Origin of the sequence: Streptomyces jumonjinensis (genome assembly GCF_009600885.1) — a bacterium.
GTDB classification, from domain to species: domain Bacteria; phylum Actinomycetota; class Actinomycetes; order Streptomycetales; family Streptomycetaceae; genus Streptomyces; species Streptomyces jumonjinensis.
The window spans coordinates 1-55,167 of record NZ_VCLA01000151.1 but is presented as its reverse complement, the minus strand read 5'-3'; the positions used below and the strand labels follow the sequence as shown (position 1 = coordinate 55,167).

Here is a 55,167-nt window from a genome sequence, read left to right as displayed (position 1 = left end):
CAGCACCGTCCGGAGCCCCGGGTCCGGTACTCCGCCTGTGCCCTTCAGCGAGACCAGCGCGTTCGGCGCTTCGGCGTCGGCGTACCGCTTGCGGTACACCGCCAGCGCGTCCTTTCCGGCCGGGGTGATCCTGGCGTCGCAGCAGGAGGTGATGACGGCCCCGGTGATGATCGCGAAGAGCAGGCCGGGCAGCACCAGCACCGCGAACGGCAGATCCGGCCGCTCCCAGTCCAGCACGGCGCCCACCACGGTGAGGACGATGGCGGCCAGGAGCGCCAGCACGCACAGGGTGGTCTGGGACACCGACCAGAACCGCAGCACTCTCCGGCCGAGGCTCGGCGGCGCCATCAGCCCCTGGGCGGCGAGCCCATGGCCGATCCGCTGGACGACGGGCCCCCGCATCACCGTGTGCCGCAGCTGGTTGAGCGAACCGTTGGGGGCGACGGCGAGCTGGTCCAGGACCGCCCGTTCCACCGGATCGGCCGCGACCGGGTTCTGGACGGAGACGATGCCGGGTTCGCCGATCAGCACCCGTTCGCCGCTGTGCAGTCCGGTGAGCGCGGCGTCCACGACCCGGGCCGGGCCGCCGCCGAGGAACGCGGCCTCGTACACATCGTGTATCTCGGGTGTGACCGGCGGGCGGCGCCGGGGCCGGACGGCTCGCCAGCCGATGATCAGTCCCAGGGACGAGACCCCGGCGATGAGATTGATGAGCAGAACGGCCCTGTCCATGGGCTACCTCCGTACGAGAGCGGCGCGGGCGGCGCGCACGATCCGGGTGGTCCGCCGGGGCGGCTGCGGGGCGACCCGCTCCTCCCACCAGCGGGTCAGTCTGCGCCGTGCCCCTTCGTCGGCGGGCTGTCCGGCGATGAGCAGCCCCTCGGCGAAGTCGAGGGCGTCACGGCGGTAACCGGAGCGCATGGGACGGCTCTTGGCGTACGCGACGAACGCGCGCCGGTAGCCGTCCCCGAGTATGCCGGGCAGCTCGGGTGCGATCCTGGCGACGACGGAGGCCCGTTTGGCGATGAGGGCCCGGCTCTGCGTACGCAGCCGCCGGCGGTCGAAGCCCTCGGGGGCGGGGGTTCCGGCGACCAGGGAGGAGAGCAGGGCGGCCTGGGCGATGCCGAGCCGCTCCCGTACCGCCGTGCGGTCGGCGGTGGCCGGCTCCCCGGTCCCGGAACCGGAATCTGGTCCAGACGTGGGGTCGGCTACGGTCGCGCGGTCGTTCGCCCTGACGGCGCCGCCCACCGTGCCGGCACGGGCCAGGGCCGGGCCGGCCGCCGCCGTCACCGGGGCGCCGGCCCCCAGCCGTACCGTCTCGCGTATCACCCGCAGCTCCCCGGCGAGTTCCGCGGCGGGCGGGAAGTCGTCGTCGCGCTCCAGCAGCACTCCCGGGGGATCGACCCGCGACCTCAGCTCCCGCAGTACGGCGAGGACCGGCTCGGTCACCGGGTGGGAGTGGGTGTCGTGCCAGACGCCGTCGCGTTCGACGCCGCCCGCCACATGCACATAGGCGATGGCCTCCACCGGCAGCTCGTCGAGAGCCTTCGCCGGGTCCTCGCCCCGGTTGACGTGGTTGGTGTGCAGATTGGCCACGTCGATCAGCAGCCGGACACCGGTGCGCTCCACCAGCTCCGCCAGGAACCGGCCCTCCGACAGCTCCTCGTCCGGCCAGGAGAAGAGCGCGGCGATGTTCTCCAGCGCCAGCGGCACCGGCAGCGAGTCCTGGGCGATCCGGACGTTCTCGCAGAGCACCGCGAGCGCGTCCCAGGTGCGCGGCACGGGCAGCAGATGACCCGCCTCCAGCTGGGGCGACGCGGTGAGCTCGCCTCCGGCGCGGACGAACGCGATGTGCTCCGTCACCAGTGGCGAGCCGAGCGCCTCCGCCCGCTCGGCCAGCGCGGCGAGCCGCTGCGCGGAGGGCCGGTCCGCGCCGCCGAGCCCGAGCGACACCCCGTGCGGCACGATCCCGACGCCGCGTGAGCGCAGCCTGGTCAGCGAGTCGGGCAGATGGCCGGGGCAGACGTTCTCCGCCACGACCTCCACCCAGTCGAGATCCGCCAGCCCCTCGACCGCGTCCGCGATCTCCGGCCGCCAGCCGATGCCGATGCCGAGTTCCATGTCCCCGTCCCCCTTCTTCGCCCACCGCGCCACCGGGCGGTGCGTGCACAGGACATGGCCCCGTCAGATGTGAGCGAACCCTGAAGGGTAGACGTTCAGAGGATGATTTGAGGTTGCACGGCGGGTTCAGGGGCTGATGCCGGGCTCGGGCCGGCGGGTGTCGATCGAGCCGGGCGTGCCCGCTCCCGGGGACGGCCGCGAGGTCGGGGAGAGGTCCCCGGGGGGCTCCACGGCGGCGGGCGCGGGCGGAGTGCCGCCGTCCGGCGCGGGCGGCCCGCTGGGGCTAGCGGTGGTCCCGCCCGCCGCCTCGTCGGCGATGGCGTCGAAGTCGACCTTCCCGGTCGCCTCCAGCATGGTGATGTGGTCGAGGACGGTCTGGTTGGCGTCGCTCGCCAGCTGGCGTATGAGGGTGTTCCGGGTGGTGTGCCTGACCTGGGCGACCAGGGAGAAGACCTTGCCGTGGGCGTTGCGCAGCAGATTGGCGAAGGCGCGTTCGTACGCCTCGCCGGTGGCCGCCGACAGCTCCCGCAGCCAGCCCTGCTGCTGGTCGTTGGGCTGGTTGGGCAGCTGTACCCCCAGCTTGGCCGCCACCTCGCGGGCGCGTCGGTCGAGATCGGCGTGGCCCACCACGAGATGGTCGCCCGCGTCCCGGATCGCCTCGCTGGGGGCCCGTTCGATCGCCTGCTGACCGGCGGGCAGCTCCCACAGTCCGGCGAGCCGCACCCGGACCAGGAAGTCCCGGTCGGTCGCGGACAGCGGCCCCCACCGGGTGGCCACGGTGGAGGCTTCGAGACGGTCCTGACCGGTGCCGGAACGGTCCGCGTACGACCAGATCGGGAACGCCAGCGCCCCCAGGGTGGCGATGAGCGCCGCGATGATGAGGACCGTCCCGTTGACGCGTCGCAGCAAGGTGCCTCCCGAGTTGAGATGTTCACGGCAGATCAGCCGCCGGCCGGACGGGGGTTCAACCGGTTCGGCCGTACTGGGAGGTACGTAACGCGGGGGCGCGGTGTTCAGCGGCTCAGCGGTTCGGTCGCTCGGTCGTTCAGGAGGAACCGGCGCCGCCCGCCGTCGATGAGCCGGTCCCCGTGTCCTCCCGGAGCTCAGCGGCGCAGCGCGGGGTGGTCGGCGACCACCGTGCAGGAGCCCGGAGCGATCTCGGTGAAGCCGGCGTCCCTGACGACGGGCAGTCCGCCGCGGGTCAGCTCCCGCCAGTCGCCGGGGTCCGGGACGCGGACCGAGAGACCGAAGCCGTTCGCCGCCCAGGCGTCGCGGTCGCGGTCGGACAGCTCCCACCAGGCCAGCTGGGCGCCGTGACCGGCCTGGGCCATGGCCTTGCCCGCGGACATCTCCACCTCCGGGCTGAGCCAGAGCACCGGGGCGCCGGGGAGCGGGACGGCAGGAGCGGCGGGGTCGGCCAGCTCGGTGCCCGAGACCTGGAGTTTGGCGAGCTCCTTGGGCCAGCCGTCCAGCGGGACCGGCGGGAACACCCGTACCTCGGCGGTCGCGCCGGTCACGGTGATCCCCGGCAGCGCGGACGCCTTGCGCCACTCCGCGCCGCGCGCCCGGCGCACCACCTTGCGGATCCGGGCGTCCTGCCAGTCCCGGATGGCCCGGGCCCACTCGCCCTCGCCCTGCGAGCGCTCGTCGGCCAGGATCGTGAGCACGGCGCGGGCCGCTGTTTCCAGCGCGTCGGTACGGGACGGGGGGTCGGTCTTCTCGATCCGGACCACCAGCGGCAGGACGGACTGCGGTGCGCTGTCGCGGTCCGTGTCCTTGTGGCGGAAGGGGCTGTCGGGGCTGGTGGAATCGCTGCTCACACGGGTAAGTGTGCCAGCCGCCGGCGGCACGCCGGAGGGCCGCCGGCCGCTCGCGGTCCGCCGCGGCGGACGACGGGCGGCACGGCCCGTCCGTATGCTCGTACGCATGGACGAGCCGTACTGCGATCCACCGGGCCCCGCCCACGGCGTGACCGGCGGGCCCCCCTTCGCCGAATGTGTGCTCTGCCGTGAGCCGACGGAGTATCCGGAGTCGGCGAAGGGTGTGACGCTCTGCCCGGTCTGCGAGTGGCAGGAGGCGCAGCGGACGGCCTGTTCCGGCTGACCGCGGTCAGTGGGGTTTCTTCATCAGCTCGGAGACCTTCACCATGCGGTAGCCCTCCTCGCGGAGCGCGGGCACGATCTGGCGGATCGCCTCCTCGGTGACCGGGGCCGCGCTGCGGGTGCAGTGCAGCACCACCACGGATCCCGGTGTCACCCCTTCGAGCACCTGCGCGACGACCCGGTCGGTGTCGGTGGTGAAGGCGTCGCCGCCGACCACGTCCCACTGCACGGCCGTCACCCCGGCGGGGGCGATGGCCCGTAGCGCGGCCTGGTCGTAACAGCCGCCGGGGAAGCGGAAGTACGGGACCACATTGCGCGCCCCGGCCCGCTCGAAGGCGGTGAAGGCCCGCTTCACATCGGCCAGCATCCGGCCCCGCTTGACCGCGGGCAGACCGTAGCAGTCGCCGGTGAAGCCGTAGTGGCTGTAGGAGTGGTTGCCGATCTCGAAGAGCGGATCGGCGCCGATCTCCTTCGCCTGCTCGGGGTACTCCTCGGCCCAGCGGCCGGTCATGAAGACCGTCGAGGGGACCTTGAGCTCCCGGAGGGTCTCGATGAGTGTGGGGTTGTCGAAGCGTTCGCCGCGCACCGCCCGCTGTCCCTGATCGGCGGTCATATCGGCGTCGAAGGTGAGGGCGACGGTCTTCTCGGTGTCTTCGGTCTCCTCAGCGTCCTCAGCGTCTTCGGCCTCTTCGGGGACCTCGGCGCGCGTGAAGACGGGGGTCAGGGCGGGCTTCTTCTCGGCATGGGGTCCCGCGGCGGCCACTCCGCTGGGGCCCGCCGGACCGGGGGAGGGCTTCTCGGCCGTGCCCTGCCCGCTGCCGCAGCCGACGAGCGCGGCGCTCAGGACGGCCAGAGCCGTGAGGCTTCGCACAGAAATGATCACGAAAGAAAAATATACGATCATTTCATTATCAGATGGACATATCGCCTCCGTGTCGGGGTGATGTGCCGGGATCTGCGACCGTGCCCCGATCGGCGCCGAGCGCGGGAGGTAAGGGCGTGGAAGGCATGCAGGGGTCCCCGGGGGCGGGGGTTCTCGCGGGCATGGCGGAGGTGCGGGGCGCACCGGCGGACCGGGGCGGCCCGCTGCGGCGGCAACTGCCCTCCTGAGGCCCGACAGCCCCGGGCCCGGCTCCGCTCAGTCGGACTCGGCGGTGCAGGGGCTCGCGGCCACCGGGTCCGCCGAGTCCAGCGCCGCCGTCAGGGCGTTGAGCTCCTCGCGCAGCGCCCGGACGCGCTCCAGCGGCAGACCCGTCGCCGCGGCGATCCTGCGCGGCACCGCCCGCGCCCGCTCGCGCAGGGCGGCCCCGGCCTCCGTGGGGCGCACCGTCACCGAGCGCTCGTCCTCGCTGCTGCGCCGGCGCTCCACATGCCCCGCCGCCTCCAGCCGCTTCAGCAGCGGCGACAGGGTGCCGGAGTCCAGCCGCAGATGCTCGCCGATCCGTTTGACCGGCAGCTCGCCGTGCTCCCAGAGCACCAGCATCGCCAGATACTGCGGATACGTCAGCCCCAGATCCTTCAGCGCGCTGCGGTAGACGCCGTTGAACGCCCGGGACGCGGCGTGCAGCGAGAAGCAGACCTGCTGGTCCAGCCGGAGGAAGTCGTCCTCCGGTCCACCGCTGAGCGCATCGCCGGGCATCGTCTCGACCATGCCGTCAGCATACCCAAGGCGACACCTCTGCGCGATTCAGTTGTGCACAACTCAATCGTGTGCTCTAGTGGTGTGCGACGGAACACCCCGCGGAACCTCGCGGAACTCCGCGGAACCCCTGTGGAACACCCCGCACACGACGACGAAGAGGTGCAGTACCCATGGACGCGCTCTACACCGCCGTAGCCACCGCCAATGGCCGTGAAGGCCGCGCCGTCAGCTCGGACGGCACGCTCGACCTCCCCCTCGCGCTGCCCCCGGCCCTCGGAGGCGACGGCCAGGGCACCAACCCCGAGCAGCTCTTCGCCGCCGGTTTCGCGGCCTGCTTCGCCAGCGCCATGAGCGCCGTCGGGCGGCAGGGGAAGATCGACGTCAAGGACGTCTCGGTGACCGCCGAGGTCGGCATCGGCAAGGACACCGACGGCGGCTTCGGGCTCTCCGTGGTCCTGCGCGTCGAGCTCCCCGACCACCTCCAGGGCGAGCCGGGCCGCGCGCTGGTCGAGCAGACCCACGCTTTCTGCCCGTACTCCAAGGCCACCCGCGGCAACATCCCCGTCGAGCTCGTCATCGAGTGACCGAGTGACCGGGTGACCGGGTGACCGGGTGATCGAGTGATCGGTGACCGAGTGATCGCGCGCGGAGACCGGCGGGCCGCGAAGCACCCGGAGGGTGCGCCCATGAGCGCGGTCAACGCACCGGTACGGAAGAACATCTGACGGCGGCTCGCACGGAGCGAGGCGGCGTCCACCGGCGGAAAAAGACGTGACCCGCACAGGTGTACCGCGCACCGGGGTGTGCGGGAACCGTGCGGGTCACAGCTGCCCAGGGTCAGACGAGCTCGGCCGTGAGCGTGATCGTCGTGCCCGTGAGCGCCTGGCTCACCGGGCAGTTCTTCTTGGCGCCCTCGGCGGCCTCGGCGAACGCCTCCGCGTCCAGTCCGGGCACCTCGCCGCGGACGGAGAGGTGGATGCCGGTGATGCCCTCACCCGGCTGGAAGGTCACATCGGCCTTGGTCTCCAGGCGGGTGGGCGGGTTGCCCGCGCCGGTGAGACCGTGCGAGAGGGCCATCGAGAAGCAGCTGGAGTGCGCCGCCGCGATCAGCTCCTCCGGGCTGGTCTTGCCATTGGCCTGCTCGGCGCGGGACGGCCAGGAGACCGGCTGCGAACCGATGCCGGAGGAGTCGAAGGTGACGGTGCCCGAGCCCTTGAGGAGCTCGCCTTCCCAGACCGTGTGCGCCGTGCGCGTGGTGGCCATGGTGGATCCCTTCTGAAGATAAAGGTGGGTTACAACCCCCGAACCTACTGCCCCGCCAGGCCCTTCGCGTCACGGGCCAGCGCGGTGAGACGCGAGATGGCCCGGAAGTACTTCTTCCGATAGCCCCCGTTGAGCATCTCCTCACTGAACAGCCGGTCGAAGGGGAGGCCGGAGGCGAGCACCGGCACCTCGCGGTCGTACAGCCGGTCGGCGAGGACGACCAGCCGCAGCGCCGTGGACTGGTCGGGCACCGGCCCCACATCGGTGAGACAGACCGCCCGTACGCCGTCGGTGAGCGCGCCGTACCGGCTCGGGTGCACCTTCGCGAGATGGGCCAGCAGCGCCGGGAACTCGTCCAGGGACGCCCCTTCGGCGGCGTACGCGGCCTTGACGACCACCTCGTCGGAGAACGGGGCGGGAGCCTCGGGCAGCCCCCGGTGGCGGTAGTCCTCGCCGTCGATGCGCAGCGGCATGAAGTGCGCGGAGAGCCCCTGGATCTCCCGGAGGAAGTCCGCGGCGGCGAACCGGCCCTCGCCGAGCTTTCCGGGCAGGGTGTTGGAGGTGGCGGCCAGCGCGACGCCCGCGTCCACCAGCTTGCCGAGCAGCGTCGAGACCAGCACGGTGTCACCGGGGTCGTCGAGCTCGAACTCGTCGATGCAGAGCAGCCGGTGCTCGCTGAGCGTCCGGACCGTCTGCTGGAAACCGAGCGCGCCGACCAGGTTCGTCAGCTCCACGAAGGTCCCGAAGGCCTTGCGCTCCGGCTCGGCCGGGGCGGCGTGCCAGAGGGAGGCGAGCAGATGGGTCTTGCCGACGCCGTAGCCGCCGTCGAGATAGACGCCCCGGGGGCCGGTGGGCGCGGCCTGCTTCCTGCCGAACCAGCGGCGCACCCCCGTCGGCCGGTCCGCCGCCGCGCCGCCCAGGCCCGCGGCGAACGAGCTGAGCGCGGTGACCGCCGCCCGCTGGCTGGGCTGCCGCTCATCGGGGACATAGGTGTCGAAGCGTACGGAGTCGAACCGGGGCGGCGGCACCATCTCGGCGACCAGCCGGTCGGCGGGGACGTACGGCTCACGGGCGGACAGCGTGAGCGGTACGCCTTCGGTCATGGCACGGGGGGCAGGGGTGGGCACAGTTCCCCACTGTAAAGGGCGTGTCAGACTGCCCCCCATGCGACGCCTGCTCCCTGTGACCGACCAGACACCCGACGACGACCGTGAGTGGTCGCTGGACGAACTGGCCGACGCCTACGCCTATCCGGATCCCGCCCCGGGTTCCGGAACCTGGCTGCGGGCGAACATGGTCTCCTCGCTGGACGGCGCGGCCCAGCACGACGGCCGCTCCCAGCCCCTGTCGTCCGACACCGATATGCGGATCTTCGGCACCCTGCGGGCCCTGGCCGACGCGGTGGTGGTGGGCGCGGAGACGGTCCGGATGGAGGGGTACCGCCCCGCCCGCGCCCGGGAGGCGTTCGCGGAGCGCAGAAGGGCCGCGGGGCAGGGGCCCGCGCCCGCGATCGCCGTGGTGAGCGCCTCGCTCGGGCTCGACTTCTCGCTGCCGCTCTTCACCGCCGCGCTGACGCCGACGCTGGTGCTGACGGGCGCGGCGGCGCCCCCGGACCGGATCCGCGCCGCCGAGCGGGCGGGCGTGCAGGTGGTGATCGCCGGGGACGGCGCCGGGGTGGATCCGGCCCGGGCGGTGCGCGCCCTCGCGGAACGCGGGCTGCGGCGGCTGCTCACCGAGGGCGGGCCGAGGCTGCTGGGGCAGTTCACGGCGTCCGGCTCGCTGGACGAGCTCTGTCTGACCCTGTCGCCCGCCATGGCGGCGGGGGACTCCCAGCGGATCGCGGGCGGCCCCGCCCTCGCGGTGCCCGAGCGGTTCGCCCTGGCCTCCGTGCTGGAGGAGGCCGGCTTCCTCTACACCCGCTACCTGCGGTCCCGCGTATAGCGGAGACGGCGCGTGGGCATCCGACAATCGGCGGAATTTATCGTTCCGGTTAGCTGCGGCTGGGCACACTTACTCTGCAGACCCCGTGCGGGCACGGGGAAGGATGGTTTCCGCAGAAGGGTCCTGACGTGTTCACAAGCGTACTGATGATCGAGAAGCCCCTGACGCCCGACGACGTGGACTTCGTCACCACCCTGCACGGGGACGAGAACGTCTCCTTCGTCGTGCTGCTCCAGCCCCGCGGCGATCAGGCCGATGTGCTGCTGCGCGCCATCGACGACGTGGCGCTCGGGGAGCTCAAGGAGGCCGTCCACGAGGGCGAGGAGCCCGAGGGCAGCGCCGCCAAGGCCCCCGCCGAAGTGGGTCTTGCGCACTCCGTGGCCGCCCTGCGCGCGGCGGGCAGCCCGGCGGAGGGGGAGGTCGTCGAGGACCATCCGCTCGACCGGCTCAAGGCCGTGGTCGAGGAGAAGGGGGCCGATGAGGTGATCGTGCTGACCGCGCCGCACTACGTGGAGGAGTTCTTCCACCGGGACTGGGCCTCCAGGGCACGCCACCGGGTCGGCGTACCGGTGCTCAAGCTCTTCGCGCACAGCGAATAGGGTGGACCCTCACCTGCGGCCCACGAGCGAGGGCCGGACAGTCGACACTCCGGGAGACGCACGTATGGCACCCGCCATCCCCACCGCCATGGAACGACCGCACTTCATCGGCATCGGCGGCGCCGGGATGTCGGGCATCGCCAAGATCCTCGCCCGGCGCGGCGCGCGGGTCGCGGGCAGCGACGCCAAGGAGTCCCCGACCGCCGACGCCCTGCGCGAGCTGGGCGCGACCGTCCGTATCGGGCACGCGGCGGACCATCTGGCCGAGGACGCCAGCTGCGTCGTCGTCTCCAGCGCGATCCGGGCCGACAACCCCGAGCTGGCGCGCGCCGCCGAGCTGGGGATCCCCGCCGTCCACCGCTCGGACGCCCTGGCGTCCCTGATGACCGGCCTGCGCTCGATCGCGGTGGCGGGCACCCACGGCAAGACCACCACCACCTCCATGCTGGCGGTGGCGCTGAGCGGGCTCGGCCTGGACCCCTCGTACGCCATCGGCGGCGATCTGGCCGGTCCGGGCACCAACGCCCGGCACGGCGCCGGCGAGATCTTCGTGGCCGAGGCGGACGAAAGCGACCGCAGCTTCCACAAGTACGCCCCCGAGGTCGCCATCGTCCTCAACGTGGAGCTGGACCACCACGCGAACTACGCGTCGATGGACGAGATCTACGAGTCCTTCGAGATCTTCGCCGACCGGATCGTCTCCGGCGGCACCCTGGTGATCTCCGCCGACCAGCAGGGCGCGGTCGAGCTGACCGGCCGGCTGCGCACCCGCTCCGGGCTGAACATCGTCACCTACGGTGAGTCCGACTCCGCCGACGTACGGGTGCACAAGATCACCCCGCGCGGTCTGACCAGCGAGGTCACGGTGGTCGTCGACGGCCGGTTCCTGACCTTCACGGTCTCCGTCCCCGGCAGCCACTACGCCCTCAACGCGGTGGCCGCGCTCGCCGCCGGCGTCGCCCTGGGCGTCCCGGCGCACAATCTGGCCGCCGCGCTCGGCAAGTACACCGGCGTCAAGCGCCGTCTCCAGCTCAAGGGCGAGGCCGCCGGGGTCCAGGTCATCGACTCCTACGCCCACCACCCGACCGAGATGACCGCCGACCTGGCGGCCATGCGCGGCGCGTCGGCCGGCTCCCGGCTGCTGGTCGTCTTCCAGCCGCACCTCTTCTCCCGCACCCAGGAGCTGGGCAAGGAGATGGGCCAGGCGCTGGCGCTGGCCGACGCCTCCCTGGTCCTGGACATCTACCCGGCGCGCGAGGACCCCATCGACGGGGTCACCAGCGAGCTGATCATCGCCGCCGCCCGCGCCTCGGGCGCGGATGTCACGGCCGTCCACGACATGGCGGACGTGCCCGGGGCGGTCGCGGGAATGGCCCGGCCGGGTGATCTCGTTCTCACCATGGGCGCGGGTGACGTCACGGACCTCGGTCCGGAGATTCTGGCCCGCCTGTCGAGCTGAGGAAGCGGTTGTCATGGCGTACGACATCGAGAAGCCGGACGAGCAGTGGCGCGCGGAGCTGAGCCCAGCGGAGTACCAGGTGCTCCGCCGGGCCGGGACCGAGCCCGCTCACACCGGTGAGTACACGGACACCAGGACGGCGGGGGTGTACTCCTGCCGGGCGTGCGGCGCGGAGCTCTTCCGCTCCGACACCAAATTCGACTCGCACTGCGGCTGGCCCTCGTTCTACGACCCCAAGGACAGCGACGCGGTCGAGCTGATCGAGGACCGCTCGCACGGGATGCTCCGCACCGAGGTCCGCTGCTCGCGCTGCGGCTCCCATCTCGGGCATGTGTTCGCGGGGGAGGGGTATGCCACCCCGACCGACCAGCGGTACTGCATCAACTCCGTCTCGCTGCGGCTGACGCCCGACGAGAGCTGAGGCCCCGACGGCACCCGGCCGGACGGGCGTGCCCGCGCGCCCGTCCTGGGTCGGCCCGTGCGCCCGCCGGGCGGTGCCCGGAGCCGGTGTACGGGGCCGGTGCCCGGAGCCGGTGTACGGGGCCGCTCCGGAGCTGTCCGCCGGGCGGCGGCGCGACGGACGCGGCCCGGCCCCCGGGCACCCGGCTCCCGTCCTGCGGACGGCCAGGGGTGGGAGAATGAGGGGCGTGCCGACACTTCCGCCGGATCTCCTGGACCGCGCCCGCGCCCTCGCCGCCCCCGGCCGGCGCCGCATCCTGGGCATCGCCGGAGCGCCCGGAGCGGGCAAGTCCACCCTCGCCGCACAGCTGGCCGACGCGCTGGCCGGGCTCGCCGTGCTGGTCCCCATGGACGGCTTCCATCTCGCCGGGGCGACCCTCGAACGCCTCGGCCTGACCGGCCGCAAGGGCGCGGCCGACACCTTCGACGCCGACGGCTACGCCGCGCTGCTCACCCGGCTGCGCGCCCCCGCCCCCGGCGTCACGGTCTACGCCCCGGCCTTCGACCGCACCCTGGAGGAGCCGGTCGCGGGCAGCATCCCGGTGACTCCGGAGACCCCCCTGGTGATCACCGAGGGGAACTATCTCCTCCATGACGACGGCCCCTGGGCCCGGGTCCGGCCGCTGCTCGACGAGGTCTGGTATCTGGACCCGGCGCGGGAGGCACGCCTCCGCCGGCTCATCGACCGGCATATCCGATTCGGCAAGGAGCGGGCCCACGCCGAGCGCTGGGCACACGGCTCCGACGAGGCCAACGCCCGGCTGATCGCCCTCGGCAGAGCGCGCGCGGATCTCATCGTGCCCATGCCCTGAGCATCCCCCCGCCGGGTGGAAGAACCATGGGTGGGTACGCTCACAGCGCGTGTCGCATGGCGCGGCCGGAGCGGCTCCCGGGCCGGTCCCGGGATGGAACGAGAGGCGGATGACGTGGGGTTGTTCCGGCGGAGGCCGAAGCGCGACGGGCAGGACGCGCCGCGCGACCCCGAGTTCCCCTACTTCTCCGCCGACGAGGGCGCCCGCTTCCGCTCCCTGGTCCGGGAGGCGTTCGCCGAGCAGGGCCTCGAAGTGAGCGTCTACGCCGATGTGGTCTCCGACAGCTCCGGCCGCCAGTTCGGCCTCGCCAATCTCGCTGCCGTCCTCCACAACGACGACCGGGGCCCGCGCGCCTGGCCCGATCAGGTCCGCCGCCATGTCGGCATGGTGCTGCGGACCATGGACGCGCCCTCCGCGCTGGACACCCTGTCGACCGAGCAGATCCGCTCCCAGCTCTACCCCCGGGTGCTGGGCTCCGAGGGCTTCGACCCGGCGAGCTTCGCCTACGCCCGCACCCCCGCCCCGGGACTCCACGAGATCATCGCCCTCGATCTCCCGGAGAGCGTCATGATGCTCACCGACGACGCCCTCGCCCCCCTCGGCGACCTCCCCTATCTGCGCGAACAGGCGCTCTACAATCTGCGCGGGCTGCCCATCGAAGGGCATGAGACCGTCAAGGGCGACGACGGGATGCGCTTCGAGGTGATCCTCGGCGACTCCTTCTACACCGCGAGCCGGGTCCTGACGCTGGAGAGCGTCGTACGGGAGACCACCGGGGAACAGCTCACCGAGGACGGCGCGCTGGTGGCGCTGCCCTTCCGGCATCAGCTCGCCTTCCATGTCATCCGGGACGCCGGAATCGTGCCCGCGCTCAACGCGATGGCGTCGTTCGCCGCGTCCGGTTATGTGGACACGCCGGGGGCTATCAGCCCCTATGTCTACTGGTGGCGGGAGGGCCGCCTCACCCAGCTCAGCGACCGGGAGGAGGACGGGGACGGGCTGCGCATCGTGATCGGCGAGGAGTTCCAGGAACTGCTGGAGCGGCTGCTCGGCGGCGAGCGGGGCTGAGCCCGCGCGAGCCTGTGGGCTCGCGAACGGCCCCGGAGACGGGCGGGGGCCGGCCCGCGCACCGCTTCGGGACGGGCGCGGCACCCGAGCCCGCCTGCCCTTGGCCCCGAGCCCGCCCCCCTGCCCCCGCCCCCCTCAGTCCGTCAGCACCGCGCACGACCGGGGCCCCAGCCGCAGCGCCCCGTCCGCGCCCGGCGGCCGGACCGGATCCCAGGCCGCCAGCACCCGGCCGCCTCCGCCCAGCCGGATCGAAGCGGGCTCGTCCCCCAGATTGACCGCGATCCGCAGATCGCCCCGCCGCAGCGCCAGCCAGCGGGCGTCCTCGTCGTACGCCACCCGCACCGACGCCAGATCGGGATCGGCCAGATCGGAGTGGGCACGCCGCAGCGCGATCAGCTCCTTGTGCCAGGCCAGCAGCCGGGCGTGCGGCTCACGGGAGCGCTCCGAGCGGTCCAGACAGGACCGGAGGCGGGTGGCCGGGTCCTGCGGGTCCGGGATGTCCGCCGCGTCCCAGCCGTGCGCGGCGAACTCCCGCCGTCTGCCCTCCCGTACCGCCGCCGCCAGCTCCGGATCGGTGTGGTCGGTGAAGAACTGCCAGGGCGTCCGCGCACCCCACTCCTCGCCCATGAACAGCATCGGGGTGAACGGACCGGTGAGCACCAGCACCGCCGCGCACGCCAGCAGACCGGGGGCCAGGGCCCCCGAGAGCCGGTCGCCCAGCGCGCGATTGCCGATCTGGTCATGGGTCTGGGCATAGCCGAGGAAACGGTGGGCGGGCGTCGTCGTCACATCCACGGGACGGCCGTGCACCCGCCCCCGGAAACCCGAAGGGACGCCGTCGTGGAAGAACCCCCGGGTGACGGTCTTGGCGACGGCCGCCAGCGGAGCCTCGGCGAAGTCCGCGTAATAGCCCTGGGACTCACCGGTCAGCGCGGTGTGCAGAGCGTGATGGAAGTCGTCGTTCCACTGGGCGTGCAGCCCGAGCCCGCCCGCCTCCCGCGGAGTGACGGTACGCGGATCGCAGGCGTCCGATTCGGCGATCAGGAACAGCGGCCGGCGCAGCTCCCCGGAGAGCGCGTCCACCGCCCGGGACAGCTCCTCCGGGAAGGCCAGCGCCCGGGTGTCGACGAGCGCGTGCACCGCGTCGAGCCGCAGCCCGTCCAGCCGGTACTCCCGCAGCCAGGCCAGCGCGCTGCCCAGCAGATAGGCGCGCACCTCGTCCGAGCCCGCGGCGTCCAGATTGACCGCCGCGCCCCACGGGGTGTGGTGGGCGTCCGTGAAATACGGCCCGAAGGCGGGCAGATGGTTCCCCGAGGGGCCCAGATGGTTGTGGACCACGTCCAGCACCACCCCGAGCCCATGACCGTGCGCGGCGTCCACGAAACGCCTGAGCGCCTCCGGACCGCCGTACGGCTCGTGCACCGCCCACAGCGACACCCCTTCGTACCCCCAGCCGTGCACCCCCGGAAACGGGCAGACCGGCATCAGCTCGATATGGGAGATCCCCAGCTCGGCCAGGTCGCCGAGGTGCGCAGCCGCCGCGTCGAGGGTCCCCTCGGCCGTGAAGGTGCCGATGTGCAGCTCGTACAGCACCGCGCCGCGCAGCGTCCGGCCGGGCCAGTCATGCCGCCAGACGTAGGAGTCCGGGAGCACCACCGCGCTGAGACCGTCCGGTCCGTCCGGCTGGCGGCGCGAGCGGGGATCGGGCCGCACCGGACCGCCGTCCAGGGCGAATCCGTACCGCGCGCCCTCGTCCGCCCCGGCCTCGGCACGCCACCAGCCCGCCCGGTCCGCCACCCGGGCCATCTCCCGCTCCGAGCCCTCCAGCAGCAGCGTCACCCGCTCCTCGGCGCGCGGCGCCCACACTTCGAACAGCACTGGCCATCCCCTCGTCCGTCATGGGCCCCGCCGTCTTCGGGCCCGCCGCCCATCCTGACGACTCCGGCCCCTGGAAGGGGCGACCTTGCGGCATTAGGGTCACGGGCCATGCCTCCGTCTTCCGGATCGAACGGGCCGCTCCCCCTCTTCCCGCCCGGCTTCCTCTGGGGAGCCGCCGCCTCCGCCTTCCAGACCGAAGGAGCCGCCGACACCGACGGCAAAGGCCCCTCCGGCTGGGACGCCTTCGCCGCCCAGGGAAGGATCAAGGACGGCGCCGACCCCGCGCGCGCCACCGGCTTCCATGAGCGCTACCGCGACGACGTCGCCCTGCTCGCCGGGCTCGGCGCGGACGCCTTCCGGTTCTCCATCAGCTGGCCACGGGTGATCCCCGGCGGCGGCGGACCGGTCAACGCCGCCGGACTCGACTTCTACGACCGGCTCGTGGACGAGCTCTGCGCCCGGGGCATCGCCCCCGCGCCCACCCTCTACCACTGGGACACCCCCTTGGCCCTGGAGGAGACCGGCGGCTGGCTCAACCGGGACACCGCCGCCCGGTTCGCCGACTACGCGTCGGCGGTCGCCGGGCGGCTCGGCGACCGCGTCCCCATGTGGATCACGGTCAACGAACCCGCCGAGGTCACCCTCCTCGGCTATGCCCTCGGCGAGCACGCCCCGGGCAGACGGCTGCTCTTCGACGCGCTGCCCGCCGCCCACCATCAGCTCCTCGCCCATGGCCTCGGCGTCCAGGCCCTGCGTGCGGCGGGCGCGCGGAACATCGGGCTCGCGCTCTCCCACTCCCCGGTGTGGACGGCGGGCGGCAGCGAGGCGGACCGGACCGCGGCCGAGCTGTACGACACCCTCACCAACTGGCTGTTCGCCGACCCGGTGCTCACCGGCGGCTACCCGGACGAGAACCTCGCCGCCCTGATGCCGGGACCGGTCGCCGAGGATCTCGCCGTGATCTCCGCGCCGCTGGACTGGTACGGGGTGAACTACTACCACCCCATGCTGGTCGGCGTGCCCACGGCGGCGGAGCCCGGCGGCTTCGCGGGCGTCGGACTCCCCGAGGGGCTGCCCTTCGGGCTCCGCGGGATCGACAGCGCGGAACGCACCGACTTCGGCTGGCCGGTGGTCCCCGACGGACTGCGCGAGATGCTGCTCCGGCTGAAGGACCGCTTCGGCGACCGGCTGCCGCCGCTCCACATCACCGAGAACGGCTGCTCGTACGGCGGACTCGACGACCAGCGCCGGATCGCCTATCTCGACTCCCATCTGCGCGCGCTGCACCGGGCCGTCGAGGAGGGCGTCGATGTACGCGGCTACTTCACCTGGTCGCTCACCGACAACATCGAGTGGGCGGAGGGCGCGGCGCAGCGCTTCGGGCTGGTCCACATCGACTTCGAGACGCTGGAGCGCACCCCGAAGGCGTCCTACGCCTGGTACCGCGAGACGATCGCCGCCCAGCGGGCCAGGGGGTCCGCGAACGGCTAGAGTCCCCGGTCAACGGAGATCCGCGAAGATCCACGGAGGGGTGCCCCATGGCCAAGGTCAATATCGGCCTCGATGCCGAACTGGTGGTGGAAGTGATGGTGCTGGCCGGTGTGGGCTCGCCCCAGGACGCCGTCGAAGCGGTCGTACGCGACTACATCGCGCGGGGGCACCGCACCGAGGAGCGGACCGGGTCACAGAACGCGGGCGTACGGGAGCCGGGGGCCGCGCCCGAGCCGCCGCGGGGCTGACCGGGGGCGGCCCGGGGCGGCCCGGGTTCAGCTGAGCGGGAGCGCCCCCGGGCCATGCTTCAGCGGGGGCGCCCTCGCGTACGGTCAGTCCCGCGGGCCGGGCGTCAGATAGATCCGCTCCTCGATGACCGGATGCCCGGCCCTGGCGAACTGCCGGGCCATCGGGACGTTGGTCTGGTCCGTCGCCCCCAGGACGGACTCCGCGCCCTCATCGGCCAGTACCCGGGTGCACTCCACCAGCAGATCGTAGGCATAGCCGTGCCCACGCTGCTCCGGCACGACCCCGATGAAGCCGATGCACGGCCCCGACGAGTTGCGCGCCGGGACGTGCAGCCCGACCAGCTCACCGCCGGGGGTGTGGGCGAGCTGCCACCACTCGCGCGGCGAGGGGCACCAGCGGAAGAAGTCCAGCTCCGCCTGTGCCGCGCGGTCCAAACCGCCCTCGGCGATGTCCTGGAGAGCGTGCGCGTCGAGCGTCGCCGAGTGCACCCGGCGCAGCACATCGAAGATCACATCGTCATCGGGCTCGGGCCGGAAGACCAGCCGTCCGGGCCGCTCGGGCAGCCCGCACTCCGGTGTCCAGCGGTACTGGTAGCGCTCCACCAGCAGACTCATCCCGGCTTTGCCGGCGGCCCGCAGCCGCGCCTCGCCGGCGGCCCGCAGCACGGGGTCCTCGCGCCAGCCCCTGGGCAGGATCAGCTGGTATTCGACGCGGTACGGGGAGGTGCGCAGCAGCTCGGCCGCGGCCTCCTCCTCGCCCTCCGCGAAGTCGAACCAGTTGACGTTGAGGGGGTGTTCGTCGTCGGGTCCGCCCCACCAGGCGGCCCGGGCGACCACCTGGCCGTCGCGCAGGGCGACCCGCTTCCACTCGGGCCGGTGGACGGTCCCGGAGAGAGCGCGGCCGATGCCGAGCGGGTCGGGCAGGGAGTCGAAGAGATGCGCGTCGTTCTCGTCGAGCGCGCGGATGACCGGATCGGTCATGGGAGTGTCCTCCGGAGGAAAGCGGTGGTGCGCTCCCGGTCAGACTGTGAACGCCGGGCGGACGGGGCGGGAGCGCGGGGATGGTGTGAGGGACACGGCACTCGCCTCCTCTCCGTCGGTTCTCAGGCGTCGGCGTCACCCTACACGGGAGACGATCATTCCTCCGCCCGGTTTTCCGGCGGCCCTTCCCACCCCTTCCCGCCCCTTCCGGAATCGCATCTTCCATGCAGGTCAGCGGTGTTCGGCGGGGAAGCGTATGGCCGGTGTTCTGGACACCGTGAGCCCTTCGGACCGACAATCGGGAGGTGACGTCGTCGTTCGAGTTCCCCGCGCACCCCGCTCCGGCCCGGCTCTCGGACGCCGAGCGGGACCGGGTCGTCGGGGTGCTCCGCGAGGGCGCGGCCCAGGGCATGCTGTCGCACGACACCTTTCTGCGGCGGATGGAGCTGGCCCTGGTCGCCCGTCGCACCGATGAGCTCCAGGAGCTCACCGCCGATCTGGTCTTCGGCCCGCAGAGCGGTCTCGGCCAGCGGCTGATCGGCGTGGTCGGCGGGGCGTCCGCGTTCTTCGTGAGGATGCGCAGGGCCTGGCACACCGAGAAGCTGCCGCCCCTGCTGCTGCCCGGGCCCGGCCCCGGCCCCCTGCGGATCGGCCGCGACCCCGGCAACGGGCTGCGCCTGAGCCATGACACGGTCTCCCGGGCGCACGCCGAGCTGAGCCGGTCCCGGGGCGTCTGGATCCTGCGCGACCTCGGCTCCACCAACGGCACCACGGTCAACGGCCGCCGGGTGGCCGGCTCGGTCGTGGTGCGGGACGGGGACATGGTCGGCTTCGGCCAGATGAGCTTCCGGCTGACGGCTCCCTGAGACCCGCGGGCCGCCGCCGCTCCGGCTCCGATGGCGGGGCGGGCCTCCGCCGGTCCCTGGTCCCCCGTCCGGTTTCGTTCACGAGTCCAGCACGGCTGAGCAGGGGCGGCCGAGCGGTCCCCCGCACCGTACGGCCGGAGTGAGAGAACCGCGTCGAACGGCCCCGGGACGGACATGTCGATGCGCGGCTCGTATACGGGTATACGGCTGGGGCATATCCAGTGCCCCGGGAAAGGCCCGCCTCTATGGTCGTGTGACAGGAGGTCGGATGAACTGGTTGGAAGGAGCCGCCGCGGAGGCGGCGAGCGCCGGTGACTACGGACGGGTCATCGAACTGGCCCGCGACGCCGCAAGGATGACCCAGCGCCAGCTCGCGGAAGCCTGCGGACTGTCCCAGCCGACCGTCTCCCGGCTGGAGAAGCGCGGAGTGGCCGACTACAACATGAAGACCCTGGCGAAGGCCGCGAGGCATCTGGGCATTCCGCTCGCCCTGGTCGGTCTGGCGGACGCCCGCACGGCCCCGCCCGCGCGGGCGGACCGGGCTTCTCCGACCGCCCGGGCGGAGAAGCCCGATCCGCTGCACCGGCGGCGCTTTCTCGCCGGGGCCATCGCGGCGGCGACGATCCCCGCCGCCGTCACGGCCTCCCGGCTCTCACCGGGACCGGAGGAGCAGGCGGAGGTGCTGCGCGGGGCGACCAGCGCGTTCCGGCGGATGGACGCCAGTGTCTCCGCGCGACAGCTCGCGGACGCGGTGCAGGGCCATCTGCGGCTGGTCCGGAGCGTGGCCGCGCAGAGCGCCGACCAGCCCGCCAGAGCGCGGCTCGCCTCCGTGACCAGCGAGGTGGCGAGCTTCTCGGCCTGGCTGAGCTGGGACATGGCGGATGCGGGATCGGCCCGCACCTGGTACGGCGAAGCGCTCAGGCTGGCCCGCCGGTCCGGCGACGAACTGCTGATCGCCTACCAGCAGGGCAGCCTCGCGCAGTTCGAGGTCGAGGCGGGGAACGCGGCCCAGGGGCTCGGTCTGATCCAGGGCGCGTGGCGGCTGCTCGAAGGCCGCCGGCCCGCCATCGCCGCCGCCTGGCTCCGCTCGCTGGAGGCGGTCGCCCACGCGACCGCGGGCGACCAGCGCGCCGCCGAACGGGCCCTCGCCGCCAGTGAGGCCGCCGCGGGCCGGGTCCGGGCCGGGGAGGAGCCGCCCTGGCCCTGGGTGTTCACCTTCGACCAGCGGAAGCTCGCCGCCGCCCGGGTCATCGGCGAAGCCCGGCTCGCCCGGCCCCACCGGGTGCTCTCCTCGCCCGACGACGCCCAGACCGTGCTCACCTTCCCCCATGAGAAGCAGCGCGCCATGCTCGGACTCGACGTGGCGAGAGGACATCTGGCCGCAGGCCGGCTCGACGTCGCGTACGCCGTCGCCACCCCCTGTCTCGACACCGGTCTACGGCTGGGCTCGGGGAGGGTCATCGAAGGCGCCCGCGCCTTCCGGCGCGGCTACGCGTCCACCAGCCCGCCCGCCTTCGTCCGCGACTTCGACCTGAGGCTGCGCGACGCCTACCGATGACAGCGCTCGGCTGGCGCACCTCTACAGCCGCCCCAGCAGCGCCACCGGCCGTGCCGCGAACAGCCGCGCCACCGGCACCGGGCCGCCGCCCGCCGGTTCGGCCCCCTCGTCGAGGAGATCCGCCCAGCGGCCCGGGGGCAGCGAGAGCTCCGTCTCCCGCCACCCCCCGGCCCGCTCAAGCCCCAGCGACAGCCGGGTCACGGCCGCCACCACCTCCCCCGTACGGCAGAACGCCACACAGTGCGCCGCCGCCGGGCCGGACGCCCGCAGCGGCACATAGGTCCCCGAGTCGCCGAAGACCTCCGGCCGCTCCCGGCGCAGTCGCAGCGCCGCCCGGGTCAGCGCCGTCCGCTCGTCCGGCGGGCCCTGCTCGAACGGCCGCCGGTTGTCCGGATCGACCAGGGCGAGATACTCCCGCTCCGTACCCTGGTAGAGATCCGGCACCCCCGGCATCGTCAGCTGGAGCAGCGCCGCGCCCAGCGCGTTGGCCCGTGCGTAGGGCGCCAGCTCCTTGGCGAACGCCGCCACCGAGTGCAGCGCCGCCCCGGCGGGCCCCGCGGCCACAAAGCCGGCGACGGCCTTCTCGTACGACTGGTCCGGCTCCGTCCAGGCGGTGTGCAGCCCCGCCTCGCGCACCCCTTTGAGCAGCGCGTCCCGCAGCCGGTCGCCGTAGGGGAAGCCGAAGCCCACGGCGGTCTGCCACGCCACCCACGCGAGCTGCGGATCCGGCGCCCGGCCGCCCTCCAGCCGGGCCGTCTCGCCGCTGACCCGGGCCAGGAAATCCGCCCACCGGTCCGGGCATTCGGAGAGCACCGCGATCCGGGCCCGGACATCCGCGCTCCGCTTGGTGTCATGGGTGGTCAGCACGGTGCCCGCGGTGGGCCAGTCACGGGCTCGCAGCTCGCCGTACGCATGGAACTCCTCGGGGTCGACCGCAGGCCGTCCCGGGTCGCCGCCGACCTCGTTCGCGCTGATCAGCGGCGTATACCGGTAGAAGGCCAGGTCCTCGACGGATTTGGCGCGCAGCGCGGACGCCGTCTGGGCGAACCGGGCGCGGAAGGCGTCGCGCGACGGGCTCTCGCCGAGCCGGCCCAGCGCCAGATCGCGCACCATGTCGACCGCCGTGGCCTCCTCCGCGACCGTGAACGCCGCCTTCGCGCCCGCGGCGGCCCGGACGGTGAGCACCTCATCGCCCCCGATGCGGTACGGCCGGTACACCGGCACCCGCACCAGCAGCTCCCGGATCGCCGTCCGCAGCGCCCAGGGGGCGTGGTCGCGCAGTGCGAGGTCCCCGGCGCTCACCCGTTCGGCGAGCCGGGTGAGCGCGGCGATCTCCGCGGCCAGATCATGGGTGACCACGTGGTGGGCGGCCCGGCGGACGGTGGCTTCCCAGTAGCCGCCCCGGTCCCCGGGCGCCCCGGCGAACTCGCGGTAATGGTGGACGAGTTCACGGTGTCCGGCCGGGTCGGTGAAGAGGCCGTCGATGCGGTGGAGCGCGTCGTATCCGGTCGTCCCGGCCACCGGCCATCCCGGCGGCAGCCGCTCGTCGCCGGTGAGGACCTTCTCCACGACGGTCCAGCAGTCGCCGCCGAGCGCTCCGTCCAGCCGCCGCAGATACGCCTCCGGGTCGGCGAGCCCGTCCGGGTGATCGACGCGCACTCCTTCGGCCACCCCGTCCCGGACCAGTTCGAGGATCTTGGCATGGGTGGCGTCGAAGACCTCCGGGAGCTCCACCCGTACCCCGATCAGCTCCGAGACGGTGAAGAAGCGCCGGTAGGCGAGCTCGGTCCGGGCGAGCCGCCACCAGCCGAGCCGGTACCACTGCGCGTCGAGGAGCTCCGGCAGCGGCAGCGCGGCGGTCGACTCCCGCAGCGGGAAGCGCTCCTCCCCGTAGCGCAGTACGTCTCCCTCGACCCGCATCGCGCCCATCTCGTCCGCGATCCGGCCGGCGAGCACCGGAAGCAGCAGTCTGCCGCCGCCCGCCTCCCAGTCGATGTCGAACCAGCGGGCGTACGGGGACGCGGGGCCCTGGCGCAGCACCTCCCACAGGGCGCGGTTGTAGCGGGGCACGGCGGCCATGTGGTTCGGCACGATGTCCAGGACCAGCCCCATGCCGTGCTCGCGCGCGGTCCGGGCGAGCTCCCGCAGCCCCTGCTCGCCGCCCAGCTCCTCCCGTACCCGGGTGGGGTCGGTGACGTCGTAGCCGTGCACCGACCCCGGCACCGCCTCCAGTACGGGGGACAGATGCAGATGGGAGACGCCGAGCCCGGCGAGATAGGGCACGGCGGCGGCGGCCGACGCGAAGGGGAAGCCGGGCTGGAGCTGGATCCGGTAGGTGGCGGTGGGCTTCATGTCTGCGTACGTACCCGCCCTGGGCCGCGGTGCGTCATCGCGCCGCCCATCGGTGTCCGCCGATCGGGTCTCCGCCCCGGGTCTGAAGCCGCGCCTTTGGGCCCCGGAGCCCCCGGGCTGGAGCCCTGCCACCGGGCCATGGACCCGCCGGGCTGGAGCCCCGCCCCCTTGGGCCCGGACCCGCCGGCGCCCGCTTCAGGAGGGCCGGCGCAGCACCACCAGACTCCGCCCCACCAGCGGCACCCGCTCCCCGGCCGTGGCCCAGGGGCCCGCGCCGGGCGGGACGCCCGCCGCCAGGGCCGTGTCCACCACCACCCGCCACCGGCTGCCGTGGCACGCCGGAACCGTGAAGTCCAGATCAGCGGCCCCCGCGTTGAACATCAGGAGGAAGGAGTCGTCGCTGATCCGCTCCCCCCTCGGCCCCGGCTCCGAGATGGCGTGCCCGTGGAGAAAGACCGACAGCGCCCCGGGGCGGGCCGCCTGCCAGTCCCGCTGGGTCATCTCTTTCCCCTGGGGAGTGAACCAGGCGACATCGGTCAGACCGTCCCGGGCGCCGTCGACCGGGCGGCCGTGGAGGAAGCGCCGCCGGCGGAAGACGGGATGGTCGCGCCGGAGCCGCACCATCGCCCGGGTGAACGCGAGCAGCGTCCCCTCCGCGTCCGATCCCGGCTCCGGCCAGCGCACCCAGGAGATCTCGTTGTCCTGGCAGTACGCGTTGTTGTTGCCGCCCTGGGTACGTCCGAACTCATCGCCGTGGCTGAGCATCGGCACCCCCTGCGACAGCATCAGGGTCGCGATGAGGTTCCGCGTCTGGCGCTCGCGCAGCCGCAGCACCGCGGGGTCGTCGCTCTCGCCCTCGGTCCCGCAGTTCCACGACCGGTTATGGCTCTCGCCGTCCTGGTTGTCCTCGCCGTTGGCTTCGTTGTGCTTGTCGTCGTACGACACCAGATCGCGCAGGGTGAAGCCGTCGTGGCAGGTGGCGAAGTTGATGGAGGCGAGGGGCCGCCGCCCCTCGCCCTGGTAGAGATCCGACGATCCGGTCAGCCGGGAGGCGAACTCGGCGAGCGTGCGCGGCTCACCGCGCCACAGATCCCTGACGGTGTCGCGGTACTTGCCGTTCCACTCGGTCCACAGCGGCGGGAAATTGCCCACCTGATAGCCGCCCTCGCCCAGATCCCAGGGCTCGGCGATCAGCTTCACCTGGCTGACCACCGGGTCCTGCTGCACCAGATCGAAGAACGACGAGAGCCGGTCCACCTCGTGGAACTGCCGGGCGAGGGTCGCCGCGAGATCGAAGCGGAAGCCGTCGACATGCATCTCGGTCACCCAGTACCGCAGCGAGTCCATGATCAGCTGAAGCACCTGGGGGCTCCGCATCAGCAGGGAGTTCCCGGTGCCCGTGGTGTCCGTGTAGTGGCGGCGGTCCTCGGCGAGCCGGTAGTAGGCGGCGTTGTCCAGGCCCCGGAAGGAGAGGGTCGGTCCCAGATGGTTCCCCTCGGCGGTGTGGTTGTAGACGACGTCGAGGATGACCTCGATGCCGGCCCGGTGCAGCTCCCGTACCGCGTGCTTGAACTCCCGCACCTGTTCGCCGCGGTCGCCCCAGGAGGCATAGGCGTTGTGCGGGGCGAAGAAGCCGATGGTGTTGTAGCCCCAGTAGTTGCTCAGTCCGGCGTCCACCAGCCGGTGGTCGTGGACGAACTGGTGCACGGGCATTAACTCCAGCGTGGTGACGCCCAGCTCCGTCAGATGCCCGATCACCGCGGGGTGCGCGAGCCCGGCGTAGCTGCCGCGCAGCTCCGGGGGGAGCTCCGGATGGAGCATGGTCAGGCCCTTCACATGGGCCTCGTAGATCACCGTGCGGTGGTAGTCCGTACGGGGAGAGCGGTCGTCGCCCCAGTCGAAGTACGGATCGACCACGACCGAGGCCATGGTGTGCCGGGCGGAGTCCAGGTCATTGCGCGAGTCCGGGCGGCCGAAGTGATAGCCGTACACCGACTCACCCCAGTCGACCGTACCGCTTATCGCACGAGCGTAGGGATCGAGGAGAAGCTTGGCGGAGTTGCAGCGGGCCCCGCGCTCCGGCGCGTACGGGCCGTGCACTCTGATGCCGTACCGCTGGCCCGGCATCACCCCCGGCAGATAAGCGTGCCGGACGGCGGCGTCGGTCTCGCGCAGCTCGACCGCCGTCTCCGAGCCGTCGTCGTGCAGCAGACACAGTTCGATACGGCGCGCGGCCTCGGAGAACACCGCGAAATTGGTTCCCGCGCCGTCGAAGGCGGCGCCGAGGGGATACGCCTCTCCCGGCCATACCTGCATGAAAGCACGCTCACCGTTCCGATCCGGGTGCTGGGGGACATGAGGGACGCGAGGGCCGGATCCTTCCGAAGGTATCGCGGCCCGCCTCCGGCGGCCGGGGACGACGCGGTCAACATCGCGTTCGTTCCGTCCCTCCCGGTCGTCGGCGGCCCCGGCGCCGCTATGAATCAGCTCACTCCGCCGTACGGGGCCCATGGGAACGTATCGGGAGGGAAAGGGAGTTGGGAAAGGACCCCGTCCATCCGGCTGCACCGCGTCCCGCTGGCGGAGTAGTCTTCCTTGATCGTTGGGTGGGGGACGGGAAGGCGGTGCGCGGGTGAGCTCGGGAGGGCTGGAGCTACCCCCCGGTGACACGGGTCATGACGGGGACTCCGGTGATGTCCCGCCCGGTGCGGTCTCCCTCGCCAGGCCGATGGAGATCGGGGCGGAACTGGACTGGGACGCGGACGCCTGGAGCGAGGTGCGCACCCGTGCGCAGCGCGCGGGGCGTGCCTACATCTGGCTGAATCTGGTGGAGCAGCGGCTGCGCGCGGTGGTCGCCGCGGTGCTGCGGCCGATCTACGAGCCGGTCCACGGCGACGACTGGGTGGTCGCCGCGGCGGGCCCGGCCGGCCAGGAGTGGGTGCAGCGCGCGGTCGCGGTACGGGAGGTCTCGCGCCGCAAGGGCTATCTGCTGGACCCCGCCGACGACAACGTCCTCTCCTTTCTCACCCTGCCCCAGCTGCGTGAGCTGATGGTGCAGCACTGGCCGTGCTTCGAGCCGTACTTCGACGACCGGCGCGATGTGGAGCTGGCGCTGGACGAGCTGGAGGTCACCCGCAATGTGGTCTCCCGCAACCGCGCCCTGAACGAGGCGGTGCTCGCCCAGGCGGAGCGCGCCTCGGCCCGGCTGCTGGACATACTGGGCAGTGGCGCGGGGGTGCCGTCCGCCGACCGGCTCCCGGTCGACGCGGTCGAGGACCTGGTCGGCGACCGCTACGCCGATGTGGTCTCCGTCCATCCCGACCGGGTGCGGCTCCAGCGTCAGCTGCCCGCCGAGGACCTCTTCGGCGGGGCACGCCGGGTCGACGCGATCGGCATAGGTCTGAATCTCCTGGTGCAGAATTTCTCCGGGCGCCGGCTGGTCAGGCTCGCCGAGTCGGGCTGCCGGGTGCGGCTGCTCTTCCTCAACCCGGCCAGCAGCGCGGTCAAGCGGCGCGAGCGCGAACTGGGCATCAGAAAGGGCGAGTTGAGCCGGACGGTGGAGATGAACATCCTCCATATGCGCCGGGTGCGGGCCCGGCTGCGGGACCCCGGCGCCTTCGAGATCCATGTCTTCGACGAGACGCCGCGCTTCACGGCGTATCTGGTCGACGGGGACGGACCGGACGGTCTCGCCGTGGTGCAGACCTATCTGCGCAGGGCCCGGGGCATGGAGGCGCCGGTGCTGGTGCTGCGGGGCGGCGGCCGTTCGGTGGTGCGCGCGGGCAGCGAGGGGGAGCACGGGCTGTTCCAGACGTACCGCGAGGAGTTCGAGTCGGAGTGGGCCGACTCCCGGCCGGTCTCCTGAGCGCTCACCGCCGGGGGCCTGGGCGGCTCCCGGCCGGTCTCCTGGGCGCTCACCGCCGGGGGCCTGGGCGGCTCCCGGCCCCTTCGCGGGGATTGTCAGTGGCCCATGGGAGGGTGAGTGCCGATGGGGAGAGCACCACGAAGGAGGGGTCCGCCATGGCGTGGCACGGTGAGCCGCTGGTCGGTTTCGATCTGGAGACGACGGGGACGGATCCGCTGGAGGCGCGGATCGTGACGGCCGCGGTCGTCCGGGTGAGCGCGGACGATCCGGTGGAGCGGCGGGTGTGGCTCGCGGACCCGGGGGTCCGCATTCCCGCGCAGGCGTCGGCGATCCACGGCATCAGCAGTGAGCGGGCGGCGGCCGAGGGCCGCCCGGCGCGGGAGGTGGCCGAGGAGATCGCGCGGACGCTGACCGGTCACTGGGAGGACGGCGTCCCGGTGGTGGCGTACAACGCGGCGTTCGATCTGACGCTGCTCTCGGCGGAGCTGCGGCGGTATGGGCTGCCGTCGCTGAGCGCCCGGCTGGCGGGCCGCCCGATAGGGCCCGTGATCGATCCGTACACGATAGACCGGGCCGTGGACCGCTACCGCAAGGGCAAGCGCACCCTGGAGGCGGTCTGCGCGGAGTACGGGGTGGCGCTGGAGAGCGCGCATGACGCGACGGCGGACGCCCTGGCGGCGGTGCGGGTGGCGCGGGCGGTGGCCGGCCGCCATGCCTCGGTCGCCGCGCTGGATCCCGCGCGGCTGCATGAGAGCCAGGTGCGCTGGTATGCGGAGTGGGCCGCGGACTTCCAGGCGTTTCTGCGGCGGAAGGGCAATGCGGAAGCGGTGGTGGACGCCTCCTGGCCGATGCGCGAACCGGCTCCGGTGGGGGCTTGAGAGGCCCCTCCGCCCGGGTGGGCGGAGGGGCGTCCCGGAGCGGGGCCGCCGCCGGACGGCCGGTCCGGTGGTGGCATGGGGCCCGGGTCCGGGCCCGGCCAGGTGGCCGGAGGCCGGAGAGCCCGGTCCCGGACCGGGTGGCCGGGTCTCGGTGGGGCGGAGTCCGGACCGGATGGACCGGGGGTCAGCGGCCGGGGGCGGAGAAGAACGCCTTCGGTGTGGGCAGCCCCGGCGATTCGGCGCGCTCCGGGGTCGTCGGGGCCGGGTTCACCGCGCAGGTCGTATTCCCCGCGGGGAGCCCGCCGGCCGCCAGATACGACGTGATGAGCCTGTCCGCGCAGTCACTGATCCCGCGCCCGTAGAGGGCGTGGGTCTCCGCCTCGTCGACCGTGATCATCCGGGAGCCCTTCATCGCCCGGTGCATGGCGACTCCGCCGGTGAGCGGGGTCTGCGAGTCCCACTCGGCCTGCACGATCAGCGCGCCCACCGGGTTGTCCACCTCGGTCGCGCGCTCGGCGTTCCTGTCCCAGAAGGCACAGGGCATGATGTTGGACGCGGCGTCCCCGTACAGCGGATAGCGGGCCTTGTCGCGGATCGCGTCCTTGCGGTACGTCTCCGGGTTCTTCGGCCAGTTCGCATCACCGCAGGCGATGGCCAGGAACGCGGAGAGTTCGGCGTCGGTGCCCTGGAACCATTCGAGCTCGGGGGTCGGCTTCCCGGCCGCGGCGTTCTTCAGATGCACGACCCAGTCGCTCGCGCCCTTGAGGGAGAAGAACCGGGGGCGCATGCGTTCCCGCAGCTGATCGCCGTTGAGCGGGGTCGTGCCGACGGTGACGGGCTCGCGGTCGGCCTGGGCGACGATGTCGTAGAACGCCTTGCCGACCTCGGCCGGGGTGTCGCCGAGCCCATAGGTCTCATGGCGTGCCGCGGCCCACTTCGCCCACCGCTTGAACGCGGGCTCGGCTCCATGGGCCCATGACTGGATCATCCCGCGCCAGACGATCCCGGGGTCCACGGCGCTGTCCAGCACCATTCGGCCGGAACGCCGGGGGAACAGCTGGGTGTACACGGCCCCCAGATAGGTGCCGTACGAGTACCCGAGGTAATTGATCTTCTTCTCGCCCAGCACGGCCCGGATGACGTCCATGTCCCGTGCGGTGTTACGGGTGGTGAAGTGCTGGAGCGAGTCCCCGTACTTCGCCCGGCACTTGTCGGCGACCGTGCGGGCCCACTCGACGTCCCCGGCGAAGCTCTCCTTCTTGTACGGGCGCGGCAACTGCTGTTCCTCGGGCGTCGAGCCGCAGGTGACAGGGGTGCTCTTGGCCACGCCCCGGGGGTCGAACCCGATGAGGTCGTACCTGTTCCGCACGGACCGGGGCAGCGACTGTGTCATCGACAGCGGCATGTCGAGACCCGGTACACCGGGACCGCCCGGATTGAAGAGCAGCACACCGCGCCGCTTGTCGTCGTCCGTCGCCTTGATCCGGGATATCGCGATGTCGACGCTCGTGCCGCCGGGCCGCCGGTAGTCCAGCGGGACCTCGATCGTCGCGCACTGGAAGGAGGCGGGCTGGTCGGGAGCGCACCGCTGCCACTCCGGCTTCTGCCGGGTGTAGCCGTCCAGCGGGCCCGCGGCAGCAGCGGGGGCGGCGGCGAGAGCGGGGGCGAGCGTCGCCATCACGCTCATCGCGAGCAGGGGGGCCATGCGTCGTCTTAAGTGCACGGAGATCCTTCCGGTCGTTGTTCGTCGCAGGCTGAGCCTGGCCGCCCGACCGGCTCGGCGAATCATCCGCAGCGGTGATGGAATTCTCGACCCCCGGTAGTACGGGCAGAAAGTCGATCCCTCTGCGGTGGGAGCGGATTCAGGCCAGACGCCCCATGGTGTCGGGGTTCCGTACGCGGCGACGGCAGGGAGCCCGGACGCCCGGTACCCACCGGACCTCTCCGCTCCCTGCCGCTTTCCGTGGTTCCCGTGCCTCAAGGCTGCCCGTGCTGCCCGTGACTCAGGGCCTCCCGTGCCTCAGGCGCTCCTGTGCGTCCCGTGGCCCCAGGGCCTCCCGCCTTCCGCTCCCTAGAACGGGTGCCAGCGGACCTCGGGACGGTTCTCCCGGAGCGAGGCCACCCGGCGGGAGAACTCCTCCCTCGCCCGGGGGTTCGCCGGCGCGTGCTGCGCCACCCACGCACAGCTCGCGGTCTCCCGCGCGCCCCGCAGCACGGCGCACCCCTCCCACTCCCGCACATCCCACCCGTAGACGGCCGTGAAGGAGTCGTACTCCTCGGGCGCCAGCCCGTACCGGTCCCGGGAGAGCGCCAGCACCACCAGATCGTGCTCCCGCAGATCGGCCGAGAAGGTCTCCAGATCCACCAGCACCGGACCGTCCGGCCCGATGTGGACGTTCCGGGGCAGCGCGTCCCCATGGACCGGCCCCGGAGTGAGGTGCGGGGTCAGCGCCGCCGCCGCCTCGGCGAAGCCGTCGCGGCGTGCCCGCAGATACTCCGCGTCCGCCGGGTCGATCGCGTCCCCCGCCAGCCGCAGCCATCGCTCCACCCCGCCCAGCAGCTCCCTGCCGGGCAGCACGAACCCGGGCGCGGGCAGCGCGTGCACCAGCCGCAGCAGCTCCGCCAGATCGGCGGCGCGCGCGGGCCGTACCGCGTCCGGCAGCCGGTGCCATACGGTCACCGGGTGCCCGTCGACCAGCCGGGCCGCCCGCTCGGCCGGGCGGACCGCCGGGACTCCGGCCTCCGCCAGCCACACCCCGACGGCCACCTCCCGCTCGGCCCGTGCCAGCAGCTCGGCGGAGCGGCCCACCTTCACCACCGTGGAGCCCGCCGCGAAGACCGCGTTCTCGCCGAGCGCCAGCAGCTCCGCGCCGGTGAAGCCCGCCGCGGCCAGCACCTCCCGTGCCCGTGCCTCGTCCATCGCCGACCCTCTCCCGCTCTCATCCGTTCAAACAGGCCAAAGTCTCGCATCCCCATGACGGCCTCCTTGACGGGCCGACGACCCGTCAGCACGATGACGGAGGCCGCTCGGGCGGCCAGACCGGAAGGAACCGGCCCAAAGGAGTCGAATCATGACATCGACGACCGTGGCCCCACCCTCCGGAAACCAGCCGGAGAGGCCGCCGGGCGAAGGCCGGGCCCGCCGCCGGGGAAGAGGACGCGGCGGACCCCCCGGGAAGCCGCTGGACCATGGCGCCTGGTTTCTCGTCCTCCCCGCGCTGATCCCCATTCTGATCCTCAGCGTGGGACCGCTGGTCTACGGCGTCTCCCTGGCCTTCACCGACTCCCAGGCCGGCCGCACCGAACCCACCCAGTGGATCGGCGCCCTCAACTTCCGCGACCTGGCGCAGGACACCCTCTTCTGGGACTCGTTCGGCATCGGTCTGGTGTGGGCCGTGGGCGTCACCGTCCCGCAGTTCGCGCTCGCCCTCGGCCTCGCCCTCCTCCTCGACCAGAAGTTACGGCTGCGCTGGCTCGCCCGCGCCCTGGCGATCATCCCCTGGGCCATGCCCGAGGTGGTCGTCGGCATCATGTGGCGGCTGGTCTACAACCCCGACGCGGGCATCCTCAACGAGACGCTGCGCGATCTCGGCCTCGGCGAGGGCCGCGACTGGCTCACCGGACTCGCCACCGCGCTGCCCGCCGTGATCGTCGTGGGCATCTGGGCCGGACTGCCCACCACCACGGTCGCCCTGCTCGCGGGCCTGCAGAACACCCCGCACGAACTCCATGAGGCCGCCGCCCTCGACGGCGCGGGCCCCTGGCGGCGGTTTCGCACCGTCACCTGGCCCGCCATCAGGCCCGTCGTCCTCGCCATCACCGCGCTCAATTTCATCTGGAACGTCAATTCCTTCGCCCTGGTCTATGTGCTCACCGGCGGCGGACCCGGCGGACGCACCCGGCTGCCGATGCTCTTCGCCTATGAGGAGGCGTTCCGCTACGGGCAGTTCGGCTACGCCGCCGCGATGAGCTGTGTGATGGTCGCGGTGATCTCCGTCATGCTCGCGCTCTATCTCGTGGGGCGGCTCAAAGGAGGCGATGAGCGGTGATCCGCACCAGCAGGGCCGGCCGCGCCGGACAGTACCTCGCCCTTCTGGGCTATCTCGTCTTCCTCGCCTTCCCCTTTCTGTGGCTGATCTCCACCGCCTTCAAACCGGCCCGGGAGCTCGGCTCGCTCCACCCCACCTGGATTCCCCGGGACCCCACCCTCGCCAACTTCCGCCAGGCGTTCGACGAGCAGCCCCTGCTCCAGGCCGCGGGCAACAGCCTGGCCGCCGCGGCCGGCGCGGCGCTGATCTGTGTGGCGATCGCCACCCCGATGGCGTACGTCATGGCCCGCCACCGCACCAGGCTCACCACCGCCGCCACCGGCTGGGTGGTGGTCAGCCAGGCGTTCCCCTTCGTACTCGTGATCATTCCGCTCTTCCTGGTGCTCAGAAATCTGCGGATGATCAACTCCCTCTCCGGTCTGGTCCTGGTGTACGTGGTCTGGTCGCTGCCCTTCGCGCTCTGGATGCTGGCGGGGTACGTACGGGCCGTGCCGGGCGAACTGGAGGAGGCGGCGGCGGTCGACGGCGCGGGCAGGGTCCGCACCCTGCTGTCGGTCGTCGCCCCGCTGCTCGCCCCCGGCATCGCGGCCACGGCGCTCTTCGCCTTCATCACCGCGTGGAACGAGTTCTTCTTCGCGCTGGTCCTGCTCAAGACCCCGGAGAAACAGACCCTGCCGGTGGTGCTGACCCACTTCCTCGGCGCGGAGGGCGTCGCAGACCTCGGACCGCTCGCCGCCGCGGCCTTCCTCGCGACCCTCCCCTCGCTGGTCGTCTTCGCGCTCATCCAGAGACGGATCACGGGCGGCATGGCGGCCGGGGCGGTGAAGGCGTGATGGGCGGGAGATCCGTACGTCTGCTGACGGTGACGGCCGTGCTGGCCCTGCTGCTCACCGGCTGCTCCGGTGACGGCGACGGCGACGGCGGGGAGCGGTCCGGCGGCGGGATCCGGCTCCGTTTTCAGTCGCTGGCCTGGCAGAAGGAGTCCGTCGACGCCAACAAGGAGCTGGTACGGGAGTGGAACGAACGCAATCCCGGCATCCGGGTCGACTATGTCCAGGGCAGCTGGGACAGCGTCCACGACCAGCTGCTGACCTCGTTCGAGGGCGGCGAGGCCCCCGACGTCATCCATGACGCGGCCGACGATCTCGCGGACTTCGCCTACGGCGGCCGTCTCGCCGATCTGCGCGGACTCCTCTCCGAGCGGCTCACCTCCGACATCCCCGCCCACAGCTGGCGGACGGCGACCTTCGGCGAGGGCGTCTACGGGGTGCCCTTTCTCCAGGAGCCCCGGGTGCTGATCGCCAACAGGAAGATCGTCGAATCGTCCGGGGTGCGCATCCCCACCCCCGCCCGGCCCTGGAGCTGGGAGGAGTTCCGCGCGGTGGCGAAGGAGCTGACGGCGGCGATGGGCAAGGGGAAGTACGCGGTGGCCTGGCCGCTGCGGGAACCGGTCTCCGTCACCCTGAATCTGGGGCTCTCGGCCGGGGGCCGGCTCTTCCACCGGGGCGGCGACGGAAAGGTGTCCATCCGGTTCACCGAAGGGGACGCCGTGGTGCCCGAGACCATCCACGACCAGGTCAACTTCGATCGCACCGCCTCCCCCTCCACCCTGGGGGCCGGGGGCTCGGACGCGCTGCCCGGGTTCTTCGGCGGCAAGTACGCGATGGTGCCGCTGGGGTTCTCCTACCGTCAGCAGATAGCGCAACAGGCGCCCGAGGGCTTCGAGTGGATGGTGCTGCCCGCGCCCGCGGGGGCCGGGGGGCCGGTGCAGGGGGTGAGCCCGCAGACGCTCTCCATCGCGGCGGACAGCCCCCATCGGAAGGAGGCGGCGCGGTTCATCGACTTTCTGCTGAGCCCCCGGAACATGGTGCGGCTGGCGAAGGGCGACTGGATGCTGCCGACCGGCGTCCGGGCGCTCGCGGACCCCTCCCTGCGCGAGGAGAAGGACGGCTGGGCGACCGGCGCGGCCCTCGCCGGTGAGCTGCGATCGGCTCCGGCTCAGTCGGTCCGGGGGTACCCGGAGTGGAAGGACAAGGTGGCGACCCCCGCGTACCAGGAGTACTACAGCGGTGCGATCGACCGCGCGGAGCTGGAGAAACGGCTGGTGAAGGACGGAAATCTGGTGCTCTCCCGCTATCAGCGCTGAGGCCCGGCGCCGAACTAATCAAATTGCACGATACGTACCGTCTCGCTTACCGTCTCCGCTATGACCGAACCACAGCCCGCTCATATCGCCATGTTCTCCATCGCCGCCCCCGGGCATGTGAACCCGAGCCTCGACGTCATCCGCGAGCTCGTGGCGCGCGGCCACCGGGTCAGCTATGCCATCCCCGGAGCGTTCGCCGAGCGGGTCGCCGCCACCGGCGCGACACCGGTCGTCTACGACTCCGTGCTCCCCACGGAGGAGGACCCGGACGCATGGGGCACCGAGCTGATCGACAACATCGAGCCGTTCCTCCGGGACGCGATCCATGTGCTGCCGCAGCTGGCGGCGGCCTTCGCGGGGGACGAGCCCGATCTGGTCCTCCATGACATCACCTCCTATCCGGCACCCGTGCTCGCCCACCGGTGGGGGGTGCCCGCGATCTCGCTCTGGCCCAATCTCGTCCCCTGGGAGGGGTACGCGGAGGAGGTCGCCGAACCCATGTTCGCCGAGCTCAAGCAGTCCGAGCGCGGCAAGGCGTACTACGCGCGCTTCCAGGGCTGGCTGGAGGACCACGGGCTCGCCCATGTCCACCCGGACCGTCTGGTGAGCAGTCCCCGCAAGGCCCTGGTGCTGATTCCCCGGGCGCTCCAGCCCCAGGCGGACCGGGTGGACTCCTCGGTCTTCACCTTCGTGGGCGCATGCCAGGGGGACCGCGCCGACCAGGGGGAGTGGCAGCGGCCCGCAGGCGCGGAGAAGGTTCTGCTGGTGTCGCTGGGCTCGGCGTTCACCAAGCAGCCCGGCTTCTACCGGGAGTGCGTCAAGGCGTTCGGGGAGCTGCCTGGCTGGCACATGGTGCTCCAGATCGGCCGGTATGTCTCCGCAGCGGAGCTGGGTCCGCTGCCCGCCAACGTCGAGGTCCACTCCTGGGTCCCCCAGCTGTCGGTCCTCCGCCAGGCCGATGCCTTCATCACCCACGCGGGGGCGGGCGGCAGTCAGGAAGGGCTGGCCACCGGGACCCCGATGGTCGCGGTCCCGCAGGCGGTGGACCAGTTCGGCAACGCGGACATGCTGGTCGAGCAGGGCGTGGCACGCCGGATGGACTCCGGGACGGCGACGGCGGACGAACTGCGGGAGGCGGTGCTGGGACTGGTGTCCGACCCGGAGGTCGCGCGGCGGCTCCAGGAGATCCGAGCGGAGATGGCCGGGGAGGGGGGTACGCGGGCGGCGGCGGACCTGATCGAGTCGGAGCTGGGGTCGCGGACCCCGGCCCGCCCCTGAGCGCTCCTCGGGGAGCACGCCCCCGAGGTCGCCGCTCCGGCACCGTCTTCGGCACCGCGACCCGGCCGCGTGGAGCCGCCCCGCCGCGCGTACTCAGCGCCGGGAGCGCCGGCGCCAGGTGAAGCCGCCCGGGAGGCGGACCGCGGTGGTACGCCTCCCATGGCGGTCCCCGGTGATGTGCGCGCGGCGACCGCCGAGCGTCCAGGACCAGCCGTGGCGGCCGATGTGGAGATGAAGCACCTTGGGGATCAGCGTGATCCGCTTGTGGTAGTGGAACGGCATGACGGCCTCCTTCCCTCGATGGTGCGCCGGACGCGCCCCGTATCCGTCACCGTAGAGCCACAGCCGTGTCACCACGGGACCCACCCCTCACAGCGCCGCCGTCTCCGCGGCCGGGCTTCGGCGCTCAGGAGTAGGTGGCGGCCATCTTCTCCGCGTACCAGCGTCCCGGTGTCATCCGCTCCCCGGGTGTGTCCGGTGCCCCGGCGCCGCCGGTCCGGCCGAGCGCGGGGACCGGGTCGATCGGCGCGTCGTGATTGGGCATGTGGAAGAAGGGGATGGAGAGCCGGGAGCCGGTGTGCCCTTCCACCGGGTTCACCACCCGGTGCAGGGTCGACACCCAGTGGCCACCCGTCCAGAACTCCATCATGTCGCCGATGTTGATGACGAAACTCCCGGGGACGGACGGGACATCACGCCAGCCGCCGTCCTGCTGCCGCACCTGAAGGCCACCGGCGTCGTCCTGGTGGAGGACGGTCAGGACCCCCCAGTCGCTGTGCGGCCCCTTGCGCATCTGGCCGGGCAGCGGGGGGACGGCCTGCGGGTAGTAGAAGTTGGCGACGACGGTCGAGACGGGTTCGTCGGCCCGGTCGGCGAAGAAGCCCTCGCCCAGGCCGAGGGCCAGGCCGAACAGCCGCATCAGATCCTGGCTGAGGGTCTCCATCGCCCGCATGTACGCCAGCCAGACCGGCCGGAAGCCCAGCGGTGTCTCCGGCCAGACATTGGCCCGGTCCCAGGGCGCGCAGTCACCGCCGGACCCGCGCCGCCGCTCCGCGTCGCGGTCCCCCGGCAGATTGGCGCTGAAGATCTCGCAGAGATCCGGGGGCGAGTCCACCCCCATGCTCTTCGCCGCACTCCCCGCGGAGTAGCTCAGTCCGCAAGTGCCCGGTCCGCTCAGAACCTTGTCCTTCTCCGCTCCCGGCAGCTCGAAGAACTCCCTGGTGACGGAGTACATCCGATCGATCAGACGCTGGCGTACCCCGTGCCCGACGACGACGAAGAACCCGGAGGACGCACAGGCGCGGCCGATGGCGGCGGCGACCGACGCACGGCCGCCGCCGGTGGCCGCGGACAGATCGATGACGGGAACGTACCCGTCCAGAACGGTGATATGACGCTGCGCGCCGGTGTCATGGCGCATCGGCCTCTCCTCGGGAAGCGCGAGACGGATCTCGCGGCGGACCGGACCAGCACACTGTCCCCTCGGGTTCGCTCCGCCCCCAAGCCGTACGCTGGAGAGCGCAAGATTCCGGCGGGCGGACGGAGCGACACGGTGGATTCCGGCACCCTGGACGACCTGGACCAGCGGCTGCTCCATGCCCTACAGCTCGACGGCCGCGCACCCCTCAGCCGGGTCGCGCGACGGCTGGAGACCTCCGAGCGCACCGTGGCCCGCCGCTACCGCAGGCTGCGCATGCTCGGACTGCGCATCGTCGGTCAGCCCGTTCCCGCACGGTTCGGACTGGTCCGCTGGCTGCTGCGCCTCACCTGCACCCCCGATGCGGCCGGCGCCGTCGCCGATTCCCTGGCCCGCCGCCCCGACACCAGCTGGGTCACCCTCGCCTCCGGCGGCACCGAGCTCTACTGCGCGCTCAGCACCCGCACCGCCGGCGAACGCAACGCCCTGCTGCTGCGCAAGCTCGCCCGCACCCCCCAGGTGCTGTCGGTCAGCGCCCACTGCATGATGCGGATCTTCGTGGGCGCCACCGGCACCTGGCACGCCACCCGCTTCCGGACCGCACTCCCTGGGGCGGATTCCGGCGCACTGCTCGCCCCGCTGCCCCTGGACGCCACCGACCGCACCCTCTTCACCGAGCTGGCCCGCGACGGCCGCGCCACCCTGCCCGAACTGGGCAAGGCCACCGGCCGCTCACCGTCCAGCGTCCAGCGCCGCCTCGAACGTCTGCGGGCCGAAGGCGCCCTGGATCTCTCCGTCGACTTCGACCCCCAGCTCCTCGGCTATCACATGACCACCCAGCTCTGGCTGAATGTGACCCCCGCCCATCTGCGCACCGTCGGGGAGACCCTCGCCACCCACCCCGACATCGCCTTCGCCGCCGCCACCACCGGCAGATCCAACCTCGTCGCCAGCGGCGTCTTCCGCACCCCGGACGACCTGTACCGCTATATCGACCAGCGCATCGGCGCCCTGCCGGGCATCCAGAGCATGGAGACCGCCCCGACGCTGCGCGAAGTCAAACGCCTCGCTCCCGCCCTCCCCTGAAGACCCCGGTCGTCCGCCGGGACGGCCCGGCGCTCAGCCGGCGAGCGCGGCGAGCTCCCGTACCCGGGCCCCGTCGTACCGTTCCAGGAGCAGCCGGGCCAGCTCGGGGGCCGGGCCGAGGACGTCCGCCAGTACATCGGCGTCCCGCGCTCCCTCGGCGATGCGGTCGGGCAGCCGGCCGGGGGCGATGACATAAGGCGCCACCGCCACCCGGGCGCAGCCGTCCGACCGCAGACAGCGCACCGCGTCCTCGGTGCGCGGCAGAGCCGCGGAGGCGAACGCGGGCCGCACGGCGCACCAACCGGTGTGCCGCAGCTCCCGCGCTATATCTGCGATCACCGCGATCGCCTCCGGGTCGGTGGAGCCCGCCGAGGCCAGTACCAGCCCCGTCGAGCTTCGGTCGGACGGGCGCAGCCCCGTCTCCCACAGCCGCCGCTCCAGCGCGGCGAGCAGCAGGGGCGAGGGGCCGAGGACCTCCGCCGTCCGGATGCGCAGCCGTGGCAGCCGTGCCGCCGCCTCCCGCAGTACGGCGGGGATGTCCGACTTGGCGTGGAAGGCCCGGGTCAGCAGCAGCGGCAGCGCGATCACGTCGTCTGCGCCGCCGTCGTCCGCGAGCCGCTCCAGGACCTGGAGCACGGACGGGGTGTCGAAGTCCAGAAAGGCCGTCTCCACCCGCAGCCCCGGCCGCAGCGAGCGGGCCCGGCGCACCAGGGCGTGCACGGTGGCCGCGTGCCGTGGATCACGGCTGCCGTGGGCGATGACGAGTAGGACGGGACTGCGCATGATCGTCACTCAGCTCTGTTCGCGTCGTTTCCGGGGGCCGGGGGCCGGGGGCCAGGGGGCAGAGGCCGCGGGGCCAGGGTGGGGTCAGCTCTTGACCAGCAGTCCCCGGCCCCGCAGCACCGCTCGCTCCAGCGGGCTGAAGAGCAGCAGATCGATGGCGATGCCGACGGTCAGGATCAGCAGGATGGCCAGGAACACCCCGGGCATATCGGAGTTGTTCCGCCCGTTCTCCAGCAACTGGCCGAGCCCCAGGCCCAGATCGGGCGAGGACGCGATGATCTCGGCGGCCATCAGCGACCGCCAGGAGAACGCCCAGCCCTGTTTGAGCCCCGCCACATAGCCGGGGAGCGCCGCCGGCATCACGATGTGCCAGGTGCCCTTCAGCCCCGTGGCGCCCAGGGTGCGGCCCGCCCGCAGAAAGAGCGGCGGCACCTGGTCGACCCCGGAGACCAGCCCGTTGGCGATGGAGGGCACCGCGCCCAGCAGGATCACGGCGTACATCATCTGGTTGTTCAGCCCGAGCCAGATGACCGCGGGCGGCACCCAGGCCACCGAGGGCAGCGACTGGAGACCGGAGAGGATGGGCCCGATCGCGGCCCGGACGAACTTCACCCGGGCGACCAGCAGCCCCAGCGGAGTGCCGATGGCGAGCGCCAGCAGAAAGCCGAGCAGACCGCGAGAGACGCTGGTCCAGACGACCTCCAGCAGGGTGCCCTGCAACCACAGGTCGGACACGCTGTCCCACACCGCGGACGGTGCGGGCAGACTGCCCTCGTCGGTGACCTCCGCCCAGACCAGGAACTGCCATACGGCGACCACCAGGGCGACCGCGACCAGCGGCGGCAGCACCTTCTTGAGGAGGACCTCGCTCACCGGGGTGCGATGGGACTGCACCGTGTCCAGCGCGTCGAGCCCCGCTTCCAGACCGGCCAGATCGTCGGATTCAGCGCCCTTGGCGGCGGTGTCAGTGCTGGCCATGTCGGCGGATCTCCCCACGCAGTTCTTCGGTGATCTCGATGGACAGCTCCGCCACGGCGGCGTCCTCGATACGGCGCGGCTGTTCGATGCCGACGGTCCACTCCCGGGCGATCCGCCCCGGGCGCGAGGACAGCAGCACCACCCGCTCGGCCAGCCGCACGGCCTCACGGACGTTATGGGTGACGAAGAGCACCGACAGCCGGGTCTCGCGCCAGATCCGGGTCAGCTCGTCATGGAGCACATCGCGGGTGATGGCGTCCAGCGCGGCGAACGGCTCGTCCATCAGCAGCAGCTGGCTGTCCTGGGCCAGCGCCCGGGCGAGCGCCACCCGCTGGCGCATACCGCCGGAGAGCTCGTGCACCCGCTTGCCGTAGGCGCCGCTGAGGCGCACCAGGTCGAGCAGCCGCTCCGCCTCGGGCCGCCGCTCCGCTTTGGCGACCCCGCGCAGCCGCAGCGCGAGCTCGATGTTCTTGCCCGCCGTCAGCCAGGGGAACAGGGCGTGCTCCTGGAACATCAGCGCGGGGCGGCCCTGGGTGGTGATGGCGCCGGCGGAGGGCCGGTCCAGGCCCGCCACCAGATTGAGCAGAGTGGACTTTCCGCAGCCCGAGGCCCCCAGGAGGGTGACGAACTCGCCCGGAGCGACATCGAGGCTGATGTCGTCCAGGACGAGCTGCCCGCCCGCGGGGCCCGTGAAGGACTTCGAGACATGCTCGATACGGGCGGCGGGTCCGGCCGTCGTCGTCGTACGGTCCTCGGCCTGGTCCTTGGTGAGGGTGGCCATGGTCGTCACCTCCTGGGGAACGTGGCTGCGGATTTACTTGACGCCGAGACCGGCGTCGGAGACCTCGGGCTCGCCCTCGGCCTTGAGGACCTTGTTCAGCGCGCTCAGGTCGTAGATGCCGTTCAGGTCGGGCTTCTCCAGCAGCCCGGCCTTCACCGCGTATCCGGCCTGCGTCTGGAGGGTGGTGGCCAGCGGGTCGTCGGTGAACGCGATCGAGGGCCACGCCGGGTCGATGATCTCGGCGGGCAGTTCCTTGCCGGTGAGCGCCTTCAGCTTGGCGTTGGCGGACGCCTTCGCCTTCTCGGGGTTGGCGTTGATCCAGGCGTTGGTCTTCACCGAGCCGCGGACCACGGCCTCCACCACGTCCGGGTGCTCCTTGAGGAACTTCTGCGACACGATGATGTGGGTGATCACGAACTTCTCGTCCGGCCACAGCGTCGACTCGTCGAGCAGCTCCTTGGCGCCCAGTGCGACCAGCTTGGACGCGGTCGGCTCCGGCACCCACGCGCCGTCGATGGAGCCCGACTTATAGGCGTCCGGGGTGATCTTGTTGTCGGAGCGGACGACGGAGACGTCGCCCTTGCCGCTCTGGGCGTCGGTCGTCCAGCCCTTCTCGGCTATCCAGTTGAGGAACGAGACGTCCTGGGTGTTGCCCAGCTGCGGGGTCGCGATCTTCTTGCCCTTGAGATCGTCCAGCGTCTTGATCTTCTTGGGGTTCACCACCAGCTTGACGCCGCCGGAGGCGGAACCGGCGACGATCCGCAGATTCTTCCCCTGGGACTTGGTGAAGCCGTTGATCGCGGGCGAGGGGCCGATGAAGCCGATGTCGATGGAGCCCGCGTTGAGGGCCTCGATCTCGGAGGGCCCGGCGTTGAAGGTGGTGGACTTGAGCTGGGTGCCGCCCAGTTCCTTCTGGAGGATGCCCTCCTGCTCGCCGACGAGGGCGGTGGCATGGGTCAGATTGGGGAAGTAGCCCAGCTTCACGGTGTCGGCGGAGAGCTTCTCGCCCTTGGCGGCCGGTGCGGCCTTGTCGCTCTCATCGGCCTCGGAGCCGTAGCCGCAGGAGGCGAGCGCGCCGATCAGCAGCGGCAGAGCGGCGGCGGCTGCGATACCGCGGCGCAGGATGGTACGGGTGGCAGGCACGGAGGGCGTTCCTCTCGTAAACCCCGGCGCTCACGTCGGACGGACGCGGCCGGGATGTCGGCGGATCTCTGTCTTCGTCTCTGATACGGATGGCTGGGAGGCGTTATCGCGCACATCGCACGACACCCCCCGAGCCCGCGCCGAGGGTGCCGCTGCCCACTCGGCCGCCCTCCTTCGCGAAGGTCGCGTACACATCGGTCATCTCAGAAATCCCATGCTGTGTCGTCGTCGCCGTCGGCCGGCTGTGCGGCCCGGGCGGTGCTCGCGAACGAGTCTCCCGCCATGCCGGCCGCCAGCGTGGTGCCGTCGGCCGGGTCGATCAGAAGGAACGAGCCGGTGCGCCGGGACTCGGCGTACGAGTCGAGGGCGAGCGGCTCGGCGGTGCGCAGCGTCACCAGGCCGATGTCATTGGCGACCAGCAGTCCGGGGGCCGGGTGCTGGGAGAGGTCGTCGAGGGTGAGCCGGGAGGGGATGTCCCGGACGATCGCCTTGACGGTCCGGGTGGTGTGCTTCAGCAGCACCCGCTGGCCCACGGTGAGCGGCTGGTCGGCGACATGGCAGACCGTGGCCTCGATGTCCTGGGCGGTCGCCGGGACATCGGTGCTCGGCACGATCAGATCGCCGCGCGAGACGTCGATGTCGTCCTCCAGCAGCAGGGTGACCGACTGCGGGGTCCAGGCGATGTCCACCGCCTCGCCGAGCAGATCGATCCCGGCGATCTTCGACGTACGGCCGGACGGCAGCACCGTCACCGCCTCGCCGGTGCGGAAGGTGCCCGCCGCGATCTGGCCCGCGTACCCCCGGTAGTCGGGGTGCTCGGCGGTCTGCGGGCGGATGACGTACTGCACCGGGAACCGGGCGTGGCAGCCGGTGAGGTCATGGGCGACCGGCACGGTCTCCAGATGCTCCAGCACCGTCGGCCCGCCGTACCAGTCCATATGGGCGGAGGGCTCCACCACATTGTCCCCGGCGAGCGCGGAGATCGGGATGGCGGTGATCTCGGGCACGCCCAGCTCCAGGGCGTAGGTGGTGAACTCCTCGGCGATCTCCGCGAAGACGGGCTCGGCATAGCCGACCAGGTCCATCTTGTTGACCGCGAGGACCACATGCGGCACCCGCAGCAGGGCGGCGACGGCGGCATGGCGGCGGGTCTGCTCCACGACCCCGTTCCGCGCGTCGACCAGGACCACCGCGAGCTCGGCCGTGGAGGCCCCGGTGACCATGTTCCGGGTGTACTGCACATGCCCGGGGGTGTCGGCGAGGATGAACCGCCGCCGCGCGGTGGCGAAGTAGCGGTAGGCCACGTCGATGGTGATGCCCTGCTCCCGCTCGGCCCGCAGACCGTCGGTGAGCAGCGCCAGATCGGGCGCTTCCTGGCCCCGGGAGCGGGAGGCGTGCTCCACCGCCTCCAGCTGGTCGGTCAGCACCGACTTGGAGTCGTGCAGCAGCCGCCCCACCAGGGTGGACTTGCCGTCGTCGACGGAGCCCGCGGTCGCGAAACGCAGCAGGGTGGTGGCGGAGAGATGATCGGTGGCGGTCGTCATGGCTAGAAGTACCCTTCGCGTTTGCGGTCTTCCATCGCCGCCTCGGAGAGCTTGTCGTCGGCGCGGGTGGCGCCGCGCTCGGTGAGCCGGGAGGCCGCGATCTCGGTGATCACCGCGTCCAGGGTGGCGGCGTCCGAGTCCACCGCGCCGGTGCAGGACATGTCGCCGACCGTGCGGTAGCGGATCAGCCGGGTCTCGACCTGCTCGGAGTCCTTGGGGCCGCCCCAGTCGCCCGCGGTCAGCCACATCCCCGACCGCTGGAACACCTCGCGCTCATGGGCGAAGTAGATCTCCGGCAGCTCGATCCGCTCCCGCTCGATGTACTGCCAGACGTCGAGCTCGGTCCAGTTGGACAGCGGGAAGACCCGCACATGCTCGCCGGGCGCGTGCCGTCCGTTGTAGAGCTGCCACAGCTCGGGGCGCTGCCGGCGCGGATTCCACTGCGAGAACTCGTCGCGCAGCGAGAACACCCGCTCCTTGGCGCGGGCCTTCTCCTCGTCCCGGCGCCCGCCGCCGAAGACCGCGTCGAAGCGGTGGAGCTGGATCGCCTCGGTCAGCGGCACGGTCTGGAGCGGATTGCGGGTGCCGTCGGGGCGCTCGCGCAGCTTCCCGGCGTCGATGTACTCCTGTACGGAGGCCACATGCAGCCGCAGTCCATGCCGGTCCACCACCCGGTCGCGGTACTCGATGACCTCGGGGAAGTTGTGCCCGGTGTCCACATGGAGCAGCGAGAAGGGGACCGTGGCGGGTGCGAACGCCTTCAGCGCCAGATGCAGCATGACGATGGAGTCCTTGCCGCCGGAGAAGAGGATCACCGGCCGCTCGAACTCTCCCGCCACCTCGCGGAAGATGTGCACCGCCTCGGATTCGAGCGCGTCGAGATGGGAGAGGGCGTAGGGACTGTCCTCGTCCTGAAGGCCCGCGACCGCCGTCGTACCGTGTGCCTCGCTCACAGAACACCCCTTTCGGCGAGCAGCGCCCGGACCGCGGTCGCGGACTCGTCGACGCTCTGGTGCTGGGACTCGATCCGCAGATCCGGCGCGGCGGGCGCCTCATAGGGGTCGTCGACCCCGGTCAGCCCGCTGATCTCACCGGCCGCCTGCTTGGCGTACAGCCCCTTCACATCACGCTCGGAGCACACCTCGACCGGGGTCGCCACATGAACCTCCAGATACGGCGTGGACGCGGCGGCGTGGCGCTTGCGCACCGCCTCCCGGCTGTCGGCGTACGGCGCGATGACCGGTACGAGCACCTTCACACCGTGGGACGCGAGCAGTCCGGCGACGAAGCCGATCCGCTGGACGTTGGTGTGCCGGTCCTCGCGGCTGAAGCCGAGGCCCGCGGAGAGGAACTCGCGGATCTCGTCGCCGTCGAGGACCTCGGTGCGATGGCCCTCGGCGCGCAGCCGCTCCGCCAGCGCGTAGGCGATGGTGGTCTTGCCCGCGCTCGGCAGCCCGGTGAGCCAGATGGTGGCCCCAGTCACTTCGCTCTCCCGCCGCTGAAGGTCTTCCATAGGACTCTGTGACCCTGTTCCGTCATCCGTGCAGTCCGCATTCCGTCTTGCCCCGGCCGGCCCAGCGGCCGGCGCGCACATCCTCGCCCTCCCGCACCCGGCGGGTGCAGGGCGCGCAGCCCACGGAGGCGTAGCCGTCCATCAGCAGCGGATTGGTGAGCACGCCGTGCTCGGCGACATAGGCGTCGACGTCGTCCTGCGTCCAGCGGGCGATGGGGGAGACCTTGACCTTCCCCCGGCGCTCGTCCCAGCCGACGACGGGGGTGTTCGCCCGGGTGGGGGACTCGTCGCGGCGCAGCCCGGTCGCCCAGGCGTCGTACTCGGTCAGGCCCTCCTCCAGCGGCTGGACCTTCCGCAGGGCGCAGCAGAGATCGGGGTCGCGGTCATGGAGCCGCGGCCCGTGCTCGGCGTCCTGCTCGGCCACCGTACGGCGGGGGGTGAGGGTGATGAGACGGACGTCCATCACGGCCTCGACGGCGTCCCGGGTCCCGATGGTCTCGGGGAAGTGGTAGCCGGTGTCGAGGAAGACGACGTCTACGCCGGGGAAGGCGCGGGAGGCCAGATGGGCGACGACCGCGTCCTCCATGGAGGAGGTGACGCAGAACCGGGGGCCGAAGGTCTTTGCGGCCCAGCCGAGGATGTCGAGGGCCGGTGCGTCCTCGAATTCCCGTCCGGCCCGTTCGGCCAGCTCGCGCAGATCGGTGGTGCGTATGGCCGTCATATCTCCTCGGCTCCGCCGTCGTCGTTTCGCAGCCCCCGGGCCAGCAGCCCGAGGAACTTCAGCTGAAAGGCCCGGTTGCAGGCGGCGCACTCCCAGGCGCCGTGGCCCTGCTCGCTGGGGCGCAGATCCTCGTCTCCGCAGTAGGGGCAGTAGAAGGGGGCGGCGCGTCCGCTCATGAGAGGGACTCCGCGTCGGCGCGGGCCGCCCAGGTGGCGAAGCGTTCGCCGTCCGTGCGCTGCTCCTGGAAGCGGCGCAGCACCCGCTCGACGTAGTCGGGCAGTTCGGCCGAGGTGACCTTGAGTCCGCGGACCTTGCGGCCGAAGCCGGGCTCCAGTCCGAGCGCGCCGCCCAGATGCACCTGGAAGCCCTCGACCTGGTTGCCGTCGTCGTCCAGGACCAGCTGCCCCTTGAGACCGATGTCCGCCACCTGGATACGGGCGCAGGCGTTGGGGCAGCCGTTGACGTTGATGGTCAGCGGCTGGTCGAACTCCGGGAGACGGCGCTCCAGTTCGTCGATGAGCGAGGCGCCGCGCGCCTTGGTCTCCACGATCGCCAGCTTGCAGAACTCGATGCCGGTGCAGGCCATCGTGCCGCGCCGGAACGGGGACGGGTTCACCCGCAGATCCAGCGCCTCAAGACCGGCCACCACCGACTCGACCTGGGACTCCTCGATGTCGAGGACGAGCATCTTCTGCTCGGCGGTGGTGCGCAGCCGGCCCGAGCCATGGGCCTCGGCCAGTTCGGCGATCTTGGTGAGGATGGTGCCGTCGACCCGTCCGACGCGCGGCGCGAAACCGACGTAGAACCGGCCGTCCTTCTGGCGGTGCACCCCGATGTGGTCGCGCCACCGCTCCACGGGCTGCTCGGGCGCGGGCCCGTCGGCGAGCCGGCGCAGCAGATACTCGTCCTCCAGGACCTTCCGGAACTTCTCCGGTCCCCAGTCGGCGACCAGGAACTTCAGCCGGGCGCGGGTGCGCAGCCGCCGGTAGCCGTAGTCGCGGAAGACCGAGATGACGCCCTCGTACACATCGGGCACGTCGTCCAGCGGGACCCAGGCCCCCAGCCGTACGCCGATCTTGGGGTTGGTGGAGAGCCCGCCGCCCACCCAGAGGTCGAAACCGGGGCCGTGGTCGGGGTGTTCGACGCCGACGAACGCGATGTCGTTGATCTCGTGGGCCACATCGAGCAGCGGCGATCCGGAGATGGCGGACTTGAACTTGCGCGGCAGGTTGGAGAAGTCCTTGTTGCCGACGATCCGGCGGTAGATCTCGTCGATGGCCGGGGTGCCGTCGATGATCTCGTCCTCGGCGATGCCCGCCACGGGCGAGCCGAGGACCACCCGGGGGGTGTCGCCGCACGCCTCGGTCGTGGACAGGCCCACGGCTTCGAGGCGGCGCCAGATCTCGGGCACGTCCTCGATGCGGATCCAGTGGTACTGGACGTTCTGCCGGTCGGTGATGTCGGCGGTGCCGCGGGCGAACTCCTGGGAGATCTCGCCGATGACGCGCAGCTGGCGGGTGGTCAGCCGGCCGCCGTCGATGCGGACCCGGAGCATGAAGTACTTGTCGTCCAGCTCCTCCGGCTCCAGGATCGCGGTCTTTCCGCCGTCGATCCCGGGCTTGCGCTGGGTGTAGAGACCCCACCAGCGCATCCGGCCCCGCAGATCGGCGCCGTCGATGGAGTCGAAGCCCCGATGGGCGTAGATCGTCTCAATGCGTGTCCGCACATTGAGACCGTCGTCGTCCTTCTTGGTCTGCTCGTTGGCGTTGAGGGGGGTCATATGGCCAACGGCCCACTGACCCTCGCCGCGGTGGCGTCCGGCTCTGCGGCGGGGCGCGGCTGGGGCGGGCTTTTCCGGCGTGGCGGCCATGGCGGTATGTCCTTCGAGACTGCAGGAGGGCGGCTCTGAGCTGCACACGCGCGCTGAAGCGCGACGGTGCGCAGTGCGGTGATCCAGCGATTGCTGAGATGGCTCAGACGGGGCGGCGCAGGGGAGATCGGAAGCTGCGGGAGATCCGTTGACTGAGGGGGTGCGCGAGAGGGCTCGCGGCGATTCGCGGTGAAATGCTCGGCTGTGCTGGAGCTGTCAGCGGGTGGGACAGATGGCGCTGGACATGCGGCCGAGATCGACGTGCCGTCGACTCACCAAGGCAATTCCAGCTTCAGACATGACGGAAGCGTGTCACGGCGATCGGACGACAGTCCACCGTCATCCGTATGGTGGACAACTGTGTCTCGGATCGCGAGAAATGGATTGATCTTGGCCTGTCCGGGCGGGGCGGTGGTTCAGGGCGCTGACCGGTGGTTCGGCCGAGGGGCCGGTGATATGCCGGGCGGGGCGGGTGCGCTCCCATCCGTCGTGGTGTGGATGGCGGGCATCGGCCGCCCGATCGCAGGGTGATGGCCGGGTGGTGGCCGGGTTTCGGCCAATTGCTTGGGGTGGGTGCGGCCCGTCCGGGCGGGAGCGGGGCGTGGGGTGCTCGGGCGCGTCCGGGGCTGGGGTCCGGGGGCCGCGTCTTGCGCGGGCGCTCCGGGGGTAGGTCGGGTGTGGTGTGCTGGGGTCCGGTGTCCGCTCCGGGGTGGTGCCGGGACTCATGATTTACGGGCGCGTTTCCAGTCCTTGTTTGATGGCGGGCCTCCTTCGCGCCACAAATCACGTTTTACGTCCCGGCACCACCCCTGCGCGGCCCCCTCACATGAGACCCCAACCGCCGCCACCGATCCCGGCAGAACCAGCCCGCCCGGAGCGTCTGCCCCGGGGGTACGAAGCCGGGCCGCGCGCCCAGTGCGCCCGGGGCACGGGTGCGTCCGGCGGGTCCGGGTCCCGCGTCCGGGTCCCGCGTCCGGGTCCCGCGCCCGGGACGCGGGATCGTCAGGGGTGGGCGCCGGGCCAGGGGCCCGGGGTGGGCTCGTCCGGCTCGTCCGTCACCCGGGTGTCGTACAGCGCGAACCCGCGCCGCAGATAGTTGTCCATCGCATGCGGCCCGTCCTTGGAGCAGGTGTGCAGCCAGACCCGCTTCGTCGGCTCCAGCCCCGGCCGCCGCTCCGCCAGATCCCACGCCCTGGCCACCGCGTACGACAGCAGATGACCGCCGATCCGCCGCCCCCGGAACGCCGGGATCAGCCCGAAGTAGACGATCTCCACCGAACCGTCCGGCCCCGCCTCGAACTCCGCGTATCCGGCCGGAGTGCCCCGGTCGTACGCCACCCAGGTCTCGGCGCCCGGCCTGCCGAGCACCTCCGCCCACTCCGCGTAGGTCATCCCGAGCCGGTCGTGCCACTGGACGTCCCCGCCTACCGCCGTATAGAGGAAACGGCTGAACTCGGGCGAGGGCAGCTCGGCACGGACGATCCGCACATCCCCGGCGGGCTCGGCGGCGGGCCGGAGATCGGCGGGGGAGGTCTGCTCCAGATACCACGTGGTCACGGGGTTGCTCATACAGGTCAGGGAACCACGCCCGAGCGCTCCGGCCAAAGCCGGGGCACCACCTCCACCGCCACCCCGTCCGCGAACCGGTACGGACGGCTGGCCAGCACCGATGCCAGATGGCGGCGGAGCCGGGACATCTCCGCCCGCACCGTCACCGTACGCGTGGCGTCCGCGAAGAGCTCCCGCGCCAGCCCCGCCGCGCTCAGCCCGCCCGGGTGCAGCGCCAGCGCGTACAGCAGCTCGGCGTGGCGCGGGCTCAGCTCCTGCGTCCAACTGCCCGCCTCGCAGCACACCGTCACCGAGGCGGCGCGCGGCCGGCTCAGATCGAGCACCACCCGGGCCGGCGGGCCGGGCCGGTGCTCCCGCTCCTCGACCCGCACCAGCCAGCCGCCCGGCAGCGGCTCCACCGCGCACATCCCGAGCGAGGGCAGCCACAGGCTCCCCTCCCCGGGCGACTTGGGCAGCGGCAGCCGCCCCGGCGCGGGCATCCCGATTACCGCGGCGGGCCAGCCGTTGGCGTCCACGGCCACCGCCCGCCCCGTCAGCCGGCCCAGCAGCGGGGCGGCCACCGCCCGCAGCCGCTCCAGGGCGTGGAAGTGCCCGGTGCGCAGCTCCGCCTCGGCGAGCCGGGTGACCGACGCGACCAGGGCGAGCGTCGTCGGATGCATGGTGGACGGCGGCCCGCTGACGGCGATCACCCCGATCAGCCTCCCGTCGCGCGGATCGGTCAGCGGAGCGCCCGCGCAGGTCCAGCTCTGGTGCGCGGAGAGAAAGTGCTCGGCCGCGTGGACCTGGACGGGCCGGCGGATCGCCAGGGCGGTGCCCACCGCGTTGGTGCCGACCGACTCCTCATGGAGGGCCGCGCCCAGGACGAAGCCATGGGCGTCGGCCTTGCGCAGCACGCTCGCCTTGCCCTCGCGCCACAGCAGCCGCCCATCGGCGTCGGCGACGACCATGACATGCCGCGCGGCCTCCGCGATCGAGACCAGCGAGTCCCGCGGCACCGCCAGCACATCCCGCAGCGGAGAGTCGTTTCTGCGCCGCTCCACCTCCTCCCGGGGCAGCGGCTCCGCCCGCTGCTCCCGGTCGGGGTCGAGCCCCTGGCCCAGCAGCCGGCGCCAGGACTCCTCGATCTCCGCCCGTGGCCCGACCGGAGGGCGGCGTCCGCTCAGCGTGGCGTCCCGCACCCCCTTCAGCAGCCTGGCGGCGTCGCTTGCGTCCATGGCGGCGAGGGCGCCCAGGTCGATCGATCGGGTCTGCACGCGGGGTCCTCCTGCGCGGCGACGCCGATGTCGCCGCGGTATGGGTCGTGCGGTGGCGAGGGGCCGGCACGGCGCGGAGGCGGCAAGCCGCTGCAACCCCCTGCAACCCTCGCGCATGGGCATGCGCATGTCGGAAAGTGAACGACGCGAGGGGTGGTGCCGTGTCGGCGCAGCACCACCCCAAGCATGATCATCTACGACGGAGGGCGCTCACACCACCGGCCGGGCCCGCTCCACCACCCCCGCCAGATCCAGCGTGTGCGGCAGCGTCCCGAAGGCGGCGCCCCAGTCCCCGCCGAGCCGCGAGGCGCAGAACGCGTCCGCCACCGCCGGCGGCGCCCAGCGCACCAGCAGCGAACCCTGGAGCACCAGCGCCATCCGCTCCACCACCCGGCGTGCCCGCGCCTCGATCCCGTCCAGATCCGCCAGCTCGGTCAGCAGCGCCTTGATCGCGCCGTCGAGGCGGTGATCCGCGCCGCGCGCCGGCCCGACCTCGCCGAGAAAGGCGTCCAGCGCCCCCGGCTCGCGCTGGAGCGCCCGCAGCACATCCAGCGCCTGCACATTGCCCGAGCCCTCCCAGATCGAGTTGAGCGGCGACTCGCGCAGCAGCCGGGGCAGCCCCGACTCCTCGACGTAGCCGTTGCCGCCCAGACACTCCAGCGCCTCGACCGCCAGGGGTGTGCACCGCTTGGTCACCCAGTACTTGGCCGCGGGCACCGCGAGGCGCGCGAAGGCCCGCTCCTGCTCCGTACCGGCGTCGTACGCGGCGGCCAGCCGCAGCCCGAGCACCGTCGCCGCCTCCGACTCCAGCGCCAGATCCGCCAGCACATTGCGCATCAGCGGTTTGTCGATGAGCGGCCCCCCGAAGGCGTGCCGGTGGGCGCTGTGGTGAATCGCCTGCGCGACCGCCTGCCGCATCAGCGCGGCCGACCCGATCACACAGTCCAGCCGGGTCGCCGACACCATCTCGATGATGGTGCGCACCCCGCGCCCCTCGTCGCCGACCCGGTGCGCCCAGGTGTCCTCGAACTCGATCTCGCCCGACGCGTTGGACCGGTTGCCCAGCTTGTCCTTGAGCCGCTGGATCCGGAAGACGTTCCGGGTGCCGTCCGCGAGCACCCGGGGGACCAGGAAGCAGGTCAGCCCCCCGGGCGCCTGGGCGAGCACCAGGAATCCGTCGGACATGGGAGCGGAGCAGAACCACTTGTGGCCGGTGAGGACGTACTCGCCTTCGGCGGCGAGCGGCCGGGCGGCCGTGGTGTTCGCCCGGACATCGCTGCCGCCCTGCTTCTCCGTCATGCCCATGCCGAGAAGATTCCCCGCCTTCGCGGCGGGCGGGCGCAGCTCCGGGTCGTAGGCGGACGCGGTCAGCCGGGGCTCCCACTCGGCCGCGAGCTCCGGGTCGGCGCGGAGCGCGGGCACGGCGGAATGCGTCATCGACAGCGGACAGCCGTGCCCCGCCTCCGTCTGGGTCCAGACCAGGAAGCCCGCAGCGCGCCGGACATGCCCGGACGGCCTGCCCCAGGCGTTCGTCAGCCCCGAGGCGACGGCGTGCCCGAGCAGCCGGTGCCAGGCCGGATGGAAGTCGACCTCGTCGATCCGGTTGCCGTAGCGGTCGTGGGTACGGAGCCTCGGCGGGTTCTCGTTCGCCTGCGCCCCCCACTCCTGCGCACGGGCCGAACCCGCCGCGACGCCCAGCTCCGACAGCTCTTGGCACGCCTGGTCGGCGAGGCCCGGCGGAACATGCCGTTCCACCGCTTCTGCCAGCGCCCGGTCCGAGGTGAAGACGTCGTACTCCACCAGCGGCGGAGCCTGGTTGGTCACTGTGTGGGTGGTAGCTGCCATGCCGATACGGTAAGGAGGTGCAGGCAGCAAATGAAACACCCGAGCGGCCATCGGGACGACTTCACCGGGCCCGAGTCCTCTACCGCAATGTCTCCAAGCGGAAGATGGCGTGGCTGCTGCTGAAGGACACGGTCAACTCGTGCATCGAGTACCGCATCCTCGGCCTGGCGGCCGAAGCGGCGTTCTTCACCCTGCTCTCGCTGCCGCCCCTGATGCTGGGTCTGCTGGGCCTGCTCGGCTATATGGACGACTGGACCAACACCACCACGGTCGCGTCGATCGAGACCAACATCCTCAACGCGGTCGGCACCGTGCTCTCCGAACGCGGCGTCAACGACATCGCGAGGCCCCTGCTGGAGGACGTCACCCACGGCGGGCGGCCGGACCTCATCTCCATCGGGTTCGCGATCGCCCTCTGGTCGGGCTCGCGCGCGGTGAACGTCTTCATCGACACCATCACCGTGATGTACGGGCTCGACGGCCAGCGCGGCATCGTCGCCACCCGGCTGCTGGCCTTTCTGCTCTATCTGGTCGCGCTGCTGATCGGCGCGGTGGTGCTGCCCCTCGCGGTGGTCGGCCCCGACCGGGTCGTGGAGCTGATCCCCTGGGGCACGACGGTCGTCACCGTCCTGTACTGGCCCGTGGTGATCCTGCTCTCGGTCGCCTTTCTGACGACGCTCTACCACGTCTCGGTGCCGGTGCGCTCACCGTGGATCGAGGACGTCCCCGGGGCGCTGGTGGCCCTCGGGATGTGGGTGCTGGGGAGCTTTCTGCTCCGGATCTATCTCACCAGCACCGTCGAGGGCCCCACCATCTACGGCTCGCTGGCCGCGCCGATCGCGGTACTGCTGTGGATCGGCATCTCCGCCTTCGCGGTCCTGGTCGGCGCCGCGGTGAACGCGGCGATCGACCATGTCTGGCCCTCGGTGGCCACCGCGGCGGCCCGCGCGGCCAATGAGCGGATCCGGGCGGCCCAGGCGGTGGAGGTGCTGGCCAGGGCGAGAGCGGCGCATATCTTCGGCGAGTACGACGACGATGACGATGACGACGACGAGTACGACGCCGAGGGCGACGAGTACGGCACGGGCGGCGGATCGGGGGACATGCCCTCGGAGTTCCCCGAGCGCTGGTCCCGCTTTCTGCCGGTGGACGATGTGCGGTCCCGGCTGCACTCCGGCCACCACAAGCCGCCGACGGGCAAGCACCGCCGGCCGCCGGGGCCCTGAGCCATGTACCGGGAACGGCCTTCGGCGCTCCCGGGCGCCGTCGTCTGGGAGTCGGACGGCGACGGGCAGACGGTCCTCCCCGACGGCTGTCTGGACCTGCTGTGGACCCCCGGCCGGCTGCTCGTCGCGGGCCCCGACACCCGGGCCCACCGGGCCGGGGGCGGTCTCAGACACGCGGGGGTGCGCTTCGCGCCCGGAACCGCCCCCGCGCTCCTCGGCGTCCGCGCCGACGAACTGCGCGACCGGCGGGTCGACCTCGCCGACCTCTGGGGCGCGGCAAAGGCCCGCGAACTCGCCGAGCGCATCGACACGGCCGCCGACGCCGCCGCCGAGCTGGAGGCCGTGGCGCTGCGCAGGGCCGCCGCCGCGCCCTGGCCCCCCGACCCCCTGCTGGGAGAGGTCGTACGCCGGCTGGAGGCCGGCGCCAGCGTCGCCGCGGCGGCCGGGGCCGTGGGGCTCGGCGCCCGGCAGCTGCACCGCCGCTCGCTCGCCGGCTTCGGGTACGGACCCAAGACCCTCGCCCGGGTGCTCCGGCTCCAGCGGGCCCTGGCCCTGATCCGCCAGGGGACGCCGTACGCCGCCGCCGCGCTCGCCGCGGGCTGCGCCGATCAGGCCCATCTGGCCCGGGAGACCCGGGAGCTGGCCGGGACCACCCTCAGCGACTACGCGGCGTCGGCGAAGAGCGAGACCCCGCAGCCGTCGGGGTCCAGGACGACCGCGTAACGCTGCCCCCACACCGCGTCCCAGGGCGCGAGATGCCCCCGGTACCCGGCCCCGACCAGCTCCGCGTAGACCGAGTCCACCTCGGCCGGGCTCGCACAGCGGAAGGCGAGTCCGAGCCGCTCACCGCCCTCGGGCCGCCGCCACTGAGGGTCGAAGGAGCGGATGACGTCCTCGGTGTCCCAGAGCACCCGCAGCCCGCCGGGCCCGACGGCCTCGACATGCGGGGCGCTCTCGGCCCCGGCCGGGATGTCCAGCCCGAGACGGCGGTAGAAGGCGAGGGATGCGGCGAGATCGGAGGCGATGACGCTGAAGGCGTCGAGTCGTGGAGTCATGGACTCAACGTAGGCCGGGGGCGTACGGCGGGTCTTGAACGAATCGGACGCGGCGGCCGGACGGGGCCGCTCAGCGGCGGCCGGACCGCGGCCGGTTCAGTGGAGGCCGGCCGCCGTCCGGGACGCGGACCGCGCGGCGCCCGGGGTGAGCAGCCGTTCCGCCAGATGGCCGAAGACCAGCCCGAACACCGTCCACAGCGTCGCCTGGATCGCCAGCGTCGAGAGCCGGAACTCCCACACCACCGAGGCCGGGAATCCCTTCGGCACCTCGTCGAACGACGGCAGCAGCGCGAACGCCGGCCCGACCGCGAGCACGAAGGCCGCCGCCGCGGCGACCGTCGCGTTCCAGTCGCCCAGCCGGGGAGCCAGCCGCTGCCCCAGGATCACCGCCGCGACCCCCAGCAGCACACTGAGCGCGATCATCAGGAAGTACAGCGCCGTACGCTCGCCGATGGTGTCCGGATCGCCGACGGCCGGCGGGTTCGGCGGATACTTCAGATACGGCACCACATAGACGGTCAGCAGCGCGCCGAGCGCCACCAGCGCGGCCGTGGCGCGCGCGCCGAACCGGCCGACGCGGCCCAGGGCGACGCAGTAGGCGAGCGCCGCGATGCCGCCGACCGCGACGCCGAAGACGAGCAGTCCGGTGGCGAGCCCCCCGGTCGACTGCATGGTGCGGCTGACGAGTTCCTCGCCGCCGTGCTCATGGCTGTGGCTCTCCTCGAAGGCGATGGCGGCGTCCACCGGACCCTCGCCGAGGAAGTAGGCGACCACGAGGGCTGCGGCCCCCGCGATCAGACCCGCGAGCATGCCGCGCACCAGCAGGGCGCGGACGGATATGGAGTTCATGGCTGATCCCTGCTGTTCCCTGCGGTTCCCGCTGATTCCTGTGGACGGCTCTCGGTGGCTCTCCACGGCTCTCAGTGGCAGGGGAAGCCGAGCAGATGACGTCCGTCGTGCACCCACTCATGGACGGTCTCACCGGAGAGGAGCGAGGTGGCGCCCTGCTCCGCGCCGACGAAATAGAGCAGGATCAGCATCAGAACGCCGAAGAAGACGGCCCAGGGCGCGATCGCCTTCAGGGAGATGGGGGTGATCGCCGGTGTGGCGGCGGTGGCGGGAACAGTGGCCTGAGCCATGGCAGAACCTCCTGAGGGAACACGCGTCCCGGTCGTGGTGCCTGGTACTACGGACGAGAGCGCGGGGTCTGACTTCCCGTGGGACCACGGGTACACAGTGGCGCGACCGTGCCGGAATCTCACCGGACTTCCATCACACTCTCGTCATGTCCACGCGACCGTACCGCTTGTGAGCGCGCGCCGCCATG

The 55,167-nt window shown here is 72.2% G+C and carries 53 protein-coding genes, 1 pseudogene and 1 riboswitch (1 of these 55 only partly in view); of the genes and pseudogenes, 21 read left to right on the top strand and 33 right to left on the bottom strand.

Annotated features, from left to right (window positions below; translation table 11 throughout):
- The 4 genes from FF041_RS19560 to FF041_RS19545 all read right to left on the bottom strand — a co-directional run.
- Positions 1 to 732: the 5' portion of a TIGR04222 domain-containing membrane protein gene (locus FF041_RS19560; protein WP_153524005.1), read on the bottom strand. The gene continues 216 nt to the left of window position 1, outside the view; 732 of the gene's 948 nt are visible here — the first part of the coding sequence; the start codon lies at positions 730 to 732; its stop codon lies beyond the left edge, outside the window.
- Positions 733 to 735: 3 nt separating this feature from the next.
- On the bottom strand, positions 736 to 2,121 hold the full coding sequence (locus tag FF041_RS19555; RefSeq protein ID WP_153524004.1) for a DUF692 domain-containing protein: 1,386 nt from the start codon (positions 2,119 to 2,121) through the stop codon (positions 736 to 738).
- Positions 2,122 to 2,247: 126 nt separating this feature from the next.
- Positions 2,248 to 3,027, bottom strand: coding sequence for a DUF4142 domain-containing protein (locus FF041_RS19550; RefSeq protein WP_194292099.1), 780 nt, complete (start codon positions 3,025 to 3,027; stop codon positions 2,248 to 2,250).
- 197 nt (positions 3,028 to 3,224) lie between these two features.
- On the bottom strand, positions 3,225 to 3,941 hold the full coding sequence (locus tag FF041_RS19545) for an aminoacyl-tRNA hydrolase (protein ID WP_323392183.1): 717 nt from the start codon (positions 3,939 to 3,941) through the stop codon (positions 3,225 to 3,227).
- A 106-nt stretch (positions 3,942 to 4,047) separates the two neighbouring features.
- Here FF041_RS19545 and FF041_RS38000 point away from each other — a divergent pair, with 106 nt between their 5' ends.
- A complete protein-coding gene (locus FF041_RS38000) occupies positions 4,048 to 4,224 on the top strand; it encodes a hypothetical protein (protein ID WP_194292094.1) in 177 nt (58 codons plus the stop codon).
- A gap of 6 nt (positions 4,225 to 4,230) precedes the next feature.
- Here the strand turns inward: FF041_RS38000 and FF041_RS19540 are convergent, their stop codons facing one another.
- Together FF041_RS19540 and FF041_RS19535 are read right to left on the bottom strand one after the other, a co-directional pair.
- Positions 4,231 to 5,106 (bottom strand): polysaccharide deacetylase family protein, encoded by an 876-nt coding sequence (locus FF041_RS19540; protein ID WP_323392181.1) that lies wholly within the window; start codon positions 5,104 to 5,106, stop codon positions 4,231 to 4,233.
- A gap of 255 nt (positions 5,107 to 5,361) precedes the next feature.
- On the bottom strand, positions 5,362 to 5,874 hold the full coding sequence (locus FF041_RS19535; protein WP_153524000.1) for a MarR family winged helix-turn-helix transcriptional regulator: 513 nt from the start codon (positions 5,872 to 5,874) through the stop codon (positions 5,362 to 5,364).
- 161 nt (positions 5,875 to 6,035) lie between these two features.
- Here FF041_RS19535 and FF041_RS19530 point away from each other — a divergent pair, with 161 nt between their 5' ends.
- Entirely contained in the window at positions 6,036 to 6,449 is a 414-nt protein-coding gene (locus tag FF041_RS19530; RefSeq protein WP_153483638.1) for an Ohr family peroxiredoxin, read from the top strand.
- Between the two features lie 253 nt (positions 6,450 to 6,702).
- On the opposite strand, the gene FF041_RS19525 is transcribed toward FF041_RS19530, so the two are convergent.
- Together FF041_RS19525 and zapE are read right to left on the bottom strand one after the other, a co-directional pair.
- Positions 6,703 to 7,128 carry an OsmC family protein gene (locus tag FF041_RS19525; RefSeq protein WP_153483639.1) on the bottom strand — a complete coding sequence of 142 codons (426 nt, stop codon included), beginning with the start codon at positions 7,126 to 7,128 and terminating at the stop codon, positions 6,703 to 6,705.
- A 44-nt stretch (positions 7,129 to 7,172) separates the two neighbouring features.
- A complete protein-coding gene (gene zapE, locus FF041_RS19520) occupies positions 7,173 to 8,231 on the bottom strand; it encodes a cell division protein ZapE (protein WP_153483677.1) in 1,059 nt (352 codons plus the stop codon).
- 61 nt (positions 8,232 to 8,292) lie between these two features.
- Here zapE and FF041_RS19515 point away from each other — a divergent pair, with 61 nt between their 5' ends.
- The 6 genes from FF041_RS19515 (at position 8,293) to FF041_RS19490 (ending at position 13,466) form a co-directional block, all read left to right on the top strand.
- Positions 8,293 to 9,069: a pyrimidine reductase family protein gene (locus tag FF041_RS19515; protein ID WP_153523999.1), complete on the top strand. Its 777-nt coding sequence runs from the start codon at positions 8,293 to 8,295 to the stop codon at positions 9,067 to 9,069.
- A gap of 146 nt (positions 9,070 to 9,215) precedes the next feature.
- On the top strand, positions 9,216 to 9,668 hold the full coding sequence (locus FF041_RS19510; RefSeq protein ID WP_153524031.1) for an indole-3-glycerol phosphate synthase: 453 nt from the start codon (positions 9,216 to 9,218) through the stop codon (positions 9,666 to 9,668).
- Positions 9,669 to 9,732: 64 nt separating this feature from the next.
- Positions 9,733 to 11,127 carry a UDP-N-acetylmuramate--L-alanine ligase gene (gene murC / locus FF041_RS19505; protein WP_153523998.1) on the top strand — a complete coding sequence of 465 codons (1,395 nt, stop codon included), beginning with the start codon at positions 9,733 to 9,735 and terminating at the stop codon, positions 11,125 to 11,127.
- A 13-nt stretch (positions 11,128 to 11,140) separates the two neighbouring features.
- On the top strand, positions 11,141 to 11,548 hold the full coding sequence (msrB, locus tag FF041_RS19500) for a peptide-methionine (R)-S-oxide reductase MsrB (RefSeq protein WP_153483643.1): 408 nt from the start codon (positions 11,141 to 11,143) through the stop codon (positions 11,546 to 11,548).
- Between the two features lie 217 nt (positions 11,549 to 11,765).
- Positions 11,766 to 12,398 (top strand): nucleoside/nucleotide kinase family protein, encoded by a 633-nt coding sequence (locus FF041_RS19495; RefSeq protein WP_153523997.1) that lies wholly within the window; start codon positions 11,766 to 11,768, stop codon positions 12,396 to 12,398.
- 114 nt (positions 12,399 to 12,512) lie between these two features.
- Positions 12,513 to 13,466, top strand: a complete 954-nt coding sequence (locus FF041_RS19490) for a hypothetical protein (RefSeq protein ID WP_323392179.1) — start codon at positions 12,513 to 12,515, stop codon at positions 13,464 to 13,466.
- Between the two features lie 135 nt (positions 13,467 to 13,601).
- Here FF041_RS19490 and treZ read toward each other — a convergent pair whose 3' ends face one another.
- The gene (treZ, locus tag FF041_RS19485; protein WP_323392177.1) at positions 13,602 to 15,344 is read right to left on the bottom strand and encodes a malto-oligosyltrehalose trehalohydrolase; all 1,743 of its coding nucleotides are present in this window, start codon (positions 15,342 to 15,344) and stop codon (positions 13,602 to 13,604) included.
- Positions 15,345 to 15,452: 108 nt separating this feature from the next.
- Here treZ and FF041_RS19480 point away from each other — a divergent pair, with 108 nt between their 5' ends.
- Positions 15,453 to 16,835: a GH1 family beta-glucosidase gene (locus tag FF041_RS19480; RefSeq protein ID WP_153523995.1), complete on the top strand. Its 1,383-nt coding sequence runs from the start codon at positions 15,453 to 15,455 to the stop codon at positions 16,833 to 16,835.
- A 47-nt stretch (positions 16,836 to 16,882) separates the two neighbouring features.
- A complete protein-coding gene (locus FF041_RS19475; RefSeq protein ID WP_153523994.1) occupies positions 16,883 to 17,083 on the top strand; it encodes a type II toxin-antitoxin system VapB family antitoxin in 201 nt (66 codons plus the stop codon).
- Positions 17,084 to 17,167: 84 nt separating this feature from the next.
- Here FF041_RS19475 and FF041_RS19470 read toward each other — a convergent pair whose 3' ends face one another.
- Positions 17,168 to 18,064, bottom strand: coding sequence for a GNAT family N-acetyltransferase (locus FF041_RS19470; protein WP_153523993.1), 897 nt, complete (start codon positions 18,062 to 18,064; stop codon positions 17,168 to 17,170).
- Between the two features lie 305 nt (positions 18,065 to 18,369).
- Between FF041_RS19470 and FF041_RS40355 the strand changes: the two genes are divergently transcribed.
- Together FF041_RS40355 and FF041_RS19460 are read left to right on the top strand one after the other, a co-directional pair.
- Positions 18,370 to 18,930, top strand: a complete 561-nt coding sequence (locus FF041_RS40355) for a DUF1707 and FHA domain-containing protein (RefSeq protein ID WP_323392176.1) — start codon at positions 18,370 to 18,372, stop codon at positions 18,928 to 18,930.
- Between the two features lie 268 nt (positions 18,931 to 19,198).
- Positions 19,199 to 20,488, top strand: a complete 1,290-nt coding sequence (locus tag FF041_RS19460) for a helix-turn-helix domain-containing protein (protein WP_153523992.1) — start codon at positions 19,199 to 19,201, stop codon at positions 20,486 to 20,488.
- Positions 20,489 to 20,509: 21 nt separating this feature from the next.
- On the opposite strand, the gene treY is transcribed toward FF041_RS19460, so the two are convergent.
- Both treY and glgX read right to left on the bottom strand, forming a co-directional pair.
- Positions 20,510 to 22,840, bottom strand: coding sequence for a malto-oligosyltrehalose synthase (gene treY / locus FF041_RS19455; RefSeq protein WP_153523991.1), 2,331 nt, complete (start codon positions 22,838 to 22,840; stop codon positions 20,510 to 20,512).
- Between the two features lie 195 nt (positions 22,841 to 23,035).
- Positions 23,036 to 25,156, bottom strand: a complete 2,121-nt coding sequence (glgX, locus tag FF041_RS19450; RefSeq protein WP_153523990.1) for a glycogen debranching protein GlgX — start codon at positions 25,154 to 25,156, stop codon at positions 23,036 to 23,038.
- Between the two features lie 316 nt (positions 25,157 to 25,472).
- Here glgX and FF041_RS19445 point away from each other — a divergent pair, with 316 nt between their 5' ends.
- Complete coding sequence (locus FF041_RS19445; RefSeq protein ID WP_323371688.1) at positions 25,473 to 26,705, top strand: SAV2148 family HEPN domain-containing protein; 1,233 nt, start codon at positions 25,473 to 25,475, stop codon at positions 26,703 to 26,705.
- A 155-nt stretch (positions 26,706 to 26,860) separates the two neighbouring features.
- On the top strand, positions 26,861 to 27,583 hold the full coding sequence (locus FF041_RS19440; protein ID WP_153523989.1) for a 3'-5' exonuclease: 723 nt from the start codon (positions 26,861 to 26,863) through the stop codon (positions 27,581 to 27,583).
- Between the two features lie 184 nt (positions 27,584 to 27,767).
- On the opposite strand, the gene FF041_RS19435 is transcribed toward FF041_RS19440, so the two are convergent.
- Both FF041_RS19435 and FF041_RS19430 read right to left on the bottom strand, forming a co-directional pair.
- Complete coding sequence (locus tag FF041_RS19435) at positions 27,768 to 29,288, bottom strand: alpha/beta hydrolase (RefSeq protein ID WP_153524029.1); 1,521 nt, start codon at positions 29,286 to 29,288, stop codon at positions 27,768 to 27,770.
- Between the two features lie 366 nt (positions 29,289 to 29,654).
- Complete coding sequence (locus tag FF041_RS19430) at positions 29,655 to 30,503, bottom strand: phosphotransferase enzyme family protein (RefSeq protein WP_153523988.1); 849 nt, start codon at positions 30,501 to 30,503, stop codon at positions 29,655 to 29,657.
- Positions 30,504 to 30,654: 151 nt separating this feature from the next.
- Here FF041_RS19430 and FF041_RS19425 point away from each other — a divergent pair, with 151 nt between their 5' ends.
- The 4 genes and pseudogenes from FF041_RS19425 (at position 30,655) to mgt (ending at position 35,056) form a co-directional block, all read left to right on the top strand.
- Positions 30,655 to 31,632, top strand: coding sequence for a carbohydrate ABC transporter permease (locus FF041_RS19425; protein WP_153523987.1), 978 nt, complete (start codon positions 30,655 to 30,657; stop codon positions 31,630 to 31,632).
- Positions 31,632 to 32,465: a carbohydrate ABC transporter permease gene (locus tag FF041_RS19420; RefSeq protein WP_323392204.1), complete on the top strand. Its 834-nt coding sequence runs from the start codon at positions 31,632 to 31,634 to the stop codon at positions 32,463 to 32,465. Before FF041_RS19425 ends, FF041_RS19420 begins: the two co-directional genes overlap by 1 nt.
- Complete coding sequence (locus tag FF041_RS19415) at positions 32,465 to 33,778, top strand: ABC transporter substrate-binding protein (protein ID WP_153524028.1); 1,314 nt, start codon at positions 32,465 to 32,467, stop codon at positions 33,776 to 33,778. Before FF041_RS19420 ends, FF041_RS19415 begins: the two co-directional genes overlap by 1 nt.
- Before the next feature lie 17 nt (positions 33,779 to 33,795).
- Positions 33,796 to 35,056: pseudogene (gene mgt, locus FF041_RS19410) on the top strand (macrolide-inactivating glycosyltransferase).
- 93 nt (positions 35,057 to 35,149) lie between these two features.
- Here the strand turns inward: mgt and FF041_RS19405 are convergent.
- Complete coding sequence (locus tag FF041_RS19405) at positions 35,150 to 35,338, bottom strand: DUF4236 domain-containing protein (RefSeq protein WP_153483661.1); 189 nt, start codon at positions 35,336 to 35,338, stop codon at positions 35,150 to 35,152.
- 124 nt (positions 35,339 to 35,462) lie between these two features.
- Entirely contained in the window at positions 35,463 to 36,476 is a 1,014-nt protein-coding gene (locus tag FF041_RS19400) for an isopenicillin N synthase family dioxygenase (RefSeq protein WP_153523985.1), read from the bottom strand.
- Positions 36,477 to 36,608: 132 nt separating this feature from the next.
- Here FF041_RS19400 and FF041_RS40085 point away from each other — a divergent pair, with 132 nt between their 5' ends.
- Entirely contained in the window at positions 36,609 to 37,559 is a 951-nt protein-coding gene (locus tag FF041_RS40085; RefSeq protein ID WP_323392174.1) for an Lrp/AsnC family transcriptional regulator, read from the top strand.
- 33 nt (positions 37,560 to 37,592) lie between these two features.
- Here FF041_RS40085 and FF041_RS19390 read toward each other — a convergent pair whose 3' ends face one another.
- The 14 genes from FF041_RS19390 to FF041_RS19330 form a co-directional block, all read right to left on the bottom strand.
- Positions 37,593 to 38,342, bottom strand: coding sequence for a sirohydrochlorin chelatase (locus FF041_RS19390; protein ID WP_153523983.1), 750 nt, complete (start codon positions 38,340 to 38,342; stop codon positions 37,593 to 37,595).
- 84 nt (positions 38,343 to 38,426) lie between these two features.
- Positions 38,427 to 39,320 (bottom strand): ABC transporter permease, encoded by an 894-nt coding sequence (locus FF041_RS19385; RefSeq protein ID WP_153523982.1) that lies wholly within the window; start codon positions 39,318 to 39,320, stop codon positions 38,427 to 38,429.
- Complete coding sequence (locus FF041_RS19380; RefSeq protein ID WP_153483665.1) at positions 39,307 to 40,101, bottom strand: ABC transporter ATP-binding protein; 795 nt, start codon at positions 40,099 to 40,101, stop codon at positions 39,307 to 39,309. Before FF041_RS19380 ends, FF041_RS19385 begins: the two co-directional genes overlap by 14 nt.
- 33 nt (positions 40,102 to 40,134) lie before the next feature.
- A complete protein-coding gene (locus FF041_RS19375; RefSeq protein ID WP_323392171.1) occupies positions 40,135 to 41,244 on the bottom strand; it encodes an aliphatic sulfonate ABC transporter substrate-binding protein in 1,110 nt (369 codons plus the stop codon).
- Between the two features lie 203 nt (positions 41,245 to 41,447).
- Entirely contained in the window at positions 41,448 to 42,788 is a 1,341-nt protein-coding gene (locus FF041_RS19370; protein ID WP_153523981.1) for a sulfate adenylyltransferase subunit 1, read from the bottom strand.
- 2 nt (positions 42,789 to 42,790) lie between these two features.
- The gene (gene cysD, locus FF041_RS19365) at positions 42,791 to 43,741 is read right to left on the bottom strand and encodes a sulfate adenylyltransferase subunit CysD (protein ID WP_323392169.1); all 951 of its coding nucleotides are present in this window, start codon (positions 43,739 to 43,741) and stop codon (positions 42,791 to 42,793) included.
- Positions 43,738 to 44,271 carry an adenylyl-sulfate kinase gene (cysC, locus tag FF041_RS19360; protein WP_323392167.1) on the bottom strand — a complete coding sequence of 178 codons (534 nt, stop codon included), beginning with the start codon at positions 44,269 to 44,271 and terminating at the stop codon, positions 43,738 to 43,740. Before cysC ends, cysD begins: the two co-directional genes overlap by 4 nt.
- Before the next feature lie 52 nt (positions 44,272 to 44,323).
- Positions 44,324 to 45,022 (bottom strand): phosphoadenylyl-sulfate reductase, encoded by a 699-nt coding sequence (locus FF041_RS19355; protein WP_153523979.1) that lies wholly within the window; start codon positions 45,020 to 45,022, stop codon positions 44,324 to 44,326.
- The gene (locus tag FF041_RS19350; protein WP_153483670.1) at positions 45,019 to 45,198 is read right to left on the bottom strand and encodes a hypothetical protein; all 180 of its coding nucleotides are present in this window, start codon (positions 45,196 to 45,198) and stop codon (positions 45,019 to 45,021) included. The genes FF041_RS19355 and FF041_RS19350 overlap by 4 nt, the downstream gene beginning before the upstream one ends.
- Positions 45,195 to 46,892 carry a nitrite/sulfite reductase gene (locus tag FF041_RS19345; RefSeq protein WP_153523978.1) on the bottom strand — a complete coding sequence of 566 codons (1,698 nt, stop codon included), beginning with the start codon at positions 46,890 to 46,892 and terminating at the stop codon, positions 45,195 to 45,197. Before FF041_RS19345 ends, FF041_RS19350 begins: the two co-directional genes overlap by 4 nt.
- Positions 46,893 to 47,108: 216 nt before the next feature.
- Positions 47,109 to 47,192 (bottom strand): putative leader peptide, encoded by an 84-nt coding sequence (locus FF041_RS40350; RefSeq protein ID WP_323392202.1) that lies wholly within the window; start codon positions 47,190 to 47,192, stop codon positions 47,109 to 47,111.
- A gap of 702 nt (positions 47,193 to 47,894) precedes the next feature.
- A complete protein-coding gene (locus FF041_RS19340; RefSeq protein WP_153523977.1) occupies positions 47,895 to 48,461 on the bottom strand; it encodes a GNAT family N-acetyltransferase in 567 nt (188 codons plus the stop codon).
- Between the two features lie 5 nt (positions 48,462 to 48,466).
- On the bottom strand, positions 48,467 to 49,714 hold the full coding sequence (locus tag FF041_RS19335; RefSeq protein ID WP_407698174.1) for a helix-turn-helix domain-containing protein: 1,248 nt from the start codon (positions 49,712 to 49,714) through the stop codon (positions 48,467 to 48,469).
- Positions 49,715 to 49,924: 210 nt separating this feature from the next.
- Positions 49,925 to 51,559: an acyl-CoA dehydrogenase family protein gene (locus FF041_RS19330; protein ID WP_153523976.1), complete on the bottom strand. Its 1,635-nt coding sequence runs from the start codon at positions 51,557 to 51,559 to the stop codon at positions 49,925 to 49,927.
- 17 nt (positions 51,560 to 51,576) lie between these two features.
- Between FF041_RS19330 and FF041_RS19325 the strand changes: the two genes are divergently transcribed.
- Both FF041_RS19325 and FF041_RS19320 read left to right on the top strand, forming a co-directional pair.
- Positions 51,577 to 52,785 carry a YihY/virulence factor BrkB family protein gene (locus FF041_RS19325; RefSeq protein WP_323392164.1) on the top strand — a complete coding sequence of 403 codons (1,209 nt, stop codon included), beginning with the start codon at positions 51,577 to 51,579 and terminating at the stop codon, positions 52,783 to 52,785.
- A gap of 3 nt (positions 52,786 to 52,788) precedes the next feature.
- Positions 52,789 to 53,508 (top strand): helix-turn-helix domain-containing protein, encoded by a 720-nt coding sequence (locus FF041_RS19320; RefSeq protein WP_153523975.1) that lies wholly within the window; start codon positions 52,789 to 52,791, stop codon positions 53,506 to 53,508.
- Here FF041_RS19320 and FF041_RS19315 read toward each other — a convergent pair.
- From FF041_RS19315 to FF041_RS19305, 3 genes are all read right to left on the bottom strand, one after another.
- Positions 53,448 to 53,840, bottom strand: coding sequence for a VOC family protein (locus FF041_RS19315; RefSeq protein WP_153523974.1), 393 nt, complete (start codon positions 53,838 to 53,840; stop codon positions 53,448 to 53,450). The genes FF041_RS19320 and FF041_RS19315 overlap by 61 nt on opposite strands.
- 96 nt (positions 53,841 to 53,936) lie before the next feature.
- A complete protein-coding gene (locus FF041_RS19310) occupies positions 53,937 to 54,689 on the bottom strand; it encodes a CbtA family protein (protein WP_153523973.1) in 753 nt (250 codons plus the stop codon).
- 71 nt (positions 54,690 to 54,760) lie between these two features.
- Complete coding sequence (locus FF041_RS19305) at positions 54,761 to 54,979, bottom strand: CbtB domain-containing protein (RefSeq protein ID WP_153481159.1); 219 nt, start codon at positions 54,977 to 54,979, stop codon at positions 54,761 to 54,763.
- 52 nt (positions 54,980 to 55,031) lie between these two features.
- Positions 55,032 to 55,125, bottom strand: a riboswitch (adenosylcobalamin (AdoCbl) riboswitch).
- Positions 55,126 to 55,167 lie beyond the last annotated feature (42 nt).

Excerpts from the sequence above, each read along its gene's own strand:
- FF041_RS19400 (WP_153523985.1), bottom strand. The coding sequence starts at position 36,476 with ATGCGCCATGACACCGGCGCGCAGCGTCATATCACCGTTCTGGACGGG.
- FF041_RS19515 (WP_153523999.1), top strand. The coding sequence starts at position 8,293 with ATGCGACGCCTGCTCCCTGTGACCGACCAGACACCCGACGACGACCGT.
- FF041_RS19435 (WP_153524029.1), bottom strand. The coding sequence starts at position 29,288 with ATGGCCCCCCTGCTCGCGATGAGCGTGATGGCGACGCTCGCCCCCGCT.
- FF041_RS19525 (WP_153483639.1), bottom strand. The coding sequence starts at position 7,128 with ATGGCCACCACGCGCACGGCGCACACGGTCTGGGAAGGCGAGCTCCTC.
- FF041_RS19305 (WP_153481159.1), bottom strand. The coding sequence starts at position 54,979 with ATGGCTCAGGCCACTGTTCCCGCCACCGCCGCCACACCGGCGATCACC.
- FF041_RS19350 (WP_153483670.1), bottom strand. The coding sequence starts at position 45,198 with ATGAGCGGACGCGCCGCCCCCTTCTACTGCCCCTACTGCGGAGACGAG.
- FF041_RS19470 (WP_153523993.1), bottom strand. The coding sequence starts at position 18,064 with ATGACCGATCCGGTCATCCGCGCGCTCGACGAGAACGACGCGCATCTC.
- FF041_RS19355 (WP_153523979.1), bottom strand. The coding sequence starts at position 45,022 with ATGACGGCCATACGCACCACCGATCTGCGCGAGCTGGCCGAACGGGCC.
- msrB (WP_153483643.1), top strand. The coding sequence starts at position 11,141 with ATGGCGTACGACATCGAGAAGCCGGACGAGCAGTGGCGCGCGGAGCTG.
- FF041_RS19555 (WP_153524004.1), bottom strand. The coding sequence starts at position 2,121 with ATGGAACTCGGCATCGGCATCGGCTGGCGGCCGGAGATCGCGGACGCG.
- FF041_RS19440 (WP_153523989.1), top strand. The coding sequence starts at position 26,861 with ATGGCGTGGCACGGTGAGCCGCTGGTCGGTTTCGATCTGGAGACGACG.
- FF041_RS40350 (WP_323392202.1), bottom strand. The coding sequence starts at position 47,192 with ATGTCTGAAGCTGGAATTGCCTTGGTGAGTCGACGGCACGTCGATCTC.
- FF041_RS19330 (WP_153523976.1), bottom strand. The coding sequence starts at position 51,559 with ATGGCAGCTACCACCCACACAGTGACCAACCAGGCTCCGCCGCTGGTG.
- glgX (WP_153523990.1), bottom strand. The coding sequence starts at position 25,156 with ATGCAGGTATGGCCGGGAGAGGCGTATCCCCTCGGCGCCGCCTTCGAC.
- FF041_RS19345 (WP_153523978.1), bottom strand. The coding sequence starts at position 46,892 with ATGGCCGCCACGCCGGAAAAGCCCGCCCCAGCCGCGCCCCGCCGCAGA.
- FF041_RS19370 (WP_153523981.1), bottom strand. The coding sequence starts at position 42,788 with ATGACGACCGCCACCGATCATCTCTCCGCCACCACCCTGCTGCGTTTC.
- FF041_RS19425 (WP_153523987.1), top strand. The coding sequence starts at position 30,655 with ATGACATCGACGACCGTGGCCCCACCCTCCGGAAACCAGCCGGAGAGG.
- FF041_RS19310 (WP_153523973.1), bottom strand. The coding sequence starts at position 54,689 with ATGAACTCCATATCCGTCCGCGCCCTGCTGGTGCGCGGCATGCTCGCG.
- FF041_RS19535 (WP_153524000.1), bottom strand. The coding sequence starts at position 5,874 with ATGGTCGAGACGATGCCCGGCGATGCGCTCAGCGGTGGACCGGAGGAC.
- FF041_RS19430 (WP_153523988.1), bottom strand. The coding sequence starts at position 30,503 with ATGGACGAGGCACGGGCACGGGAGGTGCTGGCCGCGGCGGGCTTCACC.
- FF041_RS19315 (WP_153523974.1), bottom strand. The coding sequence starts at position 53,840 with ATGACTCCACGACTCGACGCCTTCAGCGTCATCGCCTCCGATCTCGCC.
- zapE (WP_153483677.1), bottom strand. The coding sequence starts at position 8,231 with ATGACCGAAGGCGTACCGCTCACGCTGTCCGCCCGTGAGCCGTACGTC.
- FF041_RS19495 (WP_153523997.1), top strand. The coding sequence starts at position 11,766 with ATGAGGGGCGTGCCGACACTTCCGCCGGATCTCCTGGACCGCGCCCGC.
- FF041_RS19380 (WP_153483665.1), bottom strand. The coding sequence starts at position 40,101 with ATGGCCACCCTCACCAAGGACCAGGCCGAGGACCGTACGACGACGACG.
- FF041_RS19460 (WP_153523992.1), top strand. The coding sequence starts at position 19,199 with ATGAACTGGTTGGAAGGAGCCGCCGCGGAGGCGGCGAGCGCCGGTGAC.
- FF041_RS38000 (WP_194292094.1), top strand. The coding sequence starts at position 4,048 with ATGGACGAGCCGTACTGCGATCCACCGGGCCCCGCCCACGGCGTGACC.
- treY (WP_153523991.1), bottom strand. The coding sequence starts at position 22,840 with ATGAAGCCCACCGCCACCTACCGGATCCAGCTCCAGCCCGGCTTCCCC.
- FF041_RS19340 (WP_153523977.1), bottom strand. The coding sequence starts at position 48,461 with ATGAGCAACCCCGTGACCACGTGGTATCTGGAGCAGACCTCCCCCGCC.
- FF041_RS19390 (WP_153523983.1), bottom strand. The coding sequence starts at position 38,342 with ATGCGCAGTCCCGTCCTACTCGTCATCGCCCACGGCAGCCGTGATCCA.
- FF041_RS19320 (WP_153523975.1), top strand. The coding sequence starts at position 52,789 with ATGTACCGGGAACGGCCTTCGGCGCTCCCGGGCGCCGTCGTCTGGGAG.
- FF041_RS19475 (WP_153523994.1), top strand. The coding sequence starts at position 16,883 with ATGGCCAAGGTCAATATCGGCCTCGATGCCGAACTGGTGGTGGAAGTG.
- murC (WP_153523998.1), top strand. The coding sequence starts at position 9,733 with ATGGCACCCGCCATCCCCACCGCCATGGAACGACCGCACTTCATCGGC.
- FF041_RS19510 (WP_153524031.1), top strand. The coding sequence starts at position 9,216 with ATGATCGAGAAGCCCCTGACGCCCGACGACGTGGACTTCGTCACCACC.
- FF041_RS19405 (WP_153483661.1), bottom strand. The coding sequence starts at position 35,338 with ATGCCGTTCCACTACCACAAGCGGATCACGCTGATCCCCAAGGTGCTT.
- FF041_RS19530 (WP_153483638.1), top strand. The coding sequence starts at position 6,036 with ATGGACGCGCTCTACACCGCCGTAGCCACCGCCAATGGCCGTGAAGGC.
- FF041_RS19480 (WP_153523995.1), top strand. The coding sequence starts at position 15,453 with ATGCCTCCGTCTTCCGGATCGAACGGGCCGCTCCCCCTCTTCCCGCCC.
- FF041_RS19385 (WP_153523982.1), bottom strand. The coding sequence starts at position 39,320 with ATGGCCAGCACTGACACCGCCGCCAAGGGCGCTGAATCCGACGATCTG.
- FF041_RS19415 (WP_153524028.1), top strand. The coding sequence starts at position 32,465 with ATGGGCGGGAGATCCGTACGTCTGCTGACGGTGACGGCCGTGCTGGCC.